Genomic DNA, 56,534 nt, shown 5'->3' with positions numbered 1-56,534 from the left:
ACGCGCCCACGGCGTGCGGCGTAAAAACTTCAGGCTCGACTTAATACTCGGCTCGCTTTTAAAGCAGTTGATGTTGATGCGTTTCGCCAGTTCGGCCCAGCCATATCGCGCGACCAGCGCGTTTAACAGCGCTTCCAGCGTGATGCCGTGCAGAGGATCGTTTGGGTGCTGCATTGCGTCTCTTTACCTGAATTAAAAATTTCGCTCACCATACTGGCTCCCGACGCCAATCGCAACAGCCCCGCCTCCCCCTTATCCAAAATTCGCAAAAGCACAGAACCCTCCACGGTCATAAATTAGAAAAGAACGTTATTGGTTGATTATTTTCGCTTAAGGCAAGCTGGCTTCAACCACCCGACTGAGGAATCGATCATGCGCTGTTGTTGTCCCCGAACCCTGAATCTGAATCGACGAAAACACCTGAATACCGCCTTCGGAGAACACAATGAACGCGACAACCTTACCGATACTGGATCTGGCCCGCTACGCGGACCCCGCTGAAAAAGCGGCGTTTCTCGCCGACCTGCGCCACGCCGCCCGCGATATCGGTTTCTTTTATCTGATCAACCACGGCGTCGATGAGTCGCTGCAGCAGGCCGTGCAGCAGCAATCCCGCGCCTTTTTTGCCCTGCCCGACGATCAAAAGCAGAGGGTGGCAATGATTCACTCTCCGCATTTTCGCGGCTACAACCGCGCCGCTTCTGAATTAACCCGCGGTCAACCCGACTGGCGCGAGCAGTTCGATATCGGCGCCGAGCGCCCGGCCCTGCAGCTTAGCGAACGCGCGCCGCGCTGGCAGCGCCTGCAGGGGCCGAATCTCTGGCCAGAGGCGTTGCCCTCGCTCAAACCCACATTACTGACCTGGCAACGGGAAATGACCCAGGCTGGGATCACCCTGCTGCGCGCCTTCGCCGAATCGCTGCGCCTGCCGCTGGATGCCTTCGATGGCCTGTATGGCGATAAGCCCAATGAACATATCAAGCTGATCCGCTATCCCGGCCAGCAGGAGACCCAGAGCGCCCAGGGCGTTGGCGCGCATAAGGACTCCGGCTTCCTCAGCTTCCTGCTGCAGGATGAGCAGAAAGGATTGCAGGTCGAAGTCTCCCCTGACCGCTGGATTGACGCGACCCCGCTGGCGGGCAGCTTTGTGGTGAATATCGGCGAGCTGCTGGAGCTGGCAACCAACGGCTATCTGCGGGCAACGGTGCACCGGGTCGTTTCGCCGCCTGCCGACCAGCAGCGGCTGTCGATCGCTTTCTTCCTCGGCGCCCAGCTGGATGCCGTGGTCCCCGTCTACACGCTGCCCGACGAGCTGGCCCGCGAAGCCCTCGGACCGGATAGCGACCCGCAAAACCCGCTGCTGCGCGAGGTGGGCTGGAATTACCTGAAAGGGCGTCTGCGTTCGCATCCTGATGTCGCCGAGCGCTACTACCAGGATGTTTTTCGCGAACGCGCCGAGCAATTGATCGTGTAGACCCTAAATAATTCGGGTTGCAGGCAGGCGGCAAGTCAGTGAATCCCGATGAGCTTACTCTGGTAAGTGATTCGGGTGAGCGCGCGCAGCCAACGCACATGCAATTTGAAGTATGACGGGTATAAACATAACAACAACACAAGGAATAAGATGATGAAATATGCCGCATTTAAACTGGCAGGGGTTGCACTGTCTCTCTCTCTGGCATGGAGTTCCGCCCAGGCCGCCGCGCTGCGCGTCGCCGCGGACCCGGTGCCGCACGCCGAGATCCTTAACTACATTAAGAAGATCGATCCCAGCCTCGACCTGAAAATCGTCGAACTCACCAGCGGCGTTAACGCCAACGAACTGCTGGCCAACGGCGATGTCGATGCCAACTACTTCCAGCACGTCCCCTATCTGAAAGATCAGGAGAAAGCGCTGGGCAAAACCTTCGCCGTCGCGGCGACCGTCCATATTGAGCCGCTGGGGATCTATTCGCGCAAGCATAAAGATTTTAAATCGCTGCCCGAGAACGCCACCGTGGCGGTACCGAATAACACCACCAACCTGAGCCGCGCGCTGTTCCTGCTGCAAAATCAGGGTTTGATTAAGCTGGCGGCAAAATTTACCGACCCGGCGACCACCCTGGCGACGCCGAAAGATATCGTGGAAAACCCGAAGCACCTGAAAATCCTTGAGATTGAATCACCGCAGATCCCGCGGTCGCTGGATGACGTTGACCTGGCGGTGATAAACGGCAACTACGCGCTGGAAGCCGGGCTGGTGCCGGCCAAAGACGCGCTGGGTCTGGAGAGCGCGACCCACAACCCGTACGCCAACATTCTGGTGACAACGCCGGCGCTGGCGAACGATCCGCGCATCAAGGCGCTGGCCAAAGACCTCACCTCGCCGCAGGTTGCCGAATTTATTCGTAAGCAATATAACGGCTCGGTGATCCCGGTTGCTCCTCAGTCATGATTGAGATTGTCGGGCTGAGTAAAACCTATGCCGGAACAGGCCGACCGGCGCTAAACGATGTCTCTCTGCAGGTGCCGAGAGGAGCCGTTTACGGCATCCTCGGCCGCAGCGGTGCAGGCAAAAGTACGCTGATACGCTGCCTGAATCTGCTGGAGCGGCCCACGTCGGGCCGCATTATTGTGAACGGGAACGATATTACCCGGATGGATAAAACCGCGCTGCGCGAGTACCGGCTGCGTACCGGCATGATCTTCCAGCACTTTAATTTACTTCACGCCCGCAGCGTCGCCGACAATGTCGCGGTGCCGCTGGAGATAGCCAAAGTGCCGAAAGCCGCCCGCCAGGCGCGGGTGGCGGAGCTGCTGGAACTGGTCGGGCTGGCGGATAAAGCCGCCGCCTTTCCGTCACAGCTTTCCGGCGGGCAAAAACAGCGCGTGGGGATCGCCCGCGCGCTGGCCGCGCGGCCGGATGTGCTGCTGTGCGATGAGGCCACCAGCGCCCTCGACCCCGAGACCACGGCCTCGGTGCTCAGCCTGCTGGCGGATATCAACCAAAAGCTGAACCTCACCATCGTGCTGATCACCCATGAGCTGGAAGTGGTGAAAACCCTCTGCGACCACGCAGCGCTGCTGGAGCACGGGGAGATTATTGAAAGCGGCAGAATTGCCGATTTGCTGGTGGCGCCATGGTCGCGGCTACGGCAGTCGCTGCTGCACGATCCTCAGGCAGAGCGGGATTTCCTCGCTCGCCACGGTTTTCACGGGAGGCCATTATGCGGAGTAGCATGAGTTGGGAAGATCTCTGGCCGCTGCTGCTTCAGGGCACGGTAGATACCGTTTATATGGTCGGCCTGGCGGCGCTGTTTACCGTGCTGCTCGGGCTGCCGACCGGCGTGCTGCTGTTTGTTTCACGCCGCAACGGCCTGGCGCCGATGCCGAAGCTCAACGCCGTGCTGGGCGCGATTATCAACTTTGGTCGTTCGCTGCCGTTTATCGTGCTGCTGATCGCGCTGATCCCGTTCACCCGGCTGATTATTGGCACCACCCTCGGCAGTACCGCCGCGGTGGTTCCGGTCACCATTGGCGCCTTTCCGTTCTTTGCGCGGCTGACGGAGAACGCGCTGGATGAAGTGGATTACGGGCGTATCGAGGCGATTTTATCGATGGGCGGTAATATCTGGCACGTGATCTTTAAATCGCTGCTGCCGGAAGCGCTGCCGACGCTGCTGGCCGGCATCACGCTGACCATCGTTATGCTGATCGGCTTCTCTTCGATGGCGGGCGTGATTGGCGGCGGCGGACTGGGCGATCTGGCCATTCGCTACGGCTATCAGCGCTTCAATAACGAGGTGATGTTCGGTACCGTGCTCATTCTGGTCGCGCTGGTGCAGGGCGTGCAGATGGCCGGCGACCGTCTGGTCCGCGGCCTCGCCCACCGTCGTTAACAATAAGCGGATGGCCGCGCGCCATCCGCGATTAAAACCCGCTTTCGCGCACCAGGGTGCGTATCAGCTCCGCTGCCGGCAGCTCGCGAATCAGGCTCACCCCCTGCCCGGCCCAGTGCGCACCGTACTGACGATCTCCCTGCGCTTTCGCCGCCGATGCCAGCGCCTTCCCGGCGTCGTAAGCCACGGGATAAGCCGGAATCAGCGGTGGATCGTTTATTTCACGCCAGCCGTTAACCAGACATCTCGCCGGGCGTCCGGAAATGGCTGAGGTTAAAACCGTTTGCCCGTCAGATGCGCTTTTAAGGGCCTCACGGTATCCGCCATCCGTGGACGATTCCGGGCACAGCAGAAACGCCGTCCCTAGCTGCGCCCCGTCTGCGCCCAGGTTCATTACGCTGTTAATTCCCGCGCCGTCCATCACGCCGCCAGCGGCGATAAGCGGAATATCGGTATGCCGTCTTATCGTCTGAACCAGAGTAAAGGTGCTCATCTGCCCGTCGGGCGCCAGCGGATCAAAGATGCCGCGATGGCCGCCGGCCTCGTAGCCCTGCGCCACCACCATATCGATTCCCTGCTCTACGGCCAGCAGCGCCTCTGCCACGCTGGTCGCGCTCGCCAGAGTGACGATCCCCTTTTCCCGCAGTCGGCGAAGGGTTTCACGATCCGGCACGCCAAAATGAAAGCTCACCGCCGCCGGAGTCAGGTCGAGCAGCAGCTCGGCCATCCGCGGCTGCTGCTGAAAACTGAGATAAATTTCCGCCAGCGTCTCCGGCGGCAAGCTGCCAAAGCGCGCAAATTCCGGGCGCAGCCGCGCCAGCCACCGGGCTTCACGCTGCGGATCCCTTACCGCCGGGGCGTGGCAAAACAGATTGACGTTAAACGGACGGGTGGTTAAGCGCCGGGTCCGGTTAATCAGCGTTTCAGCCTGCTCTACGGTTGACGAGCCCAGCCCCAGCGAGCCGAGCGCGCCGGCCCCGCTGACCGCTGCCACCAGTTCCGGCGTCGACACGCCGGCCATCGGCGCCTGAATAATGGGGTAATCAATATCAAGCTGCTGCGTAAGCCTGTTGCTCATGGTTTGCCCTGTTGAAATTTGTGCGTTCGGGCCATTAAAATCTCTTTTAGAGATGATAAGATCAACATTATTTTCAAATTAAGAATAAAAATATGAACCACACCACATTAGAGATTTTTAAAACGGTGGCGCAAGAGCGCAGCGTCACCAGCGCGGCAAAGCGGCTGGGGCGCGCCCAGTCCAATATCACCACCCGCATTCACCAGTTGGAAGAGGAGCTGGGCGTGGAGCTGTTTGCCCGCGGCAATAAAAGGATGCTGCTGTCCCCCGCCGGTGAACATTTTTTGGGCTACGCGCTGAAGATCCTCAGCCTGGCCGAAGAGGCCAGACAGGCGCTGCATCCGGCGACGCCGGGCGGCAATTTACGCATGGGGGCGATGGACGCCACCGCCGCCAGCCGCCTGCCGCCGCTGCTTCCCCGGTTTCGCGCGCTGTGCCCGGAGGTGACGCTCACCCTCAAAACCCAGCCCACCCGTCAGCTGACCCAACAGGTGCTGGACGCCGCGCTGGATTGCGCGCTGGTGAGCCTGCCGCAGGGAACGCCTCCGCCCGATGACCTGGAGTACGTATCCATCTTTAAAGAACAGCTGCTGCTGGTGCTTCCCGCCAGCCCACAGCGCTTTCGCTTTGCCGCCTTTGCGCAGGGCTGTACCTACCGGGCGATGGGCGAAGCGTTTCTGGCGCATTCAGAGGAGGTGGAGAGCGAGATCCAGGACGTCGGCTCCTATCACGCGATGCTCGCCTGCGTCGCCTCCGGCGGCTATGCCGGTATCGTGCCGCAGAGCGTGCTCGATATCCTGACGCTGCCCGAAGCCAGCCAGCTGCGGCCGGTTGGCCAGGCGATCACCCAGCTTATCTGGCGCAAAGGCTACGCGTCTCCCGCTCTCGAGAAAATGCGCCAGCTTCTGGAGTCAGCCTCCGACCTTTGACGCTCGCCCCGCCCCTGCCGCCACCAGCGCGGCGGCAGCCAGCAGCGCAATGGCGGCCGCGCTCAGCGAAGGATTAAACGACCCGCTGCGGTCATACAGCGTTCCGGCAACCAGCGGGCCGACGATTTGCCCGATGCCGTAGGTCGCGGTCATGGCGGCAATCATATTGAACGAAACCAGATGATTAAGCCGCCGCCCCTCGGACAGCGCGATGGTCACGGTGCCCAAAAAGGTGCAACCCACCAGCAGCGCGCTCAATATGCAAAACGGTAACGCATGGCTCCACGCCGGGAGAATGACGCCGATTGCCTGAATCAGCAAATTAAGGGTAAACGCGCGTCGGTAGCCGAGCTTGATGACCAGCCGATGCCAGATAAAGCAGGAGGGAACGGCGGCGAGGCCGAAAATGGCCCAGATCTGCACCGGATCGATAACGTTCAGCGAACCGCTGAGAAACAGCGGAAGATAGGTGGCGGTAATAATGTAGCCGAAGCCGGCCAGGCCATAAATCAGCAGCAGTTTCCACGCCTCCCGCCCCCGCCCCTCGCCCTCCTCGCGGTGTGCGGTCGCGGCGGGTTGATAAGCGATAAGGTAGTCGGCGGGGCTCAGCAGCAGACGCAGCGCGAGAACAAAAAGCACGCCAGAGCTTATCGCGCATATCAGCCATATCTGCTGGCTGGAGAGCGCCAGCGCCTTCCCCAGGGAGATAAATTCCGCCGACAAGAATATCCCCATTCCGACGCCAGAAAAAAGCACCGGCGCGCCGTTAGGGTGCTTCATATGCTGCAGTAGCCAGAGGGAGGCGGCGATCAGCGTCACCGCGCTGAGTAATCCGGCAATTCCGCGCACCACAATAATCGCCAGGGGGGAAACCAGGAACGCCAGTAAGGCCAGGCACACCAGCGTCAACAGTGCGGAAAGCAGGCTTAGCCACCTGGCGTCCGCAGGCCTGGCTTTCGCCAGCAGCAGCGCGCCGGCCAGATAGCCGGCATAGTTCGCCGAAGCGGCAAGATTACCTTCACGCAGCGTCAGCAGCTGCTCATTGAGCATCAGCGGCAGGATCCCGGTATAGGCAAACCGGCCATAGCCCATGCCAACGATCAGCACGACCGAACCGGCCAGCGCCAGCAGAAAGGCCTTCCATTCCGGCCTGGTTGCAAAAACGTTCACCCACTCCCCTCCATTATTATTCTCAAATAAAGAATCATCAATAATAATCATTCTTTATTTATTATGATTTCGCTTGCCACGATGCGCAAGCAGCGCCATGCGGCAGCGCCCGGCCTGCGGGGAGAAACTTTACGGCAACGGCCGGGGGATGCTTCGGCGAGTAACGAAATGTGGAGTGAGGCGCTGGACATCCTTGTCCAGAGGGATTTAACGGTGGCTAAAAGCCAGTTTGGCAGCAAATAACATAAAGAGGCCGCCGGTTGCGCGGTCCATCCACCGAATAAATAGCGGCGTCTTTAATAGCCGAGCGGCAGAGCGGCTGGTCAGGATTAGCGTTAACGACCAGAGCGTCCCGATCGCCACGTGGATGGCGACCAGCAGGAACGTCCAGACGATGGGCGAGTGGCCGGTCGGAATAAACTGCGGCAGGAAAGAGACGTAAAAGATCCCCATTTTCGGATTGAGCACATTGCCCATCATCCCTTTTAAAAACCAGTTACTTGCCGGCGCCGTCGCCCTGTCCTGATGAACAAAATGGCCGCGCGGCTTGAGAATTAACTGAATGCCCAGCCAGCATAAATAGGCGGCCCCGCACCATTTGAGCAGGTCATACGCCAGCTCCGATGCCGCCAGCAGCGCCCCAAGACCGAAGGCGACCGCCGCCCCCCAGATAAAACATCCCGTATCAATGCCCAGCGCCGCCTGAAAGGCTTTTTTTCCGCCTTCAACGGTCGCGGTTCGCAGAATTAAAGCGGTATCCAGGCCTGGGGTAAGGGTGAGCAACAGCGCAGCAAAAGAGTAAGCAAGAAGGGAATCAGCAACGGACATTTTCTCTCTCCGAAAGCGAAGATTCTAGATAAAACGCGCCGCAGAGACAATCGAATAAATTCGCTTTGCCGGGCGCGTTAAAAGCTCTTTGTGACAAATGGCCGCCGCAAAAGCGGATACAGTCAATCGACCAAACCTTTATCGATACAGGCTGTTATGACGCTTAACGCTATCCGCATCGCCAGGCCGGTCACCGACCTTTCACTCAGTTGCCACATGTACTGCACAGGCCTTGGGCTGGAGCAAATCGCGCAGTTTGCCGATCATGACGGCTTTAGCGGCGTGATGGTCGGACGCAGCGATCTCGGCTGGCATCTTGAATTCACCCTCTGCCATCATCATTCAGTGGCGCCCTCTCCGGGTACCTCTGTTCTTTTTTATGCCTTCTGTGAATTCCTATATGTTTTTGATTTAACGGGTTGGGGTAAAAGTCTTTCTGCTATGTTTTGATTTATTCCTTCGTATCCGGAGAATGTTGAGTCAGATTGCGGGTCATTCAGTTATGTGCATAAAGCGCAGCATCTGGCAGCCAGAATCGAAATGATACAGTGGTGGTCAGATTTTTTTGAAGAATGCACAGAAGAGTATGTTACATATGACATATATGCGCGGCGGCGTAAAATAATTCCGTTATCTGAATAGACTGTAAATCTGCACAAAAGCAGCAAAAAAGATTAAATCACCTTCAATTAAATACCATCGTTCACTGCAAGAAAACGTATTAACTCAGACTTGAAAAAATACTGTTACGCCACAAAAACGCCCCCTTATCGCAAAGCTGGCTTTATACGAAGAGGGAACTGCCAGGTCAAAACTGACTTTTTTATGTTCTGCATTTAAAAAAATCTCACCATAACTTATATATATAGCTCGCGTTCAACATCATCCCATAGTAATATTTTAGCACAATCCCTATGCCATATATTCGATTGCGCATTAGGCAAAGAGAACTTCGCGCCAGCGACCAGTTTAGCGTTTTATCACCATAAACCTTATTAATTTTCGCTGGTGTCTTCGAGTTTACCTTTAATATTCTCATGTAATATATTTGCAGCCCTTGTACAGAGCTCAGCGAAAATAGCAATTTCGCCCTGAGACATGCAGGATGCCACCTGCTCAGCCATGATGCGCCTGCTGGACTCTGCAGAATTCAGGAACTCAATACCTTTTTCCGTAATCCGCGTCAGCATTTCTCTTTTGTCGCTTTCTGCCGATTCCTGTTCAACAAAGTGCTTATCCTTCAACATCCTCAGAATTTTGGACATTTTACTACGCGCAAATCCGAGCTTTTCACCAATTGCGCTTGGAGTCATCGGCTGGAACTGACGCAAAATATACAATGTATCGTACTGCGGCCAGTTAATGCCATCAGGATTAATCAACGAGCGACGTGCAACAAGTACACATTGCAAATTTCCTAAAGCATCTTCAAATTGACGACTCAATGATATTTCGCGCTCGGAACCACTAGCCACTTTTTTATTCATTTCCATACATTCTCCTGATGCCGTTTACAATAAGTTAAGCTTACCATTTTACCACATCCCTTCAAGGAATGAAAAGTCATCATAACTTTCGCCCTATTAATAAAACAAGAACTATCCTACTCATCCTGAAAGATATATTCTCTATTTAACACATCCTCATAATCTATTAACTCTGTTATCTCGCCATTATTCATTTTAATCACATTAATATACAACAAAGAGAACTGCTTTCCATCCGGCAGAGTATTTCCATGTAGTTTATATTCAACAATGACGACATCGGGATTATTCGTATAGTGGAATCGTTCATCCTCTATGGAGGTAAAGCGTAAGGGCGCAACGCCAAAGCCATTAGCATAGTGTAAGCGAATATTATCACGTCCAATAATCACCTCCCTGTTGCGACGAAAAGGCAACGACAAACGTCCATTAACAGAGAAAAGGGATGCCAGCTTATCCGATGACTTCTCCATCACTGCCGAAATATATTTATCAAATAATGCCGGAACCATTTTATTATCCTCTTGATGAAATTGATAAAAGTATTGTTAGACGATTTCTTTCTGCCGCTGGAAATAAACGATCATACGTTTGAATGTCTCCTCCGACAGTTCAGGAAAGCGCAAACCCAATTGTGCAATACGCTTAGTCGTCTCTGGATTACCGTAGGCGTTGTCGCCAGTATCCAACAAATTCTCTTTAAAGAGATGAATGACCGGCCCCAGCGCAACCTCGCGCCCCTGGGTGACACACAGCTCAAGTTGTTGCAACCACTCGCCGTCAGAAGTCGTTTCCAACGGATAACCCAGAGAACGAATCGCCCGATACACCGGATCAAACCGAGTGCTCTGAGGATGGAAAATATGGAAGTTTTCCTGTCGCGTAGCCTCTGAACGCGCTAAGGCAACTATCGCTTCAGCGACAAAGTCGACAGGCAGCAGGTCCGTTGATAGTGAAGACGGATCCGGCGCCAATCCCATCTGGATAAAGCTTTTTATCTGTCGCCATAAAAAATCATCGCTCTGGCAGGCCCCACTTCGGCTATCTCCGCCAATACGTCCTATGCGAAATACGTTAGCGTCAAGTCCTTGTTCTCTGGCCTGTATAACATAGCGTTCAGCCACCCACTTACTTTGCGTGTAACCTATCGACAGTGCTTCCGGGTGCCCCGGTACACAATGTTCCACGATAGGCGATTCAGGATAGCGTGGAGAAAATACGGCGATAGTGGATAAATAGTGCAGCGTTTTTCGTCCGCCACAACCGCAGAAAGCTAAAATATTCAGCGTACCCTGCACATTTGACTGTTTTACCGAAGAATAAGAGAGCAAAAAATTAATCTGTGCGGCCGCATGGAATACCGTGTCCACTCGCTCTGCCAAACGGCTATACGCTTCAGAGCTTAACCCTAAATTGCGCTGGCCAACATCGCCGAGGCAAACTTCAACCCGGGAAAAATCAATCTCATCGGCGATTCCGTAACGCAACGCATTTTCACGCAAACGAGCCAATGCGTGCTCATGCGTCCTGGCTCTTATCATGCAGAGCACGGATTGAGTCCCGGCCAATAGCAATGAACGCAGCAGGTAGATGCCCAAAAATCCTGTCGCCCCGGTAAGCAGCGTCAGCCCAGGGGTTGAACACACACACCCCTGCCAATGTATACGTTCATATCCATCCTGAACAAAGGAACGATCAACGGCATCGACGCGCCCCTTTTCACTGGCAATATAGCCGTCGATGGACTCAGCCATAGCCGACAAGGTTGGGTGATTAAATAACAAACGTAGAGGAATATCGCAATCGAACGCCTTACGCAGCAGAAAAACCAGCTGTGTGGCCAACAAAGAATGCCCACCAATGGCGAAAAAATCATCGTGCAGTGCGATGTGACGTCCCGGAAATAATGTTTCCCATAGCGCCCTGACCTGCTCCTGAGTTTTCGTCAGAGACCGCTCTGGCATCTGCGTTGATGATTCAACAATAATATCCACCTTAAGCAACGCTTTACGATCGATTTTCCCGCTAGGCGTGGTAGGCAGCTTATCCACAAAGACCAACTCTGTGGGAACCATATACTCCGGCAGCACCAGGCGAAGGCCGCGTTTGATCTTATCCTTTTGATTGCCTTTATCATCCAATAAACCAGCAATAAAGGCGATGAGCTGCTGGCTTCCTGAATGATCTGCCCTGCCAACTACCGCTGAAACCTGCACGCCCTCCAGAGCATTGATGGCCGCCTCTACTTCTGACGGTTCGATCCTAAAACCGCGAATTTTTAACTGATTGTCTATCCTGCCAAGGTAGCTGAACCGATCGTCATGCTCCAGCCTCACCAGATCACCGGTACGATACGCGTGGCAACTTTGTGCTGCAAAGCCCTCAGCAGAGATAAAACGTCGAGCGCTTTCTTCACTTTTATTGTGATAGCCGGGAGACAGAAAATCGCTAGCGATAAGTAGTTCACCGGCGACACCGGCGGGAACCAGCTGCAGATGCTCATCCACCACCAACAGACTGAATCCGGGTAGAGGGTAACCAATGGACGCTGCATCTCCCCATTTATCGCTTTCCGGCGGCAGCACATACGCGGAACAAACGTGGCTTTCGGAGGGACCATAGAGATTAATCAGGCGAACGGGCTGCCTGAAAAAATGTTTAATATCCGCGGTGAGTACGAGCTGTTCCCCGGTGGAGTAGACCTCTTTTAAACTCGGGAATTGCCTGTTGGCCAATGCGCTCAAATGCGCGAACTGCTGCAAAGCAACATAGGGAAAATAGAGCCGATTAATTTCCTGCTCCAGGATCACCTCTTGCAGATGATCCAGATCTCTCCGCTCTTCTTCACTGGCAATATATAAGCGCCCGCCGCAGGCTAACGTGCCGAAGATCTCCTGAACCGATACATCAAAAGAAAGTGACATAAAATGCAGAGTACAATCTCCCTGACCGCACTCAGATACATCTCGTTGCCACTTAATCAGGTTATCGAGCGTTTTATTTAATAACCGTACTCCCTTGGGTTGCCCGGTTGAACCGGATGTATAAATGATATACAGCTCATCGTCGGGCATTCTTTTGATATAAGACCATTCCCCAGGGTACTCCGGGGGAATATCATCGATTAACAACAGAGGCACGGAGCCAGACACTGGGAATTTTTCTACCAGCGATCGCGTCGTGGCGATGCAGTCCACGCTGGCGTCCTGCAACATGTAACCAATGCGCTCTTGCGGGTATTGTGGATCGATCGGAATGTAGGCCGCGCCGGTTTTTAACACGCCAAGCAGAGTGGCAATCGCCTCGGCATTCCTTTCCAGTAATAACGCAACACGTTTGCCAGGAGCGATATTTAACTGCTGCTGCAGGTAAGCGGCAATCTGCCCTGAACGTTCCGCTAACCAACCATACGATCGTGTGCCATTAGCGGTAATTAACGCAGTATCCGCAGAGTGGCTTACAGCATGCTGATTGAAAGCCGCCAGAGCGTCAAATCGCCAGGCCTCCGCGCACGGCTTAAGGCTGGATCGAACAACCAGTTCACGACTTAACGGTGCATCCAACAGCCTCAGGGATGACAGTAATACCTCGCTGTCCTCGCCCATCGCGCTCAATAAATGGCGGAATATTTTCAGCCAGTAGTCAATGGTCTGCGGATGATACAACGCCGTCTTATACTCCAGCGTCAGCTTCCATTGCGGTTGTGCTTCAAAGAACAACGTCAGATCGTATTTTGCCATCTGGCTAAAATAGTCCTCCAGCATGACCTTAAAAGGTAAGTCGTTGAAAATATCCGTCCGGGTATCGGGCATAACCAGCAACGTTCTGAATAGTGGGCTGTCCTGCCCCGCGTTTTCACGCGACAGTGCGACAATTTCATTGAAAGGGATCAGCTTATTGAAATGTGCACCAATAAAAGATTGACGCACCTTTGCAGCCAGCGTCCTGACTGTGTCATCTTCATTGACCTGCACGCGAACAGGCAGAGTATTGATCATATATCCCGGCGTTTCGGCAAACTCGCTACGATCCCGCAGAGTAAAAGGTACGCCAACGGTAATATCGTTCTGCCCACTCATGCGGCTAAGGAAAAATTGCCAGCACATGGACATATACATAAAGGGAGTCATTGACAACGATCTTGCGTGCCGCTGTAGTGAGTCCGCTTCATGTTCGTTCAGGGCCTGCATGGTATAGGCGGCTTTGGTATCTTCCCGAAGACGACGGGGAAAATCGACCGGGAGGTCTGATAGTGGCGGAGCCGGATGCAGTGCCTGCCGCCAGTAATCCCGCATGTCTTCACACTCTGTCGCCGCAAGGGACGCTGCCTGCCAACGAGTAAATTCCTGATAGCTTCCCGTGCCGTTAAACGCTGGCAGAGCGCGTTTCTCGTCAAGCGCACAATAGATTTGCAGCAAATCATGCAAGACAATACGTACTGAGGGGGCATCAATAATGATGTGGTGGAAGCAGCATGCTAGCCAGGTTGTACCCGAGTCTGAACTGAGCATATTAATGATACTCAACGGACCCTCGGCTAGTGATAAACGACTAGCCGCCAGTTGTGCAGTCACCGATTCAGCCGTTTCATTCTGTCCGGATTTTCGATGGGAAAAAGAGAGATAGCCATCAGCGCCGATACGCTGCTGTAGTGTACCGTCAAGGTAAACAAAACGCGTTCTGAATATTTCATGGCGCGAGGTCAACTCAGCCACAGCGCGCTGCATAATATCAGCGTCCAGTGCCGCATTAACGGTCAGCAGCACTGGCACGTTATAGCATTGGGGCTGATCCAGCGTATTATCCAGCCACCACATTGCCTGCTGCCCGGGTGTCGCTGCCAGATACGTTACCGCAATTTCTCCACACGCCTTATTCAAACAGCCCTTATTTGACTCGCCGCTATTAAATGATGGCATTTTATCCCCCTCTTAAAATTCCCTGTAAAATCCTTCCTGATTGTTGGCAGTCCCAACTCCAGGTATTAAACCTGCTGCCTTTGCCGAATGGTCTGAGCCAGCGCGGCAATAGTTCCCGCTGTGAAAATGTCAGCCGGCGAGACAGCCAAATTGAATGCCTTGCTTACCATTGATGCTAACTTTATGAAATGTAATGAGTTACCACCCTGGTCTAATAAATTATCTTGCGGGTTAATCACCGCTGAATGAATAATCTCCTGCCAAATCGAGAGTAGCTGTTGCTCAACGTTGTCCATATTTACACCTGTTCCAGTAAAGAATTTTTTAAGCGTAAACGATCTTTTTTGCCGTTAGCGGTCATTGGCAGGACCGGCACACGGCTAAATTTTTCAGGTATCATCCAGGCAGGAGCATGCATAGCGAGGTGATTCTTTAAATCCGCTACGGATAGCGCGTCATCCTGCGTGACATAACAGGCATGTAATCGCGGTTCATCCGGCGTCTCCTCTACTACAATCAGCACATCTTCCACAGCGTGATGTAAACGCAACAGGTGCTCAATACCGGCGAGATTGATGCGGAAGCCACGTATTTTACAAATATGGTTGCCTCGTCCGACCAGGACGATATTGCGATCCTGGTCGCACGTTGCCCGATCGTCGGTACGATAAAAAAGCACGTCTGCGCCTTGATACGGGATGGAGATAAACCTTTCCGCCGTCAGTTGCGGATCGGAATACCCCAATGCAACTCCAGCCCCTGCAATAAATAATTCCCCATATTCACCGCAGGTACAGGGTTGCAAACGTTCATTGAACACCACCATCTCAACCAAAGGGAGTGGAGTACCAACCGGTACAGGAGATTCACTGGATAATTGCCCCTCGGGCTGAACATGATAGAGAGACGAGATCGCTGAATTTTCCGTGCATCCTAATCCATTGAATATTTTTGCTTTACCTGCCTGCGCCGCCACGCTAAATAGACGAGGGTTGACAAAATCGCCCGACACCACCACACAATCAGGTATATGCAGTGTTTCAACCGAAACCTCGACAAATAGCCGGAACAGTCCGCCAGAGAGGAATAGCACCGTCACATTATCCGATTCGATCTGCCGTACCAGGGCCATCAAATCTGGCAAGCCAGGCGGCGCAATCGTCAGACACGCGCCGGTCAATAGAGCCATCCAGATTTCATTCGCTGAGGCAGCGAATGAAACATCTGCAATTTGCAAATAGCAGTCCCGCTCGCTATTCCCCAACGCCGGTACCGGCAGACTCAGTCTGGCAATCCCGCGATGAGCTATGAGCACGCTCTTCGGTTTTCCTGTTGATCCAGAGGTCATCAATATAAGCGCCGGATCATCAGCGCTTAATACCGGATAATTCCCGCTTCTTTGTTGAGCGCAGTTTTGTATCAGCGTCCTGCTCGACAACACCTGCCATGCCCCGCCGGGCACGCTTGTTACATCATCGCTAATGAGGTATTTGGCTCCTGCCGCACGTAAAATCTCACCCATATAGCGCTCAGGACTACTCGAGTTCACGGGAACCATAACAGCGCCTATTTTCATCAGCGCCAGCATAAAAATATATAACTCCGGGCTACGTTCTATTTTTATTGCAACGACATCGCCTTTTATCAGACAATTCTTTTGCAATACTGCAGCCAGCACTGAACATTGCTCAGCAAGTTTTCGATAGGTTATTTTTCTTTGTTCAAAAATCAACGCAACCCTGTCCGGAAAACGTTGCGATATCTCATCAAATATATCAGGAACAGCCTTTAACTGATTGGCATATGCTGAATGCGTCATCACTCTCTCCTGGAGAATTAGGAATGTTCACACGCATAAAATCTTCTCTTGAAGAAGAATTTAAAGATCTAAAGAAATGCCGCCAGTTTACCGTGAGACGCCTCAAAAAAGCGCAGCAGGACAGGCAACATATAAGCAACACAAGCATAACCAAGCGTTGTTTTCAATAGTCTATCTTCGAACCTAACCCTCAGTCAATTTGATTTCCAAAAAAAAATCATATAGAAAAAAACCAAAAACACTAAAAAATAATAATCAATAAATTCAAATATTTAAAAAAACAACAATAAAAAATCAACTTTTTTGATTGACATGCGGAACCCATTGGCGTGCAATCTTTGTGCAAAACGTATCGTCTTTCATGTCCATTAAACAGACAAGGAATAGTACTTTCTCATCGCTTTTTTGTTAAAAAACAAACGGAAAACCTGTTAAATTTCGAGTGAGAGATTAGAAATGACATCATTTCCTGGCAATAAGTCCAACTGGCAACAGCCGTTCTGGAGCGATAAGGACATGCTTGCCCTGGTCATAAGTGAATTAGACACTCTTCCAGAATTATTAAACTTTGAAGAAATAAGCGAATTTAATAAAGCATTAGCCGCCGTTTATGCAGGTAAAGCAATGATATTTCAGGCTGGCGACTGCGCTGAAAGAATTTGCGAATCTGGCGCGTTACATGTACGGAAAAAATTGACCTTCCTCGAGCAAATGTCCCGCGAACTCTCAACTCTGACGGGACTGCCAATATTGACGGTAGGTAGAATTGCCGGTCAATATGCTAAACCACGCTCACAACACAACGAAGTCAATGGCGACAGGGTACTTCCCGTGTGGCGCGGTGATTCAGTCAACAGGCCCGAAGCGACGCCAGAAGCCAGGCGTAACGATCCGCAAAGGATGTTGCTGAGCTACCATGCTGCGGCGGAAACGCTGACCGAAATTAAACGTTACGAACGGGAATATCCTCGCGATGTTCATCCCATCTGGACCAGCCATGAAGCGCTGTTGCTGGACTATGAAACTACTCAAATCCGCACTAATCCCCAGGGAGAATCCTATTTAGCCAGCACCCATTGGCCCTGGATCGGCATTCGTACTCTTGCGCCTGACAGCCCACATATCGCCATGCTGGCGAATATCGCCAACCCTGTTGCCTGCAAGATTGACGCCACCGTAACGCCATCGTTCATCGCGACACTTTGCCGACAGCTCAATCCTCAGCGTATTCCTGGACGTCTGACTTTTATTTCGCGTTTTGGCCGCTCACATATTCATCGTTTAGGCGCGTTGATTCAGGCCGCACAGGCAACCGAAACGCCGGTGTTATGGATGTGCGATCCAATGCATGGGAATACCGGGAAAACGCGGGCAGGCAATAAACGCCGCGAGCTTAGCGACATGATGGCTGAAATCTCCGGTTTCATGAGGCAGGTGAAATCACATAATGCCTGCGCCGCTGGACTCCATCTGGAAGCAACGCCGAACCCGGTCATCGAATGCTTCTGTGAAAATAATCATCCTGAAGAACATCAACTTAAGCAAATTCTCTGCGACCCACGCCTGAACGTAGCGCAAACGCAGATGTTATTAGCTCACTGGAAAGAGAGACAAAATGACCTTTGATAAAGACTACATTGCCGTTATTACCGGCGCCTGCGGTGGCATTGGCGAATCCGTTGCCCACGCGCTGGCGAAAGAAGGGGTTTCACTGGCGCTTCTTGATAATAACGCCACTCGGCTGGCAACCCTTGTAGCCACACTACAAAATAACCATCCGCAGCCCATTACAGGCTTTACGGTGGACGTTGCCGACGACCGCTGCGTAGCAGAAGCCTTTACCGCAATCGGTCGCCAACTGGGTCCGGTGGGTTATCTGGTCAACGGCGCCGGCGTACTGTGCCACGCCAGCGTGGCCGAAACACAGCCTCAAGATTGGACGAAAACTTTTGCCGTCAACGCGACTGGCGTATTTAACACCAGCCGCCATGCAGCCAATCTGATGATGGCTCAGCGCAAAGGCAGCATCGTCACTATCGCCTCAAACGCAGCGCGCGTGCCGCGGGCGACGATGGCCGCCTACTGCGCCTCAAAAGCCGCTGCCCAGGCATTTACTTATGCTCTGGGGCTGGAGGTCGCTCCGTATGGGATCCGGTGTAATGTTGTCGCTCCCGGTTCAACCGATACGCCGATGCTGCGCGGCATGTGGCATAGCGAAAGTGACCGGCAAAACACGCTTAACGGTAATCCAAAACAATTTCGCATCGGTATTCCACTCAACAAAGTCGCCACGGCGGAAGAAATTGCTGCCGCGGTCTGCTTTTACCTGTGCGAAGAATCAGGGCAAACCACGCTATCAACGTTATTGGTCGACGGTGGCGCCGCACTCGGCAGCTGCTAAGCGTACAAGGAGAATAACATGGAAAAGATACAGCCCTATCCACTGCCGACAGAACGCCAATTACCCAAATCAATTGCAGACTGGCAACCCAACAGTTCAAGAGCCGCGCTACTCATACATGATATGCAGCGTTATTTTCTCGATTTTTACACTGCTGACGCCTCACCGATAGCGCAGGTGATCGACAACATTTACCGCTTGCTTAGCGTCGCCCGACGTCTTCATGTACCCGTATTTTATACAGCCCAACCCGGCGACATGACGCCACAGCAGCGTGGCTTGCTGCACAGTCTATGGGGTTCAGGTATGAACGGCAGCCAGGAGCATAAACAGATAGTTCCTCCGTTGACGCCTCTGGAAAATGAGTGGGTATTAACGAAGTGGCGTTACAGCGCCTTCTTTAACTCTCCCCTTCTGAGTACTTTGCACGAACTCAAATGCGATCAGCTGATCGTCTGTGGCGTTTACGCCCATATCGGTTGTTTGTGCACAGCGCAAGAGGCGTACTCCAATGATATCGAGACATTTTTTATTGCCGATGCGCTAGCCGATTTCTCCGAAGAAAAGCATCGTCTGGCGCTTGAGCTAGCTGCGGAAACCAGTTCAGTCGTGCTGTCAACCCGACAAGCTATCGACGCATTGGAACATTAAAGATCCTCACGGCACTCCAGGAGATGATGATGTTATCTAAAGGCACAGCACAGCCCGACGAGCTTTCGGCTCATCTGGTCAATCTTGATAGACCCTTTGCCTGTATTTACCGCCCCCAATGCGAACCTATCAACGCAGTATTATTTCTTGAAGGGGATATTGAGCTAAACCAATCCCTTTCAGAATTAGCGCTGGATCCGCCCCTGGACGGGAAGGGAAAAAGCTCGTTTAACAAATTGATCTTATTGCCATTTAATCAGGTAAAAGAAAAAGGTTATGCCTGCATTGACGATGGTGAACAGACGATCGTCATGCACATTGAGCGGCAAGATTATTACCCCATAGATTCGTTTATCGCAGCCATTAATGACTATGATATCAAGCCACGAAACCTGCAATTCGATCTTGATGACCAAACGTATGGCGACATTGTTGATACCGTCATTGATCAGGAAATCAGCTCCGGAGAAGGCAGCAACTTTGTGATTTCACGCAGTCTGGAGGGCGATATAACCAACTTCAGTATCCGCCATGCGCTGACGCTGTACAAACGGCTACTGCAATCTGAATGCGGGTCTTACTGGACATGGATGATCTTCACCGGCAGCCGCTATTTCATGGGTAGTACGCCTGAACAGCATATCCAGGTTGATGAGCAGAACGTGGCGATGAATCCTATCAGCGGCACGTTTAAATACCCCGACTCCGGGAATATGACGCACGTGCTGGATGATTTTCTGCAGGATACAAAAGAGCGCGACGAACTATTTATGGTGGTGGATGAAGAACTCAAAATGATGAGTAGCATCTGTCAGCATGATATTCAGGTATCCGGACCGAAGCTCAAAGCTATGTCGCACATCGCGCATACCGAATATTTTATCCATGGCAACTCAGATCGCAGCCTGAAAGAAATCATCAGGCAATCGCTATTTGCGCCAACAGTGACCGGAAGCCCAATAGAAAGCGCCTGTAAAGTTATTGCCCGGCGAGAACGCCGCGGACGCGGCTATTACAGCGGCATCGTTGCTATAACGGGTACGCAAGAAGGTAAACGTTATCTGGACTCGGCCATAATGATCCGCACGGCCGATATTACCGCTCAGGGACATTTTCGGCTTACGGCGGGTTCAACCATCGTCAGAAGTTCCATCGCACAAAATGAAGCCGGTGAAACACGCGCCAAATTACAAGGGCTAATGCATTCGTTCTTCTCTGGAACAAGCGCCGGGACGCCAAACCGAACAGGATTGTCTGCAGAACTTCGCCATCGGGCTGACCAGATACTGGCAAAACGGAATGCACGCGCCTCCGCCTTTTGGCTGGATAACTCGCAATTGGGCCCGTGCGCTTTACTCTCTCATCATGCCATCACACTGATCGACATGGAGGACAACTTCACCGCCATGATTGCCTATCAGTTACGCAGCGCGGGTTGCGCCGTTACCCTCATTCCCTGGTATGACTCCCTGAGCAAGGTAACTCAGCTCACCGATCGCGACATCGTATTCATTGGGCCCGGGCCTGGCGATCCAACCAATGTACAACTCGACAAAATACGCGTGGGCCGAAAAATTATTGCGCAACGGCTGCGGGAGCAACGTCCGTTAATCGGGACTTGTCTGGGGCATCAGTTAATTTGCGCCGAATTAGGCATTCCGATCGAGCGGCTGGTCAATAACCGCCAGGGTAGCCAACATCAGATATCCATCCAGGGAAAACCTCACACAGTTGGTTTCTATAACAGTTTCTCCGCACTCCATCAGCGGCCATGCTGGTACAGCCCGGAGCATGACAAAACAGTCCAGCTGGAACGACTCCCTTCCGGTGAAATTGTCGCATTATCGTCAGGTAACGTTGCCTCCATACAATTTCATAACGAGTCATTCCTGACGCAAGACGCATTTTCTATTTATCAATGGCTGATACAGAACGCCTTAACAGCAACGGTAACTCTTAGTCAACAAGATGCCGTTTAAAGGAAGTGTTGAAAAACTGATATTCGGAGAGAGCTGACATGGGAAATAAATCAGTATCGTTACCTACCGGTAATGACTTTTTGGCGGGTCTGAATGATGGGCGAGAAATATGGGCTTATGGTGAAAAGGTCGACAATGTTATTACACATCCAGCGTTTCGCAATTCAGCACTGTCTATAGCTAAATTATACGACGCGCTCCATGACGAAAAGTATCAAGCTATATTAACCACGCCGTGTGATACCGGCAGCGGTGGTGTCACCCATCCGTTCTTCCGCGTTCCTCATTCTGTTGACGACCTGATACGCGATCGCGACGCAATCGCCCAGTGGGCGCGGCTAAGCTACGGCTGGCTAGGAAGGAGCCCTGATTTCAAAGCCTCGTTTCTTACGACTCTCGGCGCCAATCCCGAGGCCTACGGAGAATATGCGGATAACGCCAGACACTGGTACAAACGTTCACAAGAGGAGCTACTTTACTGGAATCATGCCATCATCAACCCCCCTATCGACCGTAATCTCCCGCCCGACCAGATTGAAGATATCTGCATTCACGTCGAAAAAGAGTGTGATGATGGCGTGATTGTTAGCGGTGCCAAGGTGGTTGCTACCGGCTCTGCCTTGACGCATTACAATTTCATCGCGCATTACGGTTTACCTGTCAAAAAAAGAGAATTTGCCCTGGTATGCACCTTACCCATGAATGCCCCAGGGCTGAAGCTGGTTTGCCGCCCCTCTTACTCCTTAGCCGCCGAAAAGGTCGGCAGTCCCTTTGACTATCCACTATCCTCCCGCTACGACGAGAATGACATGATCTTCATTCTGGATAAGGTGAAGATTCCCTGGGAAAACATTTTTATTTACGGCGATACGGCTAAAGCGGCCACGTTTTTACCCAGTTCTGGCTTTCTGCACCGCTCTACGTTCCACGGTGTGACGCGTCTGGCGGTAAAAATCGATTTTATCTGTGGTTTATTCATTAAAGGCGTGGAAGCCACCGGCGTAGCCGATTTCCGCGGTATACAGACCCGCGTCGGGGAAATGCTGGCCTGGCGCAACCTCTTCTGGGCCATAAGCGATGCTATGGCTAAATCGCCGAATCCCTGGCACAACGGCGCCCTCCTGCCTAACCTGGATTATGGTTTAGCCTACCGTTGGTTTATGAGTCTCGGCTATCCACGGATCAAAGAAATTATTGAACAAGATCTTGGCAGCGCGCTTATTTATATCAATTCGCATGCCAAAGATTTTGCCGCGCCGGAACTGGAGCCTTATCTGAAAAAATATATGCGCGGTTCCAACGGTATGGATGCCGTTGAAAGGGTCAAGCTTATGAAACTAATCTGGGACTCTGTAGGAACAGAGTTCGCCAGCAGACACGAACTCTATGAACGAAATTATACCGGCAGTCATGAAAATGTTCGTATCGAACTGTTGCTCGCCGCACAAATGTCGGGGCAGATACAAGAATATAAAGGTTTCGCCGAACAATGCATGATGGATTATGACCTGGATGGCTGGCTGGATCGCGATTACCACTGGCCTGTAGACTAATAAAATTAACGGGACAATACATCAGTATAATAATGAGCATGCATCACATTATTGCCAGTCTCTTCTGGCTGTCCCGACCACTATCTCTCACTCTACCTGGCAATGTATGCGCAACCACTCCGCGGTTAAAGAATGGCGACAGGTCAGCATCGATTCAGGTGTACCGCTAAACAGTAATTTTCCCCCTTCTTGCCCGGCATAAGGTCCAATATCAATAATCCAGTCAGCCTGAGCGATCAACTCCATATTATGTTCAATAATAATGACGGTGTTTCCGCGTTCTACCAGTCGGTTAAAGAGTTTCAGCAGCGAGGCAACATCACTGGGATGAAGTCCGGTGGTTGGCTCATCGAAAATATACATGTCACTATCATGGTTTAATTGTGACGCTAACTTCAGCCGCTGGCATTCACCGCCTGAAAGATGATTTAACGATTCCCCCAAGCGCAAATATCCCAACCCGACGTCGACCAGACTACGAAAAATTGGCCTGAGCTGTGGCTCATTCAGGAAAAAATCGCCAGCATCGTTAATCGACAGAGATAATACCTCCGCAATATTTTTTCCTTGATAATGATATTTTAGCGCCTGTGGATTATAGCGCTGCCCCTGACAGGCCTCACATGGCAACGTAACCGTATCCATAAATGCCAGATCGGTTTGTATTACCCCTAGCCCATTACATTCCGGACAGGCGCCTTTAGCATTGGCGCTGAACCACGACGCTGACACATGGTTTTTTTCGGCAAACAGCGAACGGATCGTATCAAATGCACCACACCAGGAAGCAATATGCGATCGAATCGAAGTATGTATCGGTTTTTGATCGATAACGATCGAGTCCGGACATTGTGGCGCCAGGGCTCCTATGACGAATGAACTTTTTCCCGATCCCGCGACCCCCGTCACAGCGACCATAACGCTCAAAGGCACGTCTACCGATAAGTTATGCAGATTATGCAATGTGGCGTTTCTTACCGAAATATAACCTTTAGCACATCTCGGTCTCTTATTTATCTCTGCCCGTGAAGAGAAATATCTTCCCGTCAAGGTTTGGGATTGCTTAAGTGCCGACAGGTCACCCTCAAAAACAATTTTCCCGCCTTGCTTGCCCGCTCCCGGCCCTAAATCAATAACATGCTCGGCTATCGCTATCATGTCAGGATCGTGCTCTACCATCAGAATGGTATTGCCTTTGTCGCGTAGTTTACCAATTAATATATTCAATTTAACAATATCTGCTGGATGAAGCCCGGTACTTGGTTCATCAATTATGTAAACGATCCCGGTAAGACTACTTCCCAGATGCCGGACCATTTTTAACCGCTGGGATTCACCACCCGATAAGCTGGGGGTCGTCCGGTTCAAATCCAGATATCCCAAGCCTACTGCACACATTGCATCTAACCTTTCCAGCAATGCTTCTAGCAGCGGCCTGACTTCAGGATAATCGAGCTTTTCTACAAACAGCTTTAACTCTGTGACAGGCAGTGTTGCACATTCTCCAATATTTTTCCCTCTAATCCTGCAGGAAAGTATTTTCTCGTTGAGCCTCATGCCCTGACAAGAAGGGCAAACCTGTAAACTAACGACTCGCTGAAATTCCTCAGCTTTAGTATCTTTAGTTTCTTGTTTCAAATAACTTCGCGTAAAGCGCGTAATGACGCCTTCAAACTTTGCACTCTTAGGCCAACCGGCTAACGGCGCTTCAGGAATGAGATTATCCGCATACAGTAATAACTCTCGTTCCGCTTTTGAATAATCCATGATTTTTTTATCGGCATCAAAAAGCCCTGAATAAACATAACGTTTCCAGCGCCATGAACCCGGTGCAAAAGAAGGATAACAAATAGCGCCTTCATTTAACGACAGATTTGAATCAATCAGTTGGTCGATATCAATGGTGCTGGCAATACCCAACCCGTCGCATGTCGCACACATCCCGGCAGGATGATTAAATGAAAAAACATTCGAATAACCAACAAAAGGTTCGCCAACACGAGAAAATAGTAGCCGCAGCAGAGTATAAATATCTGATGCGGTACCCACCGTCGAACGTGCGTTGCCACCAATACGTTTTTGATCAATAATAATGGCCACCGACAGGTTTTCAATGTCATCAACTTCAGGATTGCCATAATGCGGTAAACGGTGTCGAATAAAAGGTGGAAAGGTGTCATTTAGCTGACGCTGAGATTCTGCCGCAATAGTTCCGAATACCAGAGAGCTTTTCCCCGACCCGGAAACTCCGGTAAAAACTGTTATTTTATTTTTAGGGACCTCTAAATCAATATCTTGCAGATTGTTTTGTCTTGCACCAATAATTTTTATAGCGTCATGTGTATTCATCACACTATCCTTTTTCACCTGTCAATAATAATGCCATGATGGCTATTAAACAGCATCCCGCTATGATTAGCGACATCGGTAGTAATGACAGCGAGTCTCCAAATCCAAGCAGTGATGGAGTTATCGCAGCGATACCAAACTGAAAAACCCCTAAAATAGCAGAACCCGTTCCTTTTAAATGTGAAGATGCCGCCATGGCCATACTCGCGGCATTGCCAAATGTCAAAGCCATAGTAAACATCATGATTAACAGTAGTACTGCCACAATCTCAAACTGGAAATGAGAAATATAGTCAACGATGCAAAGTAATATAGATATCACCAGCGTGCTTATCACCCCCACTTTTATGAGGTTATCTTCGCCAAATTTCGTAACATAACGAGCGCTGACAATACTACCAAACATCATTGCTCCAGCGTTGATAGAGAATATTACAGCGAATTCCCCCGAGGATAAATTAAACGCCGATTGATAGATAAACGGTGATGCTGATATATAAGCAAATAGCGCCCCGAACTGGATTGAAAAAATTAAAGTATAACCTATATATTTCTTATGACTAAGCAGTTCGATAAACTGACTGATAAACTCGTTGAAGTTGAAAGGTAATCGCTGATGACGGGGTAAAGTTTCGCTAATAAAATGACTGCTGAGCAAGGTGGAGACTAATGATATTGCGGCCATAAAAACAAAAACTACCGGCCAGATAAACCATGCAGCCACTCCTCCAAGTAGTGGTGCAATAACAGGGGCGATCCCCTGTATCGCTAACACCAGATTAAAATATCGAGCGGCTTTAGTCCCCGGACACAGATCAGAAATAATTGCCCGGGAAAGAACGATACCAGCCGCTCCTCCCAGTCCCTGAAAGAACCGTGTAACAATGAGTAGCTGAATGTTCGCGGATATAGCGCCAGCTAATGAAGCGATGGTTAATAGTGTCATCCCGCCTAGCAATAATCTACGTCTGCCGTAATGATCGGACAACGGGCCAATGAACAGCTGCCCAATTCCTAAGCCCACCATAAAAGCGGTGATACTAAGCTGGACTTTGTCAGGCGTCGTATGCAAATCACTGGCGATAGCTGGAAATAAAGGCAAGTACATATCAGTGGATAATGCAGCAACGGCGCTAAGCAAACCCAGAACAATAACGACTTTACTGGAAAGCAAACCTCTACTTTCATCTCTGTACATCGTACTGGCCGCCGGTGCCTGAACTTCTTTTGGTCGCATGATCAGTGTAATCCCTTTACCTTCTGTGGTCTGTCATAACTATACCACCAGCCAAAGTAATTGCAAAAACGAAATCAATTAAACAAGCAACTAAATTATAACTTAATAAAAATCAATAACATATAAAAAATTAACTCAAACATTACTGTTTTTTTGATTGCTTTAAGGGCATCATAAAACTGATAATTCACTTCCATGGATATACTAAATAGAGTTGTATTATCAATAATCTATGCCAGAAACCTCAATACTCGCGATACCTCGAGTTGCATGTTGCACGTGTTGCTTCATGCCCATAAAAGTTGAGCTGCACTGTTGCTCAGACATGCAACTTGAAGTTTATTGAGTATATGTCCTGGAACCAGAAGAAGGCGTTTTTAAAGGGATGCATTATGTTAATGTTTGACTAAAATATTTGCGGGGATATTCATCCGCCCTTGCAAAACGGGTGATGTAATACAAGAACCATTAATACGTGTTTGTAAACCTGAATTTGACATTGTAGAATATAATGATGCTTTGTTTTCAACATTTACCCTCGAGTTTTCTGAATCACTCTCCTCACCAGTCCTAAAACGACGAGTCGAATATTTTGCCGGAATAATTTCGGTACAAATCTTACTCATTAAAGAAGGTATTGATAAAAAAGTCGCACTTTGTAGCGACCGAAGTCCTGAATGTCCTGAAGGTTGGAATGGTAGTATCTCCCTGCCGAATGGCGAGAACAATGTAAAAGCTTGCTGATCGCAAGTTTTGTGCCGGTCAGCGCGTTTAATCCGTACTGGAATGTGAACGGTAAAACCTTTGTCTACCACGACAGTTATCGCATGGTGCTGCAAAACCGAAGCAGGTCATAACCACTGCCGGCGGCGCTACTCCACGAGATGGACGTCAGGATGGCGCGGGCTTGCCGCTTCATGAAAAATATCCCCCAGCCAGCCAGGAATTTCCGCCTCAGCAAGATCGTCCGGGATGATAATCCCGGCTAGCGGCGAAAACTTCCGCTCGTTAAGATCGACGCGGAAAATCCGCCAGCGTTCGCCCTGACGCTGGACGCCAATATGGCGTCCGAATACGTTATATATCAGCATCCTGTCTCCCTATATGACGCGGGAGCTTGTGCAGCCAATGCATTCCATTCCGCTTTGGTTATTTCCCACAATTCGGCGTCCAGCAGGCCGGAGATGAACTGCTTTTTCTCGACACCAACCAGGCGCATACCGCTACGGTGCGAAATCTTTTTCGACCCGTTATTATCGCAGGCCTTCGGCGCGCGCAGCACCTCCCGGTTAAGCGTATTAAACCAAAAATCGGTCACCCGGCGGCAGGCTTCGGTCATCAATCCCTGGCGATGCCAGCGCGGATCCAGCCAGAACCCGCGGTTGTTATCCACTTCATCAGAGAGCGTAATCAGGCCAATGACCCTCTCCGGCGCCGTTTTAAGGCGGAGGGTCCAAAACCAGCCGGTGCCGTTAGCTGCGGCTGGTAAAGCCACATTATTGACAAAGCGCGATGCGCCATCCTCCGGAAAAGGCCATGGAAAACCGGCGGCAAGATAACGCACGATTTCCCACTGTGGAAAGAGAACCTGAATTTGCGGCGCATCGTCTGCGGTCAAGGGGATCAGCAGCAGTCTTTCAGTCATCAATTCCGCTGCCATCACGCTTGCCCATCGCGCAACCACGGCGTCACGGTGATGCCCGCCAGCAGCCCTTCCGGGCTCAGCAGCCGCGTTACGGTTTGCCCCCACGGCTCAATGCGGTTGTCCACCAGCAGACGATAGCCTCTGGCCTTCAGCGCGTCGGTGGCGGTGTTGATATCGCGCACTTCAAACTCGACCCACGCCTGCGGCACCGGCAGATAGTCAGGCCAGAGATCGGCGTCAAAGCAGGAGCGCGCCGCCTGCGCCAGCGGCCACAGGGCAAAATGTTTTACCCCGCCGATGGCGTCATGTTCGGTCAGCAGATACGCTTCGTTACCGGGCATCGGTTTTAGCGGCAGGCCCAGCGCAGCCACATAAAACTCCCTGCTGGCCGGCGTCGATTGCGTTATCGGCCCAAAGCCGGCGACAAAAAGCACATCCATACCGTCTAAATCGTATTCCATACTCTCTCCTGTCATTATCCGTGATGCGTTAACAGATTTTATACTCTGCCGCGCAGGGCTTGCCCAGAATCCTCTTTTCCCATGACTATTTTTAGTGAGTTTGCCTGAATCATTGAGAAAACGCATGCTCTGCCTGTTGCGCCCGACGGCGCTGCGCCAGGCTACTATCTCTCTATTGGCCTGCCGCTCGCCGTTGCCGCGCTGGGCACCTATTCGGCCTTTCTCGATCTGGCGTTGGGATTAACCGGCCCGGTCGCCGGCTGGGTGGCCGGTTATTACGATCTGGAGACTATTTATTTGTTGGCGGCGGCGGTGGTCGCGCTGGCATTTATCTTGATTTTGCGCATTTACCTGCAACAACGCGCTGCTTTACCGCGTACCTGAGGAAGCATCGTCGAAAGATAACCGGCGCAAATATGGGTAAAAAATTAATCAATAATTGACGGCAATTCGGCTTCCGTGCCACCATCGCTTCAGCGTCCGGCAAGCGGCGCGATGGTGGTACGGGTGAATATCAGAGACCGCATGTTTAAGGTCCATGCCCGTCCGCAACCTGATTCTGGCGGGAATAAAGACATGCACCAAAGTTTTAATCAGCGCGTTCATTTCTATTACTGCATTCTGGTGGCGCTGAAAATACACGCAAAATCGAAGAAATCAGGCGGTATCCGCGGGAAAAATAATTTCCTGCTCAAGTGGCTGCGTAAAGCGCAGGACAACAATATATTCCACCCGGATATTACCAGCGAGATCGAATGGCTGCGCGGCAAAATCATTCAGGCCGGCTACGATACCGACCTTGAACCCATGCTCGATTTTGTCTACGCCACCGCCAAACGCGCGGAAGATCTTAAGAACGCCGACTGATTCACGCCCGAGCCGCCTGGCCCGGGCGTTGTACTTTAGCGTTTGTTACGGTGCGTCAGGAGATAGACTGCCGGGATCACCAGCATCGAGAGCAGCGGCGCGGTGATCATCCCGCCGATCATCGGCGCGGCGATACGCTGCATCACCTCCGATCCGGTGCCCCCTCCCCACATAATCGGCAGCAGTCCGGCCATGATTGTCGCCACGGTCATCACTTTCGGGCGCACGCGCAGCACGGCCCCTTCATGAATCGCCTCGTTGAGCGCGCGATCGTTCAGCTCAGGGCGGCGTTTCGCGATCGCCTGGTTCAAATAGAGCACCATAATCACCCCGAACTCCGCCGCCACGCCGGCAAGCGCAATAAAGCCCACGGCGGCGGCTACCGACAGGTTGTAGCCCAGCAGCCAGAGCAGCCAGACGCCGCCGATCAGCGAAAACGGCAAAGTTCCCATAATCAGCAGAGCGTCTTTAACGCGGCTGAAAGTGACGTAAAGCAGGATAAAGATAATCATCAGGGTAAACGGCAGCACGATTTTCAGCTTCGCGGTGGCGCGCTCGAGGTACTCATACTGCCCGGACCAGGTCAGCGAGATGCCTTCCGGCAGCCTGACCCGTTTGCCGACCTCGCTCTGCATTTCATCAACTGCGGATTTTAAGTCGCGCCCGCGAATATCCACGTAGATCCAGTCCGACAGGCGGGCGTTTTCGCTTTTCAGCATCGGCGGGCCGTCGGTAATGGTGATGTCCGCCAGTTCCGAGAGCGCTACCTGCGCCCCGCCGCTGGTCACTACCGGCAGGTCGCGCAGCTTTTGCAGCGAGTCGCGCATTTCGCGCGGATAGCGGACGCCGATCGGGTAACGTTCTCGCCCCTCGATGGTTTCGCCGATGTTATCGCCGCCGACGACGCTGGCGACGATTGACTGCAGCTCCTTCACCGACACGCCGTAGCGGGCGGCTTTCACCCGGTCGATAGCGATATCGATATAGCGGCCGCCGTCGAGGCGTTCCGCCAGCGCCGACGTCACCCCCGGTACGCTACGCACGATGCGCTCAATCTCTTCGGCGGTCTTTTCGATCTCCGCCAGATTGTTACCGTTCACTTTGATGCCGACCGGGCTTTTGATGCCGGTCGCCAGCATGTCCAGGCGATTACGGATCGGCGGTACCCAGACGTTGGCTATCCCCGGTACCTTCACCGTATTGTCGAGCTCCTCGATCAGCTTATCCATGGTCATGCCGGGCCGCCATTCGCTTTTCGGCTTGAACTGAATCGTGGTTTCCAGCATGGTCAGCGGCGCCGGGTCGGTAGCGCTGTCCGCCCGCCCGGCCTTGCCGAATACGCTTTGCACTTCAGGAATGGTCTTGATCAGACGGTCGGTCTGCTGCAGCAAGCGTCCGGCTTCGCGGCTGGAGATCCCCGGCAGCGTGGAGGGCATATACAACAGGTCGCCCTCGTCAATTTGCGGCAGAAATTCGCTGCCGAGCTGCGCCAGCGGCCACAGCGTGGCAACCAGCAGCAGGCCCGCCGCCGCCAGCGTCGCCTTCGGCCACTGCAAAACTTTATCCAGCAGCGGCTCATAGGCGCGAATCAGCCAGCGGTTGAGCGGATTGGCGGTTTCATCAGGAATTTTGCCGCGAATAAAGTAGCCCATCAGCACCGGCACCAGGGTGATTCCGAGTCCGGCGGCCACCGCCATCGAATACGTTTTGGTGAAGGCCAGCGGCGAGAACATCTTGCCCTCCTGCGCCTCGAGGGTGAACACCGGAATAAACGACAGGGTGATAATCAGCAGGCTGCAAAACAGCGCAGGCCCCACTTCCGATGCCGCGTGCTGGGCAATCTGCCAGTAGTCGGCGGAGGACGGCTGGCGTTCGGGATGCTCGTGCCGCCACTGCTCCAGCACCTTATGCATATTTTCAATCATCACGATTGCCGCATCGACCATGGCCCCGATAGCGATCGCAATTCCGCCGAGCGACATCATATTGGCGCTGACGCCCTGATAGTGCATCACAATAAACGCGCCAAGGATCCCCAGCGGCAGCGTGATCATCGCCACCAGCGCGCTGCGGAAGTGGAACAGAAACAGCGAGCAGACCACCGCCACGACGATAAACTCCTCAATGAGCTTATGGGTCAGGGTCTCGACGGAGTTTTTAATCAGCTGCGAACGATCGTAGACCGGAACAATCTCCACGCCTGCGGGCAGGCTTTTTTGCACTTCCGCCAGTTTGGCCTTTACCGCGTTAATGGTGCTGAGCGCGTTTTTACCCGAGCGCATAATGATTATCCCGCCCGCCACCTCGCCCTGGCCGTTGAGCTCGGCGACGCCGCGCCGGATCGCCGGTCCCCGGCGCACGCTGGCGACGTCGGAGAGCAGCACCGGCACGCCGCTGCGCGCAGCGATAACCACCTGGTTAAAGTCGTCGATGGACTTCAGGTAGCCGGTGGTGCGCACCATATATTCGGCTTCGCCAAGCTCGAGCACCGAACCGCCCCCTTCCTGGTTGGCGCTCTGGATCGCGCTAATCACCTGCTCGTGGGTGACGTTCAGCGCCCGCAGCCGGTCAGGATTAAGGATCACCTGATACTCTTTGACCATTCCGCCGACGCTGGCCACCTCCGAAACATCCGGCACGGTTTTCAGCTCATATTTGAGGATCCAGTCCTGAATCGCCCGCAGGTCGCCGAGGCTATGCTGGCCGCTTTTGTCGGTAAGCACATATTCAAACACCCAGCCGACGCCGGTGGCATCCGGCCCCAGCGACGCTTTCGCTTCCGGCGGCAGGCTGCTCTGGACCTGGCTCAGGTACTCCAGCACGCGGGAGCGCGCCCAGTACGGGTCCGTTCCATCATCAAACAGCACATAGACATAAGCATCGCCGAACATCGAAAAGCCGCGCACGGTTTTCGCTCCCGGCACGGACAGCATGGTGGTGGTCAGCGGGTAGGTCACCTGATCTTCGACAATCTGCGGCGCTTTCCCCGGATAGCTCACGCGAATGATCACCTGGGTATCGGAGAGATCCGGCAGCGCGTCCAGCGGCGCCTGCTGTACCGACCAGACGCCCCAGGCGGCCATAATCAGCGTCGCCAGCAATACCAGCAGGCGGTTGCGCAATGACCAGCGGATAACGGCGGCAATCATGGCTGCTCCTTAGCGCCGTTCAGCGGCATCATTGAGGTGACTCGCGCCCCTTCATCGGTCAGGACGAAGTGAAACATCACCGACTCGCCGGGCCGCATCTGTTCCCGCAGCTGCGGCGTAATAGCAAAATCCATGATCATCGCCGGCCATTTCAGCGCCGGTACCGGCTGGTGTGCAATGGTTACCGCCTCATTGCTCACGGCCTTAATAACGCCCTGCGCTGAGTAGCTTTTTGCCTCCTCCTCTTGCCCGGCCATTTGCGGCAGCGCGCTGCGCAGGCTGGCTTCGGAGTCAATCAGGAACTGCCCGGAAGTCACCACCTTTTGGCCCGCTTCGAGGCCGGATTTAATCTCAACCAGACCATTCTGCGTTCGCCCTGCGGTCACCTCAACCGGACGGAAATGCCCTTCGCCGTCGGCGATCAGCACCCGATTGCTGGTGCCGGTGGCAATTAATGCCTCTTCCGGAATAGCCAGAACAGCGCTCTCCTGCTGCGCCTCAGCCAGCTCAACGTTCAAATACATGCCCGGCTTGAGCCGATGCTGCGGATTATTCAGCACTACGCGGGCTTTCAACGTACGGGTGGTGGCTTCGAGGTCGGGAAGCAGTTCACTGACGGTTCCCTGAAACGCCATACCGGGCCAGCTGCCGGTGGTGGCCGTCACCTTACTGCCTTCGCGCAGCAGGCTGGCCTGGCTTTGCGGGTAATCAATCACGATCCAGACCGGATCGAGGCTGGCCAGCTCGAACAGCGGTTGGGCTGTCGTGACCTGCGCGCCGGTGCGCACATCCAGCTTGCTGACGTAGCCATCGTGCGGCGCGCGCACCGTCATGCGGGTTTGCGGTTGACCGCTGCGCTCAACGCTACGGATAACCGCTTCCGGCATAAACTGCAGCCGCAGGCGGTCGCGGGCCGCGGCGGTCAGCCCGCTATCGCCCAGCCGCCTCACCGCCAGATACTCCTGCTGCGCCGCCGCCCACTGCGGGATCCACAGCTCCGCCAGCGCCTCGTTCTTTTTCACAAACTGCTGGGAGGCGTTGACGTAAAGTTTCTCAATCAGACCGCTGGCCAGCGCCGGTACCGTTTCAACGCCCCGCTCATCAATGGCCACGGTAGCAAAAGCATTGAGCTTCATCGCCAGCGTCTGGCGGGAGACGTTCGCCGTACGGACGCCAAGGTTTTGCTGCTGGCGGGCGCTAATCTGCACGCCCCCGGCGTCTTCTCCCGCGGCTTCATCGGCGTAACGCGGCACCAGATCCATATCCATAAACGGCGATTTACCCGGTTTATCAAAGCGCGTAGCGGGGGCCATTGGATCATACCAGTACAGCACTTTGCGACCCGTTTCCGCCTGGCCGCCGCCAGCGGCGGGCATCGGCGCGCTTCGCGAACCCAGCCAGTAGCCGCCCGCGGCGGCAAGGGCGACGGCCAGCGCCACAAGGGTAAGAGCAGATTTAAGCTTCATTATTTAACATCCTGTGGAATAAGGTAGCGAATAGCGGCCCACGCATCGGCAAGCGCTTTCTCCGCATTGTTGCTGGCAATTTCTCCGCTCAGGAGATCGCGACGGGCGGCGAGCAGCTCAGGCAGCGCGGAGCTGCCGCCCCGATACTGGGCATTGACGAGACTCACCTTCTTGCGCAGCAGCGGCAGCACCTCGCTTTGCTGGCGATCGTAAATGGCTTTCGCGGCGTTATATTGCGAAATCAGCTGATACTGCTGCGCCTGATGTTCGCGCATCAATAACGTCAGCCGATCGTTGGCTTCATAGGTACGGGAGACGTCCGCTGCGTGGTCTTTGTCCTGGCGTTTGCCCTGAAAAATAGGCATATCGACGGTAAACATTACCCCCACCATGTCGTCATAATCATCACCGCGTCGGGCGTAATAAACCTCAACGCCCACGTCGGGGATCGCCGCGACTTCCGACTGTCCTGATTTCGCTTTCGCCAGATCGGCTTCTCTGGCGGCCTGGATCACTTCCGGGTGAAGTTTAATCCCGGCCATTAAGTCGGCTTCGTCGGCAGGCAGACGTTCAATGCGCGGCAGCGGGCCGGAGATATCGCGGACCTCCTTCCCGGTGAGCTGCAACAGGCGTGCCTGGGCGATCTGTACATCGCGGCGGGCGTTATCCTGCTCATTTTTCATCGCATTCAGCGCCAGCTGAACGTCCAGCACGCTGCTGGGACTGGCGCTGGCGCTGCTGACGCCGGCCTTTTGTACGTCGATTTGCCGGGACGTTTCGCTAATCAACGTCTGCACCGAGCGCAGCGACTTCTGCGCCAGCGCCAGCGCCAGCCACGCCTGGGCGGTTTCCCGCTGCAGCCGGGCACGAATAACATCGGCATTAGCGGCGGTCTGGCGCGCCTCGGCGGTAATGGAGTCGGCTTTCCGTTCACGCTTGGTACTGCTGACGTAGTCCTGCATCACGCCAACTCTTTGCATGGTCATCCCCTCGCGGGTGAGACGGCCGGCGTTATTGCCGCCCAGCGGGACGTTTTCAATACCAAATTTCAGCTTCGGATCGGGGAGCTGCATCGCGGAATCCGCCATATTCTTCAAAGCGTTAACCTGATGATCGTTGGCGGAGAGCTCTGCGGAGTAGTTTTCCGCCGCCGACAGGGCCTCAGAAAGCGTCGTTGCCCAGCCGTTGGTGGACATCAGCGACAGTAAAAGCGGCAGCCCGCAGGCCGCCTTATTGAAGATGTGCATAATGACTCCGGAATTATCGCGCGGTAATTGAAACGATCGCGTAGCCGGAGTCGGTCTGGCGGAAGGTGAAATCGACCTGCTCTCCCACCGCCAGCTTTTTATCGTGGTTATCAGCGAGCGCAAAGCTCATGGTCATCGCCGGCCAGTTCAGCTCGGTAACCGGAGAGTGGGCAATCACGACGGCATCGTCGCGCCAGGCTTTAATGACCCCGCTGGCAGAATAAAGCGTGGCGGAATCATCCGCCTTCTTCATCTCCGGCATATCCGCCATGGAGGACATGGTGTGATGGTGCATCGCGGCGTCTTCCGCGCTGGCGGTAAATGCGCTGAAGGAAAAGGTCAGTACGCTGGTAATAAGCAGAAAAATAGAGGTCGAACGCATAATAAAGTCTCCGAAAAAAACATAAAGTCGCCCGCAGACCGGGCAGATCTGATGGATGTTTTTAACGGTGCGTTATTCCCTGAAACGGCAGAAGCGTATCTCAACCGGGGGACCGGTGACCGGCGGCGTGCGCCAGTCCATACGTTCAGCGCAGGTCTCCTGCTGCGGGGAAACCACGAGTAGCGCGGTTTCGGAGGGGAGCGCGTTCAGCTGTAGAGAGGTTAAGGAGTTAGGCTGCGCGGTATCGGGGTCGCAGTGCTTCTCACAGATAACTTTCTGGCCGACGTTTTCCATGCCGGGCATGTTCATCATGCCATCGACAATATGGTGAATCTGCACCTGCGGCGCCGCGGGCTGCTGCTGGCCGCCATGGTGCGCCGCGACGGCGAGCTGAAGATTGAGCAGTAACCAACAGGCAATAACAAGCCCTGCGCGGATACGAAGCCGGCGCCGGGTTGCTTGTTTAAATAATGCCTGTAGTGACTGAATCATAGTGATATTCGCAATTAGACGACCGCTGGATTAAATCATACTCACTGCAAGAATTAAACGATATTTCAAAGAGAAAACTCCAGGTTAAATAGAATGAAGTTTCTCTATAAATATTTACACCAAAAAGGGATATCAGTATTTGACCTTCCCCTTGGGGGAAGGTGTATAGCCGGCGGATAATGTATTTAATAAATAGCAAAAATGTTATTTATATGTAATTAGCAAAAGTGAACGCGATTATTATTCCAGCACCAACGTATCGCCGGTTGCCGGCGCGCTACTCTCCGCTAGCCACCAGCGCCCCCATGAACCGGTGCAGTGGCAGGCCATCACCTCCTCGACCTTCTGCTGGCGCAAGAATTGTCTAAGCTGACGAATTGCCCACGGCGGCGCGCTGCGCAGATGAAGACCGCCGATGATGGCGTATACCTGCTGGATGCCGGTGATCTTCTGGCAGTGGCGAATCGTATCGATCAATCCGCGATGTCCGCAGCCGCAGATAATGACTAACCCTCGCGTCGAGCGGTAGATCAGGACGCCTTCATCGACAATATAGTCCTCACCCTGGGATTGACCCGTCAGGAGGCCATAGGCACGCGGGTGAGCGACCGTAATCTCACCGGACCACAGCAGTCGTTCGCCGATCGCCACCGGCTCGCGGCTGTACTCCATGCGGTGGCGGGAGTAGTCGATATCTCGCGACAGCTTTTTGACTTTCCAGTTGCGTCCTGCGAGAGATAACGCCGAGTAGCGGGTGAGTCCAATCTGCGGATGACAAATAATACGGCTGTTGTCTGGTAGCCACGGCACCCCGCCGCAGTGATCGTAATGTCCATGGGAGAGCACCGTGGTGGTAAGGTCAGATAAAGAGACGCCCATACGCTGCGCATTATGAAGAAACGTGCCGTCTGGCCCGGTATCAAACAGCACCCGGCTGGTTTCATCCTCCACAAGCAGGCTTAATCCGGGTTTCGCCTGCAGCAGGCTGTCCTGCCCCTTGCCGAGCCGGTTTTCGAGTAACACCTTAATGATTAACGCCATTTAATGACCATCCCCCTGGTTTGCGACGCCTACTGTAGCCAACCGCTGGCGGGGATGCCGTGATGAACCCTGCATAAGATAAAGTGACAGCGTCACAACAAAGTAACATATTGATTCTGTTTAGTTGCCAGATAAGCATTGCCGTCTATGCTGATGAACGAGTTTCTCTTAACCGGAGCGCGCTATGGCAGACTGGAATCCTTCACTTTATTTGCAATTCGGCGCTGAGCGTACGCGGCCCGCCGCCGAGCTTCTCGCCCGCATCGCCCACCATCCCGCCACGCTGGCCGTTGATCTGGGCTGCGGACCTGGCAACAGTACCGCTCTGCTGCGCGATGCCTGGCCAGATGCCACGATTATCGGCGTTGATAATTCTCCGGCCATGCTGGAAGAGGCCTCCCGGCGGCTACCGGACTGCCGGTTCGTCGAGGCGGATATCACTGCGTTTCGCCCCGAGCGGCCGGCGGACGTGATTTATGCCAATGCTTCGCTGCAGTGGCTCACGGATCATCAGCGCCTTTTCCCTCATCTGGTCAGCAATCTTGCGAAAAACGGCGTATTGGCGGTGCAAATGCCGGTGAACTGGCAAGAGCCCTCGCACGCGCTGATGCGTCAGGTTGCTGAAGAGATGGGGCATCCGGCCAGTAGGCGGCAGCCGCTGCCGGATGTGCCGGAGTATTACGATATGCTGACCACCAGCGGCTGCGAGGTGGATATCTGGCGCACCACCTACCATCACCCGCTGGCATCGCACCAGGCCATTATTGAATGGCTACAGTCAACGGGCCTGCGACCGTTTTTACAACCGCTTGATGAACAGCAGCGCCAGGCGTTTCTCGGACGCTATCTGGAACGGCTGAGACAGCACTATCCGTTACAGTGTAACGGAAAGGTACTGCTGCGATTTCCGCGCCTGTTCATCGTCGCGCGCCGCTAGCGCCATCGGAGTGTAAAAAGAGGGAGAGAACGCTACGGCGCAGGAAGCAGGCGCCGTAGGCCAGGTTTACCAGGACAGATGATGGACCAGAGAGAGATCCCATGCGGTGGCCAGCAGCGAAAGAAACATGATGAGGTTCACAACCGTCTCTATGCGTTTTTCCATTTTGTTACTCCTGAGTCGTTTCCCCTGTTTTACAGGGGAAATCTTAATAACTTCTTAATCTCAGATTTTCAGAGCGTCACGCGGTAACGAACATAGTCATCGGCGGGCGTAAATTCATCATACAGACGCCGGGCCGGATTATCAGTACGAGTGTGCCAGTACAGCCGCGACCACCCTTTCTCTTTCCCTTCCGCTTGCAGCGCCTGCATCAACGCCCTGGCGATGCCTTTTCCGCGCATCGGCGGGGCAACAAACAGATCTTCCAGATAGCAAACAGGCGTCTTTACCCAGGTGCCTTCGTGAAGGACACAAATCGCAAATCCAGCGACGTTGCCATCCGCCAGGGCAACCCGGCCCAGCATGGGAGAAGCGGAATCAAGCATCCGCTGCCAGGTATATTCCGTGACGTCGGATGGCTGCGGGCTACCGTAGAAACGGGTATAGCCTTCCCAAAGCTGTAGCCACTGCGCTTTGTCCTGCTGGCTCACTTCACGAATTTCAATGACCATGGGTCTCATCCCTCGTTTGGATAAGCCATTATTTTCCAGTCAGATAATTTGTTCAACCGCCGGGGGCACAATTCATCTTTTTCTCTTAATTGCCCCTGTTTCCGCTGCCGGACGAAATGGGCACAATCTTTCAGACCTGCGTTTATAAAAAAACACAGAAGTATGTTGTAACTAATTCGAATGCCAAACTAACCCGGCAGCTGCCGGGTTGAGAGTGATGCTCCATCGCTTCAGGAATGTGCCCGAATGAGTGCCGGGCGGCGGCTGACGCCTTACCCGGCCGACACAATCGACGCTATTCTGGTCGTCCGTCAGCGGGCTTTAGAGTATCAGCATAATGGCTTAACGGCGGCGCGCATGCCGTCGCGCAGAATAGCATCCAGATCCTGCGTGACCCGATCAACCAGACCCGGCACTTTCGTCAGGTCCTGCTCCCAGTGGGATTCAACGGACAGTACGGCTTTTACCAGCTCGCCGGTGGTGATTTGCGCATCCCGATGCTGGGACCATAGCGCCTTATAGCTCTCCATCCATTCGGCATCATCCTGAACCGGATAGTTCTCACCGTTACGCTCGCCGCGATAAAAGGCGATCAGCGCCGCCAGCGCAAAGGTCAGGCGCGTCGGGAGAGTCCCCTCTTTCTTCTGGCCCGCCAGCAGCTGCGGCAGAATGCGGGTACGATATTTAGTCATGCCGTTTAGCGCGATAGACAGCAGCTGATGCTTGATGTACGGGTTACGGAAACGACCGGTTACCGCGCTGGCGAAGGACGCCAGCTCATCGCGCGGCAGATCGAGAACCGGAATAATCTCCTGATAAATCGCCTTCTCGACGAATGAGCAGATTTCCGCATCGTTCATCGCTTCGCCCACCGTATCCAGGCCTGCCTGGAAGGCGACCGGTACCAGCGCGGTGTGCGCGCCGTTAAGAATGGCCACTTTACGCTCTTTGTACGGTTTAATATCGTCAACAATCAGCACATTAAGCGGTAGCTTATCGAGGCGCAGCTCTGCAGCCAGGGATTTCGGCCCCTGAATGACAAACAGGTAGAAATGTTCAGCGGTATCGAGGAAACCGTCTTTATACCCCAGTTGCTCTTCAATCTGCGCGGCTTCATCGCGCGGATAGCCGGTCACAATACGGTCTACCAGGGTGGAGCAAAAAGCGTTGGCTTCATCCAGCCATGCCACAAACGCTTCCGGCAGCGCCCACTCCTGCGCATAGCGCAGCACCAGTTCCCGCAGCGCTTCACCGTTATAATCAATCAGCTCGCAGGGAACGATGACCCAGCCTTTATCCGCCGCGCCGGAGAAATGGCTGTAGCGCTCAAACAGCAGGCGGGTCAGTTTTGCCGGATAGCTTACCGCAGGCGCATCGTCGAAGCGGTCCCCCGCGTGGTAGCTAATACCCGCTTCGGTGGTATTGGAAAACACAAACCGCATATCCGGGTTGTGCGCCAGCCGCAGCAGTTCATCGTAATCCGCATAGGCGCTGATTTCGCGGTTTACCGAGCGAATCAGACGCGCATCGCTGACCGCTTCCCCTTTCTCGTTCAGGCCGCGAATAATCGTGGTGTAGAGGCCATCCTGAGTGCTGAGCGACGGCGGGAATGAGCTCTCAATCGGACGCACGATCACCACCCCAGCATTCAGGTCGGTATGCTCGTTCAGCAGATCGATCTGCCAGTCGATAAACGCGCGCAGGAAGTTACCTTCGCCAAACTGAATGATACGTTCAGGGTACTGCGCGCCCGGGAAATCGCGACGGTTTAATGTTTTCACAAGGGTTCCCTCATAGAGTAGTCATACAACCTGAGTAATTGGTCCAATAAGTTATCAGGTTTTTACGCAAGTGAAACCCTGTTTTGATCAAAGCTGTATGCAATATAAAATTTATGACAGAAATTTATAGAACAGCGATGTTGCCGTCAGCTCGCCGTCGGGCATCAGCGCATAGCGTGGAATTTCCCCGGCTTTTTCCCAACCACACTGTACATAAAAGTTTTCTGCTCCGCTGCCGGTCGCCGTATCCAGCACCAGAACGCTCTTACCCTGCTCGCGCGCGATGGCTTCCAGTCGGGCCATCAGCGCATTCGCCAGCCCCTGACGCCGTGCATTTTGGTGAACCAGAAGTTTGGCGACATCGGCGCGGTGCGGCTGGTTTTCCGGCTGGTCGGTAATCAGCTGTACCGTACCAACAAGCCGCTGCTGCGCATCCGCTGCGGCGAGAACAATGCGCTCACCGGCGGCGACGCTCTGCGCCATTCGCAGCCAGAACGCCGTCGCGGTTTCCGGGGAAAAAGGCAGCATAAAGCTCACCGAGGCCCCGCCGTTGACGCAGCTGACGAGGATGTCGGTTAATTCAGGAAGGTGTTCAAGAATATCGTCACGCGACAGCGTGCGCAGAGAAAAGGATGTGGTCATAGGTAACTCCTTGAAATTGACCACATCACTATGTTTTTAACTTATATTTAACACAAGCGGAATTACCATCGTATTTTCTTATGTACGATTCAGACCATTTCTTGCGTAAAAATACGATTGCGTCCGGCTTTTTTTGCCCGAATCATAGAATCATCGGCGACCATGAGCAGCTGGTTGAACAGATCCGTTATTCTGGCTGAACCCGGCGCCCGGCTCTCCAGCCCCATGCTGATGGTCAGCTGGATCCTGTTTTGCCCCCAGGTGAAGGTTTGCGACTCGATGCCCTGGCGAATTTTTTCCGCCAGCAGCACTCCGTCTCGCGCGGATGAGGTCAGCGCCGCGACGGCAAACTCTTCCCCACCAATACGCGCCACCATGCCCTCTTCACCCACCAGCTGCCGCACCTGCTGCGCAAACTGGGCCAGCATACAATCGCCGCACTCGTGGCCCCAGCGATCGTTAACCTGCTTGAAGCCGTCGATGTCGAGCACCATCACGGTGAGCAGCTCGTTTTCCGCGATCGGCTGACGTTTCAACGCTTCGCTTAGCCCGGAGCGAGAATAGACCCGGGTCTGGAAGTCGAAATCAGCGCGCAGGGCCAGCTGTTTGACCAGGTTATTAATCGCCTCAACGCTGGAAGCGACGATGATGGGGCTGATCAGCATCGCAGCAATCCCCAGGCGCGTTGAAAACAGCTGCCACGGCTGCATCCGGGTATCGGGGGAGAGATGGATAAGCGAGTTCGCCACCAGCAGAATTTCGCTAATCCCGGTAATAAAGGTCAACAGGCAGGTTAACGGTAGCGGATAGCGAATCGCGCACCAAATCAGCGCCGGTAACGGGAAGGTTATGCTCCCGGCCCCGCCCACCGCCACGCCGAGCACAATCGACAGCACCAGCGCAATCGCCGGTAACAGCTGACGCAGGCGAAAACGCCCGAACGCCGAAGGGAGCGTGAGGGTTAAAATGAACGGCAGGATCAGCACAGCAGTCGAAAACTGTTCGCTAAACCAGTCCGCCAGTTGGGGAATAAACGTGGCGCGTTCCACATCTACCGAACCCAGCGCCCCGACGGCCGCGCAGAGCAGCGCCGCCAGCAGACAGTAGCAAAACAGGCTTAGCGCATTTATCGGTCCCGGCATCGAATCAGCCCGGCGCTTATCCCACAAAATGAGCTGCGCCAGGGTGACGATAAAAACGATATTGGAGAAGTTGATCAGAAAGGAGGCAAACCCCATTCCCCAACGAGATGTTAAACCGTCATATACCAGCATGGCGGCAAAACAAACGGCGTAAAAATAGCTGCGATTTAGCCAGATATAACGCGCAAAAATCCCCGCCATTACCGCGTTCAGCGGCCAGAAGAACGACAATTCTTGTACCAGACGCAGCATCGCGCCAAAGAAATGCAGTAGTAGCGTTAAAGTGAACAACACCAGCGCATCACGCACGGGCTGTTCCTCACGAAACAGCGTGAATGACCGAATCGACAGTGGAGACATTCATGATTATCCGTCTAATTGTTTCAGGCAATTATTATGTTAATAATTAGTAAGCGGTTCATCATATCATGAGAATAATTATCAGGCATATACCGCCGCCCGATGAATTACGGTCTGCTGCGGTCCGGCGAATTCATCTGGATCACCAGCCAGTGGTGAATCACCTGCACCACGTAGCGCTGCTCTTCGTCGCTGAGGCCGCGCCCCCGCGGGATCGCGTGCCACTTTTCCAGACAGCCGCGACAGCAGGTCGCGGTGGCATGCTGGGCGATAAACACCGGATGTCCGCGCATCGGGGTCTGCTTACCGTCGTTAGGAATTTGCGCAGGGGCCAGCCGACTGGCGATAAAGTCCGCCGCGTGCTGGTCGATAACCTCCGCGCCCTTATCATAACAATACTGCCGTTCTTTCACGCCGAGGCGAAAACGGGAGCGAAAAGTGGAGCGCTGCAGGCGGGCAAACAGGTTTTCTATGGGCACCATCAGAATACCGACCTCCCCAGTTTTTGAGTGAGTTTTTCCAGTAAAGCGATCCCGGCCAGCGAGTTCCCGGCGTCATCGAGCTCCGGGCTCCAGACCGCAATCGCCATCTCCTGCGGAACGATGGCCACAATCCCACCGCCGACGCCGGATTTCGCCGGTAAACCGACGCGCCACGCAAATTCACCGGCGTTCTGATACATGCCGCTGGTCATCATCAGCGCGTTGACCTGCCGCGACTGAATGGGGGCAATAACCGGCGTCTCAAGGTGCGGAGCGATACCTCGGTCGGCAAGAAACAGAAAGGTGCGCGCCAGCTCTACGCAGCTCATCTCCAGCGAACAGTAGTGGAAATAGTTTTGCAGCACCGTGGCGACATCGTTATGGAAATTACCGAAGGATTTCATCAGCCAGGCTATCGCGGCATTGCGCGCCGAATGGTCGAACTCCGAGCGGGCAACCACCGGGTCATAGGCGATATCGCCCACACCGCTCAGACGACGCACGATTTCCAGCATCCGCTGACGAGGCGCGCTGAGACGACTTTGCAGCATATCGCAGACCACCAGCGCCCCGGCATTAATAAACGGGTTGCGCGGTTTGCCTTGTTCAATTTCCAGCTGCAACAGCGAGTTGAAAGGCTGGCCGGAGGGATCTTTACCCACCCGCTGCCAGATCTCCTCTTCCTGATAGTGGTTCATCGCGACCACCAGGCTCAGGACTTTCGAGATAGATTGGATAGAGAAGCGCTCGTGCGCGTCGCCGGCGCTGTAGTGCTGACCGTCGACCGTACAGATAGCCACGCCGAGCTTATCGCCGCTGACGCTGGCCAGCGCCGGAATATAGTCCGCCACTTTACCGCGACCAATTAGCGGCCTGACTTCAGCCAAAATGGCATCGAGCATTGCGTTATTCATTACCGTCGCCACGCGCGGCTCCTTGCCAACAACAAAATTCGGGCGGTAATTATAGGCGCACGGGACGCGAAGAAACAGCCTCTTTCTCGCCCTCGCGTCGCCAGGGGGATGGTTCGCTCGTCAGCGGGGCGCCTGCCCGGGCTACCAAACCCGCAAATCGCACGAATCGGTAGCCCGGGAAAGGCGTTAACCGCAACCCGGGGATTTTTCCGCAGGCTAGCGGCGATCTCTCCAGACGGTCTGCACGTTGCAGAATTCATGCAGACCAAAATGGGAGAGCTCGCGGCCAAATCCGCTTTTCTTCACGCCGCCGAACGCCACGCGGGCATCGCTGGCGCAGTAGCCGTTGATAAACACTCCGCCGCACTCCAGCTCATCGGCAAAACGCTGGGCCTGCGCTTCACTGGTGGTGTAAACCGTTGCTGAAAGGCCAAATTCGCTGTCATTAGCCAGCGCCAGCGCGTGATCGGCATCGCGGGCTTCGGTAATCGTCGCCACCGGGCCAAACAGCTCCTCGCGGAAACCGGTCATCTCCGCGGTAACGTTTCCGAGCACCGTCGGCGCGTAGTAGTTGCCGGCGCCTTCGATTTTTTCCGCCCCCAGCAGCAGGGTCGCCCCCTCTTTTAGGGTCGCGCTCACCTGCTCGTGCAGCTCATCGCGCAGATCGAACCGCGCCATCGGCCCAATATAGTTCTGCTCATCGCGCGGGTCGCCCATTTTCAGCGCGGCAGCGGCGGCGACAAATTTCTGCGTAAAGGCCTCGGCGATGCCCGCTTCGACGATAAAACGCTTCGCCGCGGCGCAGACCTGACCGGTATTCTGGTAGCGACCTATCACCGCCGCTTTCACCGCCTCGTCAAGGTCGGCATCGTTAAGCACGATAAAGGGATCGGAGCCGCCCAGCTCCAGCACGCATTTTTTCAACGCCGCGCCGGCCTGTGCGCCAATGGCCTTCCCGGCGCGCACGCTGCCGGTGACGGTCACCGCGGCGATGCGCGGATCGTTAATCATTTGCGAAACCCCGTCGTTGGTGGCGTTCACCCAGCCAAAGACGCCGTCCGGCACGCCCGCAGCGGCAAAAATTTCGCCGATCATCGCCGCGCTGCCCAGCACGTTTGGCGCATGCTTAAGCAGATAGCTGTTGCCCGCCAGCAGAATGGGCACCGCGCCGCGCAGCACCTGCCACACCGGGAAGTTCCACGGCATGACAGCGAGGATAGCCCCCATCGGGCGGTACTCAATCACCGCTTTATTGTCTTCAACCAGCGTCGCCTCGGTATTGAGCATCGCCGGGCCGTGTTCAGCATACCAGTCACAAAGATTGGCGGATTTAGCCACTTCGCCGCGCGCCTGGGCAATCGGTTTACCCATTTCGCGACTAATCATTTGCGCCAGCGCTTCGCCACGGGCGCGCATCGCGCTACCGACGTTACGCAGCGTCGCCGCGCGCTCCGCCACGCTGACGTTGCGCCACTGACGATACCCCTGTTCCGCAAGGGCAATGGCCGCATCGACCTGCTGTTCGCTGGCCCAGGGCAGAGACGACAGCGTTTCACCGGTGGTCGGACTCACGGAAATCGCATGAGTAGCAGATAAATTCATCGTTTTTCTCTCTGTGTTGATTGCGAAGTGACCTTATTCTGGCTTACCCTTCCTTTCATTAAAAATGAATAATATTAAGCAACCCATTCACAAAAGAAGAACACTATGGATCTGACCCAGCTTGAGATGTTCAACGCCGTCGCCAGCACCGGCAGCATTACCCAGGCCGCGCAGAAGGTGCATCGCGTGCCGTCAAACCTGACCACACGCATCCGCCAGCTGGAGGCGGATCTCGGCGTCGAACTGTTTATTCGCGAAAATCAGCGGCTGCGGTTGTCCCCCGCCGGGCACAGCTTTTTACGCTATAGCCAGCAGATCCTCGCCCTTGTTGATGAAGCGAGGATGGTGGTCGCCGGAGATGAACCTCAGGGGCTGTTTTCGCTCGGCTCGCTGGAGAGTACCGCCGCCGTGCGCATTTCCCCTACTCTGGCGCACTTTAATCAGCGCTATCCCAAGATTCACCTGGCCCTCTCCACCGGTCCTTCCGGCACCATGATCGACGGCGTACTTGAGGGAAATCTGAGCGCGGCGTTCGTTGACGGTCCGCTGGTGCACCCGGGGCTGGAAGGGTTACCGGTGTTCCCGGAAGAGATGATGATCGTCGCGCCCTTTGGCCACCCGCCCATCGCCCGCGCCAGCGAAGTGAACGGCGCCAGCGTCTACGCGTTTCGCGCCAACTGCTCCTATCGCCGTCATTTTGAGAGCTGGTTCCACGCCGATCGCGCCACCCCGGGGCGGATCCATGAGATGGAGTCCTACCACGGGATGCTGGCCTGCGTCATTGCCGGCGCCGGACTGGCGCTGATGCCGCGCAGCATGCTGGAGAGTATGCCGGGCCATCAGCAGGTATCCGCCTGGCCGCTGGCCGAAGAGTGGCGCTGGCTGACGACCTGGCTGGTCTGGCGGCGCGGGGCGAAAACTCGCCAGCTCGAGGCGTTTATAGCGCTGCTGAACGAAGATCGACAAGCAGCAGCTTCTCCATAAAAATGCTTAACGGATCCGGCTGATACGGCGCAAAGGCGCTGCGGGTCTGGTAGCCATTGCGCGTGTATAACGCGACGGCGGCGTGCTGATGGATGCCCGTTTCCAGGCGTACGGTATGGCATTCGCGATTTATCGCCTCTTTCTCCAGCGCCGCCAGCAGTTTTTCCCCCAGCTGCTGGCCGCGATGGGCCGGGTGAATAAACACCCTTTTCATCTCGCCAACCCCCTCTTCACCGAGCACGATGGCCCCACAGCCGACGGCCCGGTGCTGCGCATCGCGGATAATGAGCGCGATGACCGACGCCGCCGGTAGCGCGCTCAGGTCGATAAGATGATTGCTTTCCGCCGGGTAGAGCGTCTGCTGGTATGCGTCCAGCTCGGCAATTAAGGCGGTCAGATCCGGGTGATTTAGCGGGGTCGCGGCGATAGTGTACATAAAGAAGCTCCTTTTTTGAGCGTACTGTAGCGCGGGGCGTCCGCGGAGCCGCCATAGCATTAACTTATAGCTTCTGACCCGACTTGCGCTCCCCCCTTGAGAGGCAGTAATTTTGCGACATAACGTCTTTTATCAGGAAAATACGATGAATACCAAAGCGCGCAAGGTGATGATTATCGGGGCCGGAAACGTCGGCGCCTCAGCGGCCTACGCCCTGTTAAACCAGAATATTTGCGAGGAGCTGATCCTTGTCGATCTCAATACCTCACGCGCCGAAGCGCACGCTCAGGACCTGAGCGACGCGGCCGCCTACATGCCGGGCATGATGACCATTTCCACCCGGGAAGCCAGCGACTGCACCGATGTCGATATCGCGGTTATCACCGTTTCCGGCGGCGCGCTCAAGCCGGGTCAAACCCGGCTGGACGAACTGACCAACACGGCAAAAATCGTCAAAAGCATCGTCCCGCAGATGATGCGCGGCGGCTTCAACGGCATCTTTTTGGTTGCCACCAACCCCTGCGACATCATCACCTGGCAGGTGTGGCAGCTTTCGGGCCTGCCGCGCGGCCAGGTGCTGGGTACCGGCGTCTGGCTGGACACGACGCGCTTACGCCGGGTACTGGCCCAGGCGCTGGATATCGGCGCGCAAAGCATCGACGCCTTTATTCTTGGCGAGCATGGCGATACCCAGTTTCCGGTGTGGTCACACTCGGCGGTTTACGGCTCCGCCATCGCCGATGTTTACCAAAAACATACCGGCCAGGCTCTCGACCGGGAGCTGATTGCCGAAAAGGTGCGCAAGCTGGGGTTTGAGATTTACGCCGGCAAAGGCTGCACGGAGTACGGCGTCGCCGGAACCATCGCCGAAATCTGCCGCAATATTTTCACCGGCAGCCATCGCGCGCTGGCTGTGTCGTGCATTCTTGACGGGGAATATGGCGTAACCGGCGCGGCGGCTGGCGTTCCCGCGGTGCTGACGCAAAGCGGCGTGCAGCAGATTATTGAACTGCAGCTGGCCGATGATGAAGCGGAGAAATTCCGCCACTCTATCGAAGTGATTAAAGCCAATATCGCCCGTCTACCGTGATGGTCTATTTTCCCTGCGGGTTTCGCAGGAATAGCGCGCAGGATAAGTTTGCCGTGTAACCACTCGGATTCGGGATCGGCGGATCTGTTGCCGATCCCGTCTTATGATGACGGGTGAGCTAGCGTAACGTTATTACGCCATTTAAATAGGTCACCGCCTGGCCGCTCATCAATACGCGTTTTCCTTTCAGCTCGCAGCGCATATCGCCGCCGCGCGCGGAAACCTGACGCGCCAGCAACTGAGTTTTACCCCGCTTTGCGCTCCAGTAGGGGATCAGCATAGTATGCGCCGAACCGGTTACCGGATCTTCCCACACCGCTTCACCGGGTGAGAAAAAGCGGCTAACGAAGTCATATTCCCCGCTGCCCGCGGCGGTCACGGTCACTTTATGTTCGCCGGGCGTCATCGCAGCAATATTCGGCCGCAGGGCTTCGACCTGCTCACGGGAGGCCAGTTCGATAAGCCATGCGCGCCCCTTGCGGGCATGCAGGTAGCGCTCAATCCCCAGCGCGGAGAGCATCTCCGCGGGCGGCTCGCGCTCTTCCGTTTCTCCCGCCGGGAAGTCCAGGGTCAGCCAGTCGCCCTCGCGGCTCACGGTCAGCCGACCGGAAGCGGTCGCGAAGTGAATGACCGCGTCAGGATAATCCAGGTGATGAAATATCACGTGCGCGCTGGCAAGCGTGGCGTGGCCGCAGAGATTGACCTCATTGCGGGTGGTAAACCAGCGCAGCGCAAAACCATCGCTCTCAGGTACCACAAACGCGGTTTCCGACTGGTTGTGCTGCTGCGCCATTTTGAGCAGCAGCTCATCCGGCAGCCACTTTTTAAGCAGGCATACCGCAGCCGGGTTGCCGGCGAAAGGCTGGTCGCTGAACGCCGCCACCAGATAAAAAGGAATTTCCGTCACCGTCCCTCCTTAACGAAGCGTAATCGTGCCGATTAAGTAGGTGGTCGCCTGACCGCCGATCAGAACCCGGTCGCCCCGCCACTGGCAGCGCAGGTCGCCGCCGCGGGCCGACACCTGCCGCGCCTGCATGTCCGTTTTACCGAGCTTCTCGCCCCAGTAGGGAATCAGCATACTGTGCGCCGAGCCGGTGACCGGGTCTTCCGCCACCGCCTCGCCCGGACAGAAGAAACGGCTGACAAAGTCATACTCTTCGTCCGGGGCGCTGATACAGATCATTTTGCCGAGGCGCTCAAGCAGCTGCATATCCGGACGCACCGCCTCCACCTGCTGGCGGTCGGCTAAAACCACCAGGTAATCACGCGCCACGCGGACTTCCACCGCGTCGCTCAGCCCCAGCCCGGCCAGCAGCTCCGCAGGCGGCTGCTCAACGGCGGTCGTCGCCCAGGCCGGGAAATCCAGGGTCAGCCAGTCGCCGCTGCGCGTGACGCGAAGCTCGCCGACAAAGCGGGTACTAAATACGATTGTCGATGAGGGGTGGTCAAAATATTCAAAAATGACGTGCGAGGCCGCCAGGGTCGCGTGGCCGCAGAGGTTGATCTCATCCAGCGTGGTAAACCAACGCAGCTCAAACCCCTCATCCGTACGCACAAAAAACGCGGTCTCCGACTGATTGTGCTGCTGCGCCATTTTCAACAGCGTTTCGTCCGGCAGCCATTCGGTCAGCGGGCAAACGGCCGCCGCGTTGCCGCCAAAGCTCCGATCGCTGAAGGCATCCACCAGATAAAAGCTAATTTCCTGCATTGTTCTGTCCCTCTGTTTTTTTACTTATCGATAACATGACATAAACGTGAGAAATCCACACGTTTAATAGAAAAATTAATCCGTTAGTGCCGAAAATCTGGCTGAAGCGAAAATGAGATGTAGATCACAAAATGGTTGTATTTTCAGCAGCAATCGTTTTAAGATCGTCCCACTTCTTTCCTCTTTGTAACCAGCCCTGAACTTATGATGACAAATACGGTTTCACGCAAGGTCGCGTGGCTGCGCGTAGTCACGCTTGCGATTGCGGCATTTATCTTTAATACCACCGAATTTGCGCCCGTGGGCCTGCTGTCGGATATCGCCGACAGCTTTGGCATGGAAACGGCGCAGGTTGGGATTATGCTGACGATCTACGCCTGGGTTGTCGCCCTGATGTCGCTGCCCTTTATGCTGCTGACCAGCAAGATGGAGCGCCGTCGCCTGCTGGTTGGCCTGTTTATCCTGTTTATCGCCAGCCACGTGCTGTCGTTCCTGGCCTGGAACTTCAACGTGCTGGTGATCAGCCGTATCGGTATCGCCTTTGCCCACGCGGTGTTCTGGTCAATCACCTCGGCGCTGGCTATACGAATGGCGCCTGCGGGTAAACGCGCGCAGGCGCTGAGCCTGATTGCCACCGGTACCGCGCTGGCAATGGTCTTCGGTATCCCGATTGGCCGTATCGTCGGGCAATACTTTGGCTGGCGCACCACGTTCCTGGTCATCGGCCTCGGTGCGCTGGTTACCATGGTGTGCCTGATCAAGCTGCTGCCTAAGCTGCCGAGCGAGCACTCAGGGTCGCTGAAAAGCCTGCCGGTGCTGTTCCGTCGCCCTGCGCTGCTGAGCATCTATTTACTGACGGTGATTGTGGTGACCGCGCACTATACCGCCTACAGCTACATTGAACCGTTCGTTCAGACGGTCGCCGGCCTGAGCGGCAACTTCGCTACCGTGCTGCTGCTGACCCTGGGCGGCGCGGGCATCGTCGGCAGCATCCTCTTTGGTAAGCTCGGCAACCTGCATGCGTCCGGGTTAATTAACGCGGCGATTGGCCTGCTGCTGGCGTGCCTGCTGCTGCTGCTGCCCGCCTCGCACAACGCCAACCACCTGATGCTGCTGAGCGTCTTCTGGGGCGTGGCGATCATGATTATCGGTCTCGGTATGCAGGTCAAAGTGCTGGCGCTGGCGCCGGACGCGACCGACGTGGCGATGTCGTTATTTTCGGGGATCTTTAATATCGGCATCGGCGCGGGCGCGCTGGTGGGCAGCCAGGTCAGTACCCATCTGTCAATGGCGTCCATTGGCTATGTCGGGGCGATCCCTGCGGTCGTCGCGTTAGTGTGGGCGGTGATGATTTTCCGCCGCTGGCCGGTGTCGCTGGAAGATCAGCAGCCGCATCACTCCTGATCGTGCTGCTAAAAAAAACCTGCCGGTCGTGAGATCGGCAGGTTTTTTTACGTCTGGTATCAGGACGACGATGACCGTCAGGCGTGATAAGTGGAAATAATCTCCAGCACGCCGTTAATAATAAACTGCACGCCCATACAGACCAGCAGGAAGCCCATCAGGCGGGAAATCGCCTCAATGCCGCCCTTCCCGACCAGACGCATGATTGCCCCGGAACTGCGGAGACAGCCCCACAGGATAATCCCGACCAGGGCAAAAATAATCGGCGGCGCGACCAGCACAACCCAGTCCGGGAAGCTCGCCCCGTGCTTTACCGTAGACGCTGAGCTGATAATCATCGCGATTGTCCCCGGCCCTGCGGTGCTTGGCATCGCCAGCGGAACGAAGGCGATATTCGCCGTCGGTTCATCCTCGAGCTCTTCCGATTTCAGCTTAGCTTCCATCGAATCATGGGCTTTTTGCTGGGGAAAGAGCATGCGGAAGCCGATAAAGGCGACGATCAGGCCGCCGGCAATACGCAGACCGGGAATCGATATTCCGAAGGTGTTCATCACCACCTGGCCGGCATACCAGGCGACCATCAGGATGGCGAACACATAAACCGAGGCCATCAGCGACTGACGGTTACGCTCGGCGTTGTTCATATTCCCGGCCAGGCCAAGGAACAGCGCCACGGTAGTCAGCGGGTTCGCCAGCGGTAGAATCACTACCAGTCCCAGGCCTATCGCTTTAAAAAGATCCATCATAGTGAATTAAGGTCCTGTCAATATTGGATTATCAAAAAAATGACGCGTGCTGAGTATATCGTCTGTTGCCCGATTGTACCCGTTCTCCTCAGGACGCATTCACCCTTCCTTCAAATCATAAGATAACAACGTGAAATAGAGTGACCTGCCTCACAACAATTCGTTTTAGCAAATCGTGGCATCGGCTAATTCATCAGGTTGACTTATATTTGCCTAGGCAATAATATCTCCCGCAACTAAGTCATTGCCTGGGCAACCATTGTGAAAAGTACAAGCGACCTGTTTAACGAAATGATCCCTCTTGGCCGCTTGATCCAGATGGTTAACCAGAAAAAAGATCGCCTGCTCAACGACTATCTCTCGCCGATGGATATTACTTCCACCCAGTTCCGGGTGCTCTGTTCCATTCGTTGCGAAGTGTGTATTACCCCCGTTGAGCTGAAAACCGTGCTTTCGGTCGACCCAGGCGCAATGACGCGCATGCTCGACCGCCTGGTCTGTAAAGGCTGGATTGAACGGTTACCCAACCCGACTGACAAGCGTGGCGTGCTGGTACAGTTAACGCCAGACGGCGCAGCCCTTTGTGAGCAATGTCATCAGGTTGTGGGTCAGAAATTGCACCAGGAACTAACAAAAAATCTGTCGACGGATGAAGTGGCCACTCTTGAGTGTTTACTCAAAAAAGTTCTGTCGTAATAAGAAGAGGTAAGATGATGTCCAGACGCAATAACGACGCCATCACTATCCATAGTATTTTGTCGTGGATCGAGGATAACCTGGAATCGCCCCTGTCGCTGGAGAAGGTTTCAGAGCGCTCAGGTTACTCCAAGTGGCACCTGCAAAGAATGTTCAAGAAAGAGACCGGTCACTCGCTGGGACAGTATATCCGCAGCCGTAAGCTGACCGAGATCGCGCAGAAGCTGAAGCAGAGCAACGAGCCTATCTTATACCTGGCCGAACGCTATGGTTTTGAATCGCAGCAAACGCTGACGCGAACTTTTAAGAACTATTTCGATGTTCCGCCGCACCAGTATCGTATTACCAACGTGCCGGGCGAGTCGCGCTACCTGCTCCCATTAAATAACTGTTGTTAACCGCCTGAAAAAGACGTATTGAGGAAATCATGAAACTATTCGCTTCCGCCGCCATCGTGCTATTGGCGCTGGTCTCGAGCCAAAGTTATGCGGAGCAAACCAGCACCCCGGTTCGCCACAACAACCGGGATGCGATGATTATTCCTTCCGAACATAATGATTCGCCTTTTGATTTCAATCACATGGCCTCTGGCAGTGATAAATCAGATGAACTGGGCGTGCCCTATTACAACCAGCAAAGCCTGTAAAATCCCTTTAGCCCCGTGACCGGGGCTTTTTTTTACCCCCGCGCCATGCCCGGACGCACGATCCGCAGGCCAAATACGTTGATATACAGCCCGGCCATAATCAGTACCGCGCCCAGCAGCTGCAGGCTATTCAGCGTCTCGCCGAGCAATAAGGCCGCGCTGGCCATCCCGACCACCGGCACCAGCAGCGACAGCGGCGCCACGCGCCAGGTTTCATAGCGGCCGAGCAGCGCCCCCCAAATACCATAGCCGACGATAGTGGCAATAAACGCCAGATAGAGCAGCGACAGGATCGTCAGCAGGTCGATATGCAGCAGGCTTTCCGCCATGACCTGCGGGCCGTCGAGGATCCACGACGCCAGCATAAACGGCAGCACCGGGATCAGCGCGCTCCATACCACCAAAGACATAATCGGCGGCCGGCTCGCATGCGACATAATTTTCTTGTTGAAGATATTGCCGCAGGCCCAGCTCAGCGCCGCGGCCAGCGTCAGCATAAAGCCCACCAGCGGGACATGCTGGCCGCCGAGGCTGGCTTCGACCAGCACCAGTACGCCGAAAATCGCCAGCGCGATCCCCGCCAGCTGTTTCCCCTGTAAACGTTCGCCGAAAATAAACGCCCCGAGAATGATGGTGAAAAAGGCCTGCGCCTGCAGCACCAGCGATGCCAGTCCGGCAGGCATGCCGAGGCTAATCGCGCAGAACAAAAACGCAAACTGACCGAAGCTAATCGTCAGGCCGTAGCCCAGCAGCAGGCTCAGCGGAATTTTTGGCCGCGTGACGAAGAGCAGCGCCGGGAAAGCCACCAGCAAAAAGCGCAGTCCGGCGAGCATCAGCGGCGGCATATTATGCAGCCCCACCTTGATCACCACGAAATTCAGCCCCCATACCACCACCACCAGCAATGCCAGCAGCCCGTCTTTACGCGTCATACCCGCCTCGGTTGTTATTGGAATTTTTGCGAACAAAATCAAACTACCGAATAATTCGTCCGCCGCATAGATCATTATTTTCGGTAGGGCGCTGGCGTGCTTTTCATCACCCCCGGGAACTATACAAGCCCCGGTTAGCGTGCTATTTGTGATCGTGACAACAAAAATAACATCACATCAGGCAAGGAAAAAATGATACCGACTCTCAGGCGCTCAACCGCAGCGCTGCTGGCTTCGTCGTTGCTGTTAACCATTGGCCGCGGCGCAACGTTACCTTTTATGACGATCTACCTCACCCGCCAGTACCAGCTGGAGGTGGATAAAATCGGCTATGCGCTGTCGAGCGCGCTGATCGTCGGGGTGCTGTTCAGCATGGGTTTTGGCATTCTCGCCGATAAGTTCGACAAAAAGCGCTATATGACGCTCGCCGTGCTGGCGTTTATTGGCGGCTTTATCGCTATTCCTCTGGTCAATAGCGTCGCGCTGGTGGTGTTTTTCTTCGCGCTGATTAACTGCGCCTACTCCGTCTTCTCAACCGTGCTGAAAGCGTGGTTTGCCGACGTGCTGTCGCCGGAAAAGAAGGCGCAGATTTTTTCCCTTAACTACACCTTTCTCAATATTGGCTGGACCGTTGGGCCGCCTATCGGCACTCTGCTGGTCATGCACAGTATTAACCTGCCGTTCTGGCTGGCAGCCGGCTGCGCCGCCCTTCCGCTGGTATTTATTCAGCTGTTCGTGCAGCGCACCAGCGCCGCGATTGCTCAGGATAACGCGGTCCAGTGGTCGCCCTCGGTGCTGCTGCGCGATCGCGCTCTGCTGTGGTTTACCCTTTCCGGCCTGCTGGCCTCCTTTGTCGGCGGTTCTTTCGCTTCCTGCATTTCCCAGTATGTGCTGGTGGTAGCGGACAGCGATTTTGCCGAAAAAGTGGTTGCGGTGGTACTGCCGGTTAACGCGGCCGTGGTGGTGGCGCTGCAGTATGCGGTTGGTCGTCGCCTTACCGCCCACAATATTCGCCCGCTGATGACCTTTGGGACGGTCTGTTTTGTGCTCGGGCTGGGCGGTTTTGTTATTTCCGATAACAGCCTGCTGCTGTGGGGCGTCTCCGCCGCCATTTTTACGCTCGGAGAGGTTATCTACGCGCCGGGGGAATATATGCTGATCGATAACATTGCGCCGCCGGGCATGAAAGCCAGCTACTTTTCCGCCCAGTCGCTGGGCTGGCTGGGGGCGGCGTTTAACCCGATGCTGACCGGAACGATTCTGACCCATCTGCCGCACTGGTCGCTGTTTGTGATATTGATGCTGGCGATTATCGCCGCATGGCTGATGATTTTCCGCGGCATGAACGTTCGTCCGTGGAACGGTAGCGCGGTCGCCCGCGCCTGATGCCGGGCGCCGTGCGGCTGTCAGGTTGCTGTCGCATCCCTGTCGGGTTTCGATCGTGGTGCCCGACAGCCCGCTCGATGATACTCCATCTCAGGTTTTCACCCGGAGATAGAAACAATGAACAGTAGTCATCAGGTTAAACAATTACGTTTGCAGCGCGCCTGGTCGCAGGAGCAGCTTGCCGAACTGGCCGGCGTCAGCGTGCGCACCATTCAGCGCATCGAGAACGGCGACCGTCCCGGCCTCGAGACGCTCAGCGCGCTTGCGGCGGTATTTGAAGTTAACGTCGCCGAGATTAGCGGCGAATCGCCGGCGGGCCATGAAGCGTCGCTGGATTTACGTATTGAGGAAGCCAAAGCGCGCGTCGAACGCGAGAGCCGTTTTTACCGTTCATTGACGGTGGCCGTCGTCGTTTGCGTTCTGCTGGCGCTGCTGAACTGGCTGAGCGGCGCAGAGAGCTACTGGTCCGCATGGGTGGCGATCGTCTGGGGAGCGCTGCTGGTGGTTAAAGGGTTGCGCCTGTTTGTTTTTGGCGAATGGATCAATCGCTGGCGTCAGGCGCGCCTGCAGCGGCTGCTGCGCAAATAGCCCTCTGCGCGCTTTTCCCGGGGGCGGCGCAAGCGCCTTGCCCGGGCTACGGGTTCATCGCCGTCTGCGAGCGCTAGCCCGGACAGATGCGCAGCATCGCCTCCGGGATACCATATCTAGTGCGGACTATGGCGATCTCCCCGGGGGGGGCGCAAAGCGCCTTGCCCGGGCTACGAGTCCATCACCGTGTGCGAGCGGTAGCCCGGACAGATGCGCAGCATCGCCTCCGGGAGCCATATCCAATGCGGCCTGTGGCGATCTCCCCGGGGGGGGGGCGCAAAGCGCCTTGCCCGGGCTACGAGTCCATCGCCGTGTGCGAGCGGTAGCCCGGACAGATGCGCAGCATCGCCTCCGGG

General features: G+C 54.6%; 52 protein-coding genes and 3 pseudogenes (1 of these 55 running past the window's edge). 23 read left to right on the top strand and 32 right to left on the bottom strand.

The features are described from left to right. Positions 1-174, bottom strand: the 5' portion of a protein-coding gene (locus SIK97_RS17770) for a VF530 family DNA-binding protein (RefSeq protein ID WP_014229464.1). Its footprint begins 102 nt before the window's first position; the window shows 174 of its 276 coding nt (coding positions 1-174); it begins with the start codon at positions 172-174; its stop codon lies beyond the left edge, outside the window. Positions 175-445: 271 nt separating this feature from the next. On the opposite strand from SIK97_RS17770, the gene SIK97_RS17765 reads away from it, so the two are divergent. The 4 genes from SIK97_RS17765 to SIK97_RS17750 all read left to right on the top strand — a co-directional run bounded on the left by SIK97_RS17765 (position 446) and on the right by SIK97_RS17750 (position 3,878). Continuing rightward, complete coding sequence (locus SIK97_RS17765) at positions 446-1,474, top strand: isopenicillin N synthase family dioxygenase (protein WP_057173794.1); 1,029 nt, start codon at positions 446-448, stop codon at positions 1,472-1,474. Positions 1,475-1,627: 153 nt separating this feature from the next. Next, positions 1,628-2,434, top strand: a complete 807-nt coding sequence (locus SIK97_RS17760; RefSeq protein WP_032749045.1) for a MetQ/NlpA family ABC transporter substrate-binding protein — start codon at positions 1,628-1,630, stop codon at positions 2,432-2,434. Continuing rightward, a complete protein-coding gene (locus tag SIK97_RS17755; RefSeq protein ID WP_014229467.1) occupies positions 2,431-3,222 on the top strand; it encodes a methionine ABC transporter ATP-binding protein in 792 nt (263 codons plus the stop codon). Before SIK97_RS17760 ends, SIK97_RS17755 begins: the two co-directional genes overlap by 4 nt. Next, a complete protein-coding gene (locus SIK97_RS17750) occupies positions 3,219-3,878 on the top strand; it encodes a methionine ABC transporter permease (protein WP_009654800.1) in 660 nt (219 codons plus the stop codon). Before SIK97_RS17755 ends, SIK97_RS17750 begins: the two co-directional genes overlap by 4 nt. Positions 3,879-3,909: 31 nt before the next feature. Here SIK97_RS17750 and SIK97_RS17745 read toward each other — a convergent pair whose 3' ends face one another. Beyond that, entirely contained in the window at positions 3,910-4,956 is a 1,047-nt protein-coding gene (locus tag SIK97_RS17745; protein WP_057173793.1) for an NAD(P)H-dependent flavin oxidoreductase, read from the bottom strand. Positions 4,957-5,048: 92 nt separating this feature from the next. Here SIK97_RS17745 and SIK97_RS17740 point away from each other — a divergent pair, with 92 nt between their 5' ends. Beyond that, a complete protein-coding gene (locus tag SIK97_RS17740) occupies positions 5,049-5,885 on the top strand; it encodes a LysR family transcriptional regulator (RefSeq protein ID WP_057173792.1) in 837 nt (278 codons plus the stop codon). Here the strand turns inward: SIK97_RS17740 and SIK97_RS17735 are convergent. Beyond that, positions 5,868-7,055, bottom strand: coding sequence for a YbfB/YjiJ family MFS transporter (locus SIK97_RS17735; RefSeq protein WP_049080278.1), 1,188 nt, complete (start codon positions 7,053-7,055; stop codon positions 5,868-5,870). The two genes, SIK97_RS17740 and SIK97_RS17735, sit on opposite strands and share 18 nt — an antisense overlap. Before the next feature lie 207 nt (positions 7,056-7,262). After that, entirely contained in the window at positions 7,263-7,883 is a 621-nt protein-coding gene (locus SIK97_RS17730) for a LysE family translocator (protein ID WP_047723770.1), read from the bottom strand. 156 nt (positions 7,884-8,039) lie between these two features. On the opposite strand from SIK97_RS17730, the pseudogene SIK97_RS17725 reads away from it, so the two are divergent. Continuing rightward, positions 8,040-8,264: pseudogene (locus tag SIK97_RS17725) on the top strand (VOC family protein); the annotation flags it as partial. Positions 8,265-8,878: 614 nt separating this feature from the next. Here SIK97_RS17725 and SIK97_RS17720 read toward each other — a convergent pair. The 5 genes from SIK97_RS17720 to SIK97_RS17700 form a co-directional block, all read right to left on the bottom strand. Next, positions 8,879-9,376, bottom strand: coding sequence for a MarR family winged helix-turn-helix transcriptional regulator (locus tag SIK97_RS17720; RefSeq protein WP_047723769.1), 498 nt, complete (start codon positions 9,374-9,376; stop codon positions 8,879-8,881). A 110-nt stretch (positions 9,377-9,486) separates the two neighbouring features. Next, a complete protein-coding gene (locus SIK97_RS17715; RefSeq protein ID WP_004120009.1) occupies positions 9,487-9,882 on the bottom strand; it encodes a nuclear transport factor 2 family protein in 396 nt (131 codons plus the stop codon). A 36-nt stretch (positions 9,883-9,918) separates the two neighbouring features. Further along, a complete protein-coding gene (locus SIK97_RS17710) occupies positions 9,919-14,289 on the bottom strand; it encodes a non-ribosomal peptide synthetase (protein ID WP_057174076.1) in 4,371 nt (1,456 codons plus the stop codon). A 65-nt stretch (positions 14,290-14,354) separates the two neighbouring features. Next, the gene (locus SIK97_RS17705) at positions 14,355-14,585 is read right to left on the bottom strand and encodes an acyl carrier protein (RefSeq protein ID WP_047723767.1); all 231 of its coding nucleotides are present in this window, start codon (positions 14,583-14,585) and stop codon (positions 14,355-14,357) included. 2 nt (positions 14,586-14,587) lie between these two features. Beyond that, complete coding sequence (locus tag SIK97_RS17700; RefSeq protein ID WP_049080281.1) at positions 14,588-16,108, bottom strand: amino acid adenylation domain-containing protein; 1,521 nt, start codon at positions 16,106-16,108, stop codon at positions 14,588-14,590. A 456-nt stretch (positions 16,109-16,564) separates the two neighbouring features. Here SIK97_RS17700 and SIK97_RS17695 point away from each other — a divergent pair, with 456 nt between their 5' ends. The 5 genes from SIK97_RS17695 to SIK97_RS17675 are packed head-to-tail and all read left to right on the top strand — an operon-like array spanning position 16,565 to position 22,692. Then, a complete protein-coding gene (locus SIK97_RS17695) occupies positions 16,565-17,734 on the top strand; it encodes a 3-deoxy-7-phosphoheptulonate synthase (RefSeq protein ID WP_071957412.1) in 1,170 nt (389 codons plus the stop codon). Beyond that, complete coding sequence (locus SIK97_RS17690; RefSeq protein WP_049103874.1) at positions 17,724-18,509, top strand: 2,3-dihydro-2,3-dihydroxybenzoate dehydrogenase; 786 nt, start codon at positions 17,724-17,726, stop codon at positions 18,507-18,509. The genes SIK97_RS17695 and SIK97_RS17690 overlap by 11 nt, the downstream gene beginning before the upstream one ends. Before the next feature lie 18 nt (positions 18,510-18,527). Then, complete coding sequence (locus tag SIK97_RS17685; protein WP_004120000.1) at positions 18,528-19,160, top strand: isochorismatase family protein; 633 nt, start codon at positions 18,528-18,530, stop codon at positions 19,158-19,160. A gap of 23 nt (positions 19,161-19,183) precedes the next feature. Further along, complete coding sequence (locus SIK97_RS17680; protein WP_224381744.1) at positions 19,184-21,139, top strand: anthranilate synthase family protein; 1,956 nt, start codon at positions 19,184-19,186, stop codon at positions 21,137-21,139. A 38-nt stretch (positions 21,140-21,177) separates the two neighbouring features. Further along, on the top strand, positions 21,178-22,692 hold the full coding sequence (locus SIK97_RS17675; protein ID WP_049080284.1) for a 4-hydroxyphenylacetate 3-hydroxylase family protein: 1,515 nt from the start codon (positions 21,178-21,180) through the stop codon (positions 22,690-22,692). 87 nt (positions 22,693-22,779) lie between these two features. Here the strand turns inward: SIK97_RS17675 and SIK97_RS17670 are convergent, their stop codons facing one another. Both SIK97_RS17670 and SIK97_RS17665 read right to left on the bottom strand, forming a co-directional pair. Continuing rightward, the gene (locus tag SIK97_RS17670) at positions 22,780-25,041 is read right to left on the bottom strand and encodes an ATP-binding cassette domain-containing protein (protein ID WP_057173877.1); all 2,262 of its coding nucleotides are present in this window, start codon (positions 25,039-25,041) and stop codon (positions 22,780-22,782) included. Between the two features lie 4 nt (positions 25,042-25,045). Next, positions 25,046-26,278 (bottom strand): multidrug effflux MFS transporter, encoded by a 1,233-nt coding sequence (locus tag SIK97_RS17665; protein ID WP_049080286.1) that lies wholly within the window; start codon positions 26,276-26,278, stop codon positions 25,046-25,048. Between the two features lie 722 nt (positions 26,279-27,000). Between SIK97_RS17665 and SIK97_RS17660 the strand changes: the two are divergent. Then, positions 27,001-27,135, top strand: a pseudogene (locus tag SIK97_RS17660) (VOC family protein); the annotation flags it as partial. Between the two features lie 15 nt (positions 27,136-27,150). On the opposite strand, the gene SIK97_RS17655 reads toward SIK97_RS17660, so the two are convergent. The 3 genes from SIK97_RS17655 to SIK97_RS17645 are packed head-to-tail and all read right to left on the bottom strand — an operon-like array spanning position 27,151 to position 28,384. Continuing rightward, a complete protein-coding gene (locus SIK97_RS17655) occupies positions 27,151-27,369 on the bottom strand; it encodes a hypothetical protein (protein WP_049080287.1) in 219 nt (72 codons plus the stop codon). Further along, positions 27,363-27,938 (bottom strand): GNAT family N-acetyltransferase, encoded by a 576-nt coding sequence (locus SIK97_RS17650; RefSeq protein WP_047723759.1) that lies wholly within the window; start codon positions 27,936-27,938, stop codon positions 27,363-27,365. Before SIK97_RS17650 ends, SIK97_RS17655 begins: the two co-directional genes overlap by 7 nt. Next, positions 27,938-28,384, bottom strand: a complete 447-nt coding sequence (locus SIK97_RS17645) for a glyoxalase/bleomycin resistance/dioxygenase family protein (protein ID WP_057173876.1) — start codon at positions 28,382-28,384, stop codon at positions 27,938-27,940. Before SIK97_RS17645 ends, SIK97_RS17650 begins: the two co-directional genes overlap by 1 nt. A 198-nt stretch (positions 28,385-28,582) precedes the next feature. Here SIK97_RS17645 and SIK97_RS17640 point away from each other — a divergent pair. Together SIK97_RS17640 and SIK97_RS17635 are read left to right on the top strand one after the other, a co-directional pair. Further along, positions 28,583-28,768 (top strand): annotated as a pseudogene (locus SIK97_RS17640) (MFS transporter); the annotation flags it as partial. 192 nt (positions 28,769-28,960) lie between these two features. Further along, positions 28,961-29,251, top strand: coding sequence for a hypothetical protein (locus SIK97_RS17635; protein WP_009654750.1), 291 nt, complete (start codon positions 28,961-28,963; stop codon positions 29,249-29,251). Positions 29,252-29,286: 35 nt separating this feature from the next. Here the strand turns inward: SIK97_RS17635 and SIK97_RS17630 are convergent, their stop codons facing one another. From SIK97_RS17630 to SIK97_RS17605, 6 genes are all read right to left on the bottom strand, one after another. Then, on the bottom strand, positions 29,287-32,400 hold the full coding sequence (locus SIK97_RS17630) for an efflux RND transporter permease subunit (RefSeq protein ID WP_025105741.1): 3,114 nt from the start codon (positions 32,398-32,400) through the stop codon (positions 29,287-29,289). Beyond that, positions 32,397-33,866, bottom strand: coding sequence for an efflux RND transporter periplasmic adaptor subunit (locus SIK97_RS17625; protein WP_057173875.1), 1,470 nt, complete (start codon positions 33,864-33,866; stop codon positions 32,397-32,399). The genes SIK97_RS17630 and SIK97_RS17625 overlap by 4 nt, the downstream gene beginning before the upstream one ends. After that, complete coding sequence (locus SIK97_RS17620; protein WP_032694361.1) at positions 33,866-35,113, bottom strand: TolC family protein; 1,248 nt, start codon at positions 35,111-35,113, stop codon at positions 33,866-33,868. The genes SIK97_RS17625 and SIK97_RS17620 overlap by 1 nt, the downstream gene beginning before the upstream one ends. A gap of 13 nt (positions 35,114-35,126) precedes the next feature. Further along, positions 35,127-35,495, bottom strand: a complete 369-nt coding sequence (locus SIK97_RS17615) for a copper-binding protein (protein ID WP_014229479.1) — start codon at positions 35,493-35,495, stop codon at positions 35,127-35,129. A gap of 72 nt (positions 35,496-35,567) precedes the next feature. Then, positions 35,568-35,987, bottom strand: a complete 420-nt coding sequence (locus SIK97_RS17610) for a hypothetical protein (RefSeq protein ID WP_004851141.1) — start codon at positions 35,985-35,987, stop codon at positions 35,568-35,570. A 240-nt stretch (positions 35,988-36,227) separates the two neighbouring features. Beyond that, a complete protein-coding gene (locus SIK97_RS17605) occupies positions 36,228-37,028 on the bottom strand; it encodes an MBL fold metallo-hydrolase (RefSeq protein WP_057173874.1) in 801 nt (266 codons plus the stop codon). 184 nt (positions 37,029-37,212) lie between these two features. Between SIK97_RS17605 and tam the strand changes: the two genes are divergently transcribed. Continuing rightward, positions 37,213-37,965 (top strand): trans-aconitate 2-methyltransferase, encoded by a 753-nt coding sequence (gene tam / locus SIK97_RS17600; protein ID WP_057173873.1) that lies wholly within the window; start codon positions 37,213-37,215, stop codon positions 37,963-37,965. Positions 37,966-38,198: 233 nt separating this feature from the next. On the opposite strand, the gene SIK97_RS17595 is transcribed toward tam, so the two are convergent. The 7 genes from SIK97_RS17595 to sad all read right to left on the bottom strand — a co-directional run bounded on the left by SIK97_RS17595 (position 38,199) and on the right by sad (position 45,562). Further along, positions 38,199-38,639 carry a GNAT family N-acetyltransferase gene (locus tag SIK97_RS17595; protein WP_014838574.1) on the bottom strand — a complete coding sequence of 147 codons (441 nt, stop codon included), beginning with the start codon at positions 38,637-38,639 and terminating at the stop codon, positions 38,199-38,201. Positions 38,640-38,968: 329 nt separating this feature from the next. After that, positions 38,969-40,420, bottom strand: a complete 1,452-nt coding sequence (locus SIK97_RS17590; RefSeq protein WP_057173872.1) for a tagaturonate reductase — start codon at positions 40,418-40,420, stop codon at positions 38,969-38,971. 111 nt (positions 40,421-40,531) lie between these two features. Next, positions 40,532-41,062 (bottom strand): GNAT family N-acetyltransferase, encoded by a 531-nt coding sequence (locus SIK97_RS17585; RefSeq protein ID WP_047723754.1) that lies wholly within the window; start codon positions 41,060-41,062, stop codon positions 40,532-40,534. 89 nt (positions 41,063-41,151) lie between these two features. Beyond that, positions 41,152-42,564, bottom strand: coding sequence for a GGDEF domain-containing protein (locus tag SIK97_RS17580; RefSeq protein WP_004851155.1), 1,413 nt, complete (start codon positions 42,562-42,564; stop codon positions 41,152-41,154). Positions 42,565-42,671: 107 nt separating this feature from the next. Further along, positions 42,672-43,046, bottom strand: coding sequence for a DUF4186 domain-containing protein (locus tag SIK97_RS17575; RefSeq protein ID WP_004851158.1), 375 nt, complete (start codon positions 43,044-43,046; stop codon positions 42,672-42,674). Continuing rightward, the gene (gene glsB / locus SIK97_RS17570) at positions 43,046-43,972 is read right to left on the bottom strand and encodes a glutaminase B (RefSeq protein ID WP_014229486.1); all 927 of its coding nucleotides are present in this window, start codon (positions 43,970-43,972) and stop codon (positions 43,046-43,048) included. The genes SIK97_RS17575 and glsB overlap by 1 nt, the downstream gene beginning before the upstream one ends. A 204-nt stretch (positions 43,973-44,176) precedes the next feature. Beyond that, positions 44,177-45,562, bottom strand: a complete 1,386-nt coding sequence (sad, locus tag SIK97_RS17565) for a succinate-semialdehyde dehydrogenase (RefSeq protein ID WP_057173871.1) — start codon at positions 45,560-45,562, stop codon at positions 44,177-44,179. Between the two features lie 105 nt (positions 45,563-45,667). On the opposite strand from sad, the gene ptrR reads away from it, so the two are divergent. Then, positions 45,668-46,546, top strand: a complete 879-nt coding sequence (gene ptrR, locus SIK97_RS17560; RefSeq protein WP_004851166.1) for a putrescine utilization regulator PtrR — start codon at positions 45,668-45,670, stop codon at positions 46,544-46,546. Here the strand turns inward: ptrR and SIK97_RS17555 are convergent. Further along, a complete protein-coding gene (locus tag SIK97_RS17555; RefSeq protein ID WP_032749021.1) occupies positions 46,500-46,982 on the bottom strand; it encodes a GNAT family N-acetyltransferase in 483 nt (160 codons plus the stop codon). The genes ptrR and SIK97_RS17555 overlap by 47 nt on opposite strands. Before the next feature lie 145 nt (positions 46,983-47,127). On the opposite strand from SIK97_RS17555, the gene SIK97_RS17550 reads away from it, so the two are divergent. Next, entirely contained in the window at positions 47,128-48,072 is a 945-nt protein-coding gene (locus SIK97_RS17550) for an L-lactate dehydrogenase (protein WP_049104085.1), read from the top strand. Between the two features lie 118 nt (positions 48,073-48,190). Here the strand turns inward: SIK97_RS17550 and SIK97_RS17545 are convergent, their stop codons facing one another. Both SIK97_RS17545 and SIK97_RS17540 read right to left on the bottom strand, forming a co-directional pair. Continuing rightward, the gene (locus tag SIK97_RS17545) at positions 48,191-48,979 is read right to left on the bottom strand and encodes a PhzF family phenazine biosynthesis protein (protein WP_014229490.1); all 789 of its coding nucleotides are present in this window, start codon (positions 48,977-48,979) and stop codon (positions 48,191-48,193) included. 9 nt (positions 48,980-48,988) lie between these two features. Continuing rightward, complete coding sequence (locus SIK97_RS17540; protein ID WP_014229491.1) at positions 48,989-49,780, bottom strand: PhzF family phenazine biosynthesis protein; 792 nt, start codon at positions 49,778-49,780, stop codon at positions 48,989-48,991. 204 nt (positions 49,781-49,984) lie between these two features. Here SIK97_RS17540 and SIK97_RS17535 point away from each other — a divergent pair, with 204 nt between their 5' ends. Then, complete coding sequence (locus SIK97_RS17535; protein WP_025105754.1) at positions 49,985-51,184, top strand: sugar transporter; 1,200 nt, start codon at positions 49,985-49,987, stop codon at positions 51,182-51,184. Between the two features lie 77 nt (positions 51,185-51,261). On the opposite strand, the gene SIK97_RS17530 is transcribed toward SIK97_RS17535, so the two are convergent. Further along, on the bottom strand, positions 51,262-51,930 hold the full coding sequence (locus SIK97_RS17530) for a MarC family NAAT transporter (RefSeq protein WP_004119839.1): 669 nt from the start codon (positions 51,928-51,930) through the stop codon (positions 51,262-51,264). Positions 51,931-52,191: 261 nt separating this feature from the next. Here SIK97_RS17530 and marR point away from each other — a divergent pair, with 261 nt between their 5' ends. From marR to marB, 3 genes are read left to right on the top strand one after another with little or no spacing between them, the layout of a single operon-like run. After that, on the top strand, positions 52,192-52,626 hold the full coding sequence (gene marR, locus SIK97_RS17525; protein ID WP_004102349.1) for a multiple antibiotic resistance transcriptional regulator MarR: 435 nt from the start codon (positions 52,192-52,194) through the stop codon (positions 52,624-52,626). A gap of 17 nt (positions 52,627-52,643) precedes the next feature. After that, the gene (gene marA / locus SIK97_RS17520; protein WP_004102351.1) at positions 52,644-53,024 is read left to right on the top strand and encodes an MDR efflux pump AcrAB transcriptional activator MarA; all 381 of its coding nucleotides are present in this window, start codon (positions 52,644-52,646) and stop codon (positions 53,022-53,024) included. Positions 53,025-53,053: 29 nt separating this feature from the next. Further along, the gene (marB, locus tag SIK97_RS17515) at positions 53,054-53,272 is read left to right on the top strand and encodes a multiple antibiotic resistance protein MarB (protein WP_004851184.1); all 219 of its coding nucleotides are present in this window, start codon (positions 53,054-53,056) and stop codon (positions 53,270-53,272) included. Between the two features lie 32 nt (positions 53,273-53,304). Here marB and eamA read toward each other — a convergent pair whose 3' ends face one another. After that, a complete protein-coding gene (gene eamA, locus SIK97_RS17510) occupies positions 53,305-54,204 on the bottom strand; it encodes an O-acetylserine/cysteine exporter (RefSeq protein ID WP_049104123.1) in 900 nt (299 codons plus the stop codon). A gap of 192 nt (positions 54,205-54,396) precedes the next feature. Between eamA and ydeE the strand changes: the two genes are divergently transcribed. Beyond that, a complete protein-coding gene (gene ydeE, locus SIK97_RS17505) occupies positions 54,397-55,590 on the top strand; it encodes an efflux MFS transporter YdeE (protein WP_046878020.1) in 1,194 nt (397 codons plus the stop codon). Positions 55,591-55,707: 117 nt separating this feature from the next. Continuing rightward, the gene (locus SIK97_RS17500) at positions 55,708-56,178 is read left to right on the top strand and encodes a helix-turn-helix domain-containing protein (RefSeq protein WP_009654748.1); all 471 of its coding nucleotides are present in this window, start codon (positions 55,708-55,710) and stop codon (positions 56,176-56,178) included. Positions 56,179-56,534: the final 356 nt, after the last annotated feature.

Source organism: Klebsiella sp. JN_Kp126, assembly GCF_033843325.1.
GTDB lineage: Bacteria > Pseudomonadota > Gammaproteobacteria > Enterobacterales > Enterobacteriaceae > Klebsiella > Klebsiella michiganensis.
This window is presented reverse-complemented; position numbering and strand designations above follow the sequence as displayed.

Coding starts and splice junctions, on each gene's coding strand:
- SIK97_RS17675 (WP_049080284.1), top strand. CDS start 21,178: ATGGGAAATAAATCAGTATCGTTACCTACCGGTAATGACTTTTTGGCG.
- SIK97_RS17595 (WP_014838574.1), bottom strand. CDS start 38,639: ATGGTCATTGAAATTCGTGAAGTGAGCCAGCAGGACAAAGCGCAGTGG.
- SIK97_RS17650 (WP_047723759.1), bottom strand. CDS start 27,938: ATGGCAGCGGAATTGATGACTGAAAGACTGCTGCTGATCCCCTTGACC.
- SIK97_RS17745 (WP_057173793.1), bottom strand. CDS start 4,956: ATGAGCAACAGGCTTACGCAGCAGCTTGATATTGATTACCCCATTATT.
- ptrR (WP_004851166.1), top strand. CDS start 45,668: ATGGATCTGACCCAGCTTGAGATGTTCAACGCCGTCGCCAGCACCGGC.
- SIK97_RS17500 (WP_009654748.1), top strand. CDS start 55,708: ATGAACAGTAGTCATCAGGTTAAACAATTACGTTTGCAGCGCGCCTGG.
- SIK97_RS17695 (WP_071957412.1), top strand. CDS start 16,565: ATGACATCATTTCCTGGCAATAAGTCCAACTGGCAACAGCCGTTCTGG.
- SIK97_RS17715 (WP_004120009.1), bottom strand. CDS start 9,882: ATGGTTCCGGCATTATTTGATAAATATATTTCGGCAGTGATGGAGAAG.
- sad (WP_057173871.1), bottom strand. CDS start 45,562: ATGAATTTATCTGCTACTCATGCGATTTCCGTGAGTCCGACCACCGGT.
- SIK97_RS17645 (WP_057173876.1), bottom strand. CDS start 28,384: ATGGAATACGATTTAGACGGTATGGATGTGCTTTTTGTCGCCGGCTTT.
- eamA (WP_049104123.1), bottom strand. CDS start 54,204: ATGACGCGTAAAGACGGGCTGCTGGCATTGCTGGTGGTGGTGGTATGG.
- SIK97_RS17580 (WP_004851155.1), bottom strand. CDS start 42,564: ATGTCTCCACTGTCGATTCGGTCATTCACGCTGTTTCGTGAGGAACAG.
- SIK97_RS17655 (WP_049080287.1), bottom strand. CDS start 27,369: ATGCTGATATATAACGTATTCGGACGCCATATTGGCGTCCAGCGTCAG.
- SIK97_RS17620 (WP_032694361.1), bottom strand. CDS start 35,113: ATGCACATCTTCAATAAGGCGGCCTGCGGGCTGCCGCTTTTACTGTCG.
- SIK97_RS17550 (WP_049104085.1), top strand. CDS start 47,128: ATGAATACCAAAGCGCGCAAGGTGATGATTATCGGGGCCGGAAACGTC.
- SIK97_RS17690 (WP_049103874.1), top strand. CDS start 17,724: ATGACCTTTGATAAAGACTACATTGCCGTTATTACCGGCGCCTGCGGT.
- SIK97_RS17630 (WP_025105741.1), bottom strand. CDS start 32,400: ATGATTGCCGCCGTTATCCGCTGGTCATTGCGCAACCGCCTGCTGGTA.
- SIK97_RS17585 (WP_047723754.1), bottom strand. CDS start 41,062: ATGACCACATCCTTTTCTCTGCGCACGCTGTCGCGTGACGATATTCTT.
- SIK97_RS17670 (WP_057173877.1), bottom strand. CDS start 25,041: ATGAATACACATGACGCTATAAAAATTATTGGTGCAAGACAAAACAAT.
- SIK97_RS17625 (WP_057173875.1), bottom strand. CDS start 33,866: ATGAAGCTTAAATCTGCTCTTACCCTTGTGGCGCTGGCCGTCGCCCTT.
- SIK97_RS17615 (WP_014229479.1), bottom strand. CDS start 35,495: ATGCGTTCGACCTCTATTTTTCTGCTTATTACCAGCGTACTGACCTTT.
- SIK97_RS17710 (WP_057174076.1), bottom strand. CDS start 14,289: ATGCCATCATTTAATAGCGGCGAGTCAAATAAGGGCTGTTTGAATAAG.
- marA (WP_004102351.1), top strand. CDS start 52,644: ATGTCCAGACGCAATAACGACGCCATCACTATCCATAGTATTTTGTCG.
- SIK97_RS17760 (WP_032749045.1), top strand. CDS start 1,628: ATGAAATATGCCGCATTTAAACTGGCAGGGGTTGCACTGTCTCTCTCT.
- SIK97_RS17680 (WP_224381744.1), top strand. CDS start 19,184: ATGATGATGTTATCTAAAGGCACAGCACAGCCCGACGAGCTTTCGGCT.
- SIK97_RS17575 (WP_004851158.1), bottom strand. CDS start 43,046: ATGGTGCCCATAGAAAACCTGTTTGCCCGCCTGCAGCGCTCCACTTTT.
- SIK97_RS17685 (WP_004120000.1), top strand. CDS start 18,528: ATGGAAAAGATACAGCCCTATCCACTGCCGACAGAACGCCAATTACCC.
- SIK97_RS17540 (WP_014229491.1), bottom strand. CDS start 49,780: ATGCAGGAAATTAGCTTTTATCTGGTGGATGCCTTCAGCGATCGGAGC.
- ydeE (WP_046878020.1), top strand. CDS start 54,397: ATGATACCGACTCTCAGGCGCTCAACCGCAGCGCTGCTGGCTTCGTCG.
- SIK97_RS17700 (WP_049080281.1), bottom strand. CDS start 16,108: ATGACGCATTCAGCATATGCCAATCAGTTAAAGGCTGTTCCTGATATA.
- SIK97_RS17635 (WP_009654750.1), top strand. CDS start 28,961: ATGCACCAAAGTTTTAATCAGCGCGTTCATTTCTATTACTGCATTCTG.
- SIK97_RS17605 (WP_057173874.1), bottom strand. CDS start 37,028: ATGGCGTTAATCATTAAGGTGTTACTCGAAAACCGGCTCGGCAAGGGG.
- SIK97_RS17740 (WP_057173792.1), top strand. CDS start 5,049: ATGAACCACACCACATTAGAGATTTTTAAAACGGTGGCGCAAGAGCGC.
- SIK97_RS17720 (WP_047723769.1), bottom strand. CDS start 9,376: ATGGAAATGAATAAAAAAGTGGCTAGTGGTTCCGAGCGCGAAATATCA.
- SIK97_RS17610 (WP_004851141.1), bottom strand. CDS start 35,987: ATGATTCAGTCACTACAGGCATTATTTAAACAAGCAACCCGGCGCCGG.
- SIK97_RS17530 (WP_004119839.1), bottom strand. CDS start 51,930: ATGATGGATCTTTTTAAAGCGATAGGCCTGGGACTGGTAGTGATTCTA.
- SIK97_RS17665 (WP_049080286.1), bottom strand. CDS start 26,278: ATGCGACCAAAAGAAGTTCAGGCACCGGCGGCCAGTACGATGTACAGA.
- SIK97_RS17535 (WP_025105754.1), top strand. CDS start 49,985: ATGATGACAAATACGGTTTCACGCAAGGTCGCGTGGCTGCGCGTAGTC.
- SIK97_RS17755 (WP_014229467.1), top strand. CDS start 2,431: ATGATTGAGATTGTCGGGCTGAGTAAAACCTATGCCGGAACAGGCCGA.
- marB (WP_004851184.1), top strand. CDS start 53,054: ATGAAACTATTCGCTTCCGCCGCCATCGTGCTATTGGCGCTGGTCTCG.
- SIK97_RS17705 (WP_047723767.1), bottom strand. CDS start 14,585: ATGGACAACGTTGAGCAACAGCTACTCTCGATTTGGCAGGAGATTATT.
- tam (WP_057173873.1), top strand. CDS start 37,213: ATGGCAGACTGGAATCCTTCACTTTATTTGCAATTCGGCGCTGAGCGT.
- SIK97_RS17750 (WP_009654800.1), top strand. CDS start 3,219: ATGAGTTGGGAAGATCTCTGGCCGCTGCTGCTTCAGGGCACGGTAGAT.
- SIK97_RS17555 (WP_032749021.1), bottom strand. CDS start 46,982: ATGTACACTATCGCCGCGACCCCGCTAAATCACCCGGATCTGACCGCC.
- SIK97_RS17730 (WP_047723770.1), bottom strand. CDS start 7,883: ATGTCCGTTGCTGATTCCCTTCTTGCTTACTCTTTTGCTGCGCTGTTG.
- SIK97_RS17765 (WP_057173794.1), top strand. CDS start 446: ATGAACGCGACAACCTTACCGATACTGGATCTGGCCCGCTACGCGGAC.